This is a genomic window from Isoptericola sp. NPDC057653 (assembly GCF_042799955.1).
In the GTDB taxonomy this organism is placed as follows: Bacteria; Actinomycetota; Actinomycetes; order Actinomycetales; family Cellulomonadaceae; genus Isoptericola.
Map to the genome: position 1 here is coordinate 260,924 of NZ_JBHVHP010000001.1, position 55,901 is coordinate 316,824.

Below are 55,901 nucleotides of genomic sequence, written 5' to 3' on the forward strand. Positions count from 1 at the left end.
GACGACGCGGACCAGCAGCTGTCCACCTGGAACCTCGGCAGCGGCCGGCCCACCAGCGTGCTCGAGGTCGTCCGGGCGTTCGAGTCCGTCACCGGCCGCGCCGTGCCGTACCGGGTCACGGGCCGGCAGGCGGGCGACGTCGCCGTGTCGTACGCCGACCCCGGCCGCGCGGAGGCGGAGCTGGGCTGGCGGGCCACCCGCGGCATCGAGGACATCTGCCTCGACCTGTGGCGCTGGCACCAGCGCAACCCCGGCGGCTACCCGGCGGCGCTGGCCCCGTCCACGCCGTGGCGCGGGGGCGTCGGGCACCGGCTGCGGCTCGTCTCCGCCGTGCCTGCCGCGTCCTCCTGGTAGGGACGACGGCGGGCGGCCGGGATCGTCAGTCCTTCGTCTCGCGGTAGTACCGCAGGGCGCCGGGGTGCAGCTCGACCGGGTCGGTGAAGATGGCGCGGACACGGTCGAGGTTCGCCGCCGACGGCACCTGGGCGGCGATCTGCGACCGCGCGTCGAACAGGGTGGAGACCAGGGTGCGGGCCTCGGCGTCGGGCATGTCGCCGCGCACCATGAGGAAGTTCGGCACGGCGAGCGTCTCGACCGCGGCCGACGAGCCGTACATCCCCTTCGGCACGATGCCGTGCCGGTAGCCGCTGCCGTACCGTGAGCGCACCTCCTCGACGAGGTCCCCCAGGGGCACGAGGCGCACGGGCACGTCGTCCGCGAGCGCCGTCAGGCCGGGGGTGCGCAGCCCGCCCGACCAGAAGAAGGCCTCGATGTCGCCGTCCCGGAGGGCCGCGATCGAGTCGTCCAGGCCGAGCCTGGTGTCCGTGAGCGCGGCGCGGGGCACGTCGGCGGCGGAGAGCAGGCGTTGCGCGATGAGGGCCGTGCCGGACCGCGGGGCGCCGAGCGACACGCGCCTGCCGCGCAGGTCGGCGATCGAGCGCACGTCGGAGCCGGCGGGCACCACCAGGTGCACGAAGTCGTCGTAGACGCGGCCCAGCGCGCGCACGTCGAGGGGCTCGTCGAACTCCCCCTCGCCGGCGACGGCGTCCCGGGCGGCGTCGGCGGCGCTGAACGCCACCTGCGCCGTGCCGGCGTCGAGGCTCTGCAGGTTCTCCACGGAGCCGCCGGTCTCGTCCACCTCGACCGGCAGGTCGTACCGCTCCTCGAGCACCTTCGCGATGGCGACGCCGTACGCGTGGTAGATGCCGGTGGATCCGCCGGTGGCCACGGTGAGCGTGTCGGGCTGGTTCCCCTCCCACGGGTCGCCCGCCGCGTCGTCGCCCACGCAGCCCGCGAGCAGCGGCAGGACCAGCAGCGCGGCGGCGAGCGCCGCGAGCAGGGGGCGGCGCGTCGTCGGCCGGGTGCTCACGACACCGCCTCCGGCGCGAGCGCGGGCATGCGCAGCCGCACCTCGAAGCCGCCGCCGTCGGGCAGGGCGAGGCGCAGTCCCCCGCCGCCGGTGGCGAGCAGCTCCGACGCGATGGCGAGGCCGAGCCCCGAGCCGCGGACGGTGCCGTGCCCGGGCGAGCGCCAGAACCGTTCCGCCAGCCGCTCCAGCTCCTCGGGCGGCACGCCCGCGCCGTGGTCGCGCACGGTGACCTCGACCATGCCCGCCGCGTCGCCGTCGTCGGGCACGCCGACGGTGACGTCGATGCGGCCGCCGTCGGGCGAGAACTTCACCGCGTTGTCGAGCACGGCGTCGAAAGCACACTCCAGGGCGATCTCGTTGAGCTCCGCCCACGCGCCCTCGGGGGCGTCGTCGAAGGCGAGGTGGCGGCCGACGGCGAGGAGCCGCCAGCTCTCGACGCGGCGGGCGACGAGCTCCACGACGTCCACCGGGCGCGCGCCGGCGGCCAGGTTCGCGTCGTCGGCGAGGAGCAGCAGCGCGTCGAGGATGTGCGCCATGCGCACGGCCTCGGCGCGGACGTGCGCCACCTCGGTGGCGTGCTCGTCCGGCGCCGAGAGCGCCAGGTCCTCGACGCGCAGCATGAGCGCGTTGAGCGGGTTGCGCAGCTCGTGCGACGCGTTGGAGGCGAACTCCTGCTGGCGGTGCATCGAGTGCTCCACCTGGGCGGCCATGGCGTTGAACCGCGTGATGACCTCGCGCAGCTCCGGCGGGCCGGTGGACGGCGGGATGCGAGCGTCGAGGCGGCCGCGGCCGATCTCGCCCATCGCGGCGTCGACGGCGCGCACGGGGCGCAGCACCCAGCCCGCGGTGCGGTGCGCGATGACGACGGCGAGCACGCACATGACGAGGCCCGCCGCCACGAGGATCCCCCAGCTCGACCAGATGCTGCGGGAGACCGACGAGGCCTCGGAGACGGTGAGGACCGCACCCACCAGGTCGCCGCCGTCGTAGACGGGCTCGGCGACGACGATGCGGTCGGCCTTCCACGGCAGGGTGCTCAGCGCCGCCTCGCCCCGCCGGCCCGCGAGCGCGGCGTGCCGCTCGTCCAGGTCGTCGGCGTCGAGCCCGTTGGACGCCCACACGGCGCCCGACTGGTCGAGGACGGCCGCCCCCACCCCGTACACGTCGCGGTACCGCTTGAGGTCGCCCGCGACGATCGCCGGGTCGTCGGCGGTGAGCGACTGGCGTGCCGTGATCACGAGGTAGCCGGCGTCGGCCAGCCGGTCCAGGTAGACCTCCTGCTGGTTGGCGCGCGCCACGTTGCCGGAGTACGCGGCGCCGAGCAGGACGAGCACGAGCACGCAGGGCACGAACAGGATGATCGCCAGCCGGCTCCGCATCGACGTCTAGGCCCCCGCGCCGCGCGGCGCGGCCGCGTCCCCGCCGTCGGGCGCGACCATCCGGTAGCCCACGCCGCGGACCGTCTCGACCAGGTCGGGCTCGCCGAGCTTGCGGCGCAGGGAGGCGACGTGCACCTCGAGCGTGCGGCCGAGGCCCTTCCAGCTCGACCCCCACACGTCGCGCAGGATGCGCTCGCGCGTGAGGACCGACCCCTGCTGGCGCACGAGCAGCGCGAGCAGGTCGAACTCCTTGCGCGTCAGCTCGACGACGGTACCCGCCGCCCGCCGCACCTCGCGCCGCGCCAGGTCCACCACCACGCCCCGCACCCGGATGCGCGCGTCGGGGGCCTCGGCGCGCTGTCCGTCCCACTCGCGGCCGCGGCCGCGGCGGAGCACGGCGTCGATCCGGGCGAGCACCTCGCGCACGTCGTAGGGCTTGGTCACGTAGTCGTCGGCGCCGAGCTCCAGCCCCTGGATGCGCGCGTCGAGGCGCGTGCGGGCCGTGACCATGATGATCGGGGTGTCCGAGACGCGGCGGATGCGGCGGCACACCTCGAAGCCGTCGATGTCGGGCAGCGTGAGGTCCAGCAGCACCATGTCCGTGCGGGGGCTGACCTCGCGCAGGGCGGACGCGCCGTCGCGGGCGCGGACCACCTCGAAACCGTGCCGCCGGAGCACGGACACGAGCGCGCCTGCGACGTGGTCGTCGTCCTCGACCACCAGCAGCTGCACGTGTCCGTCCCTCCCTCGGGCGCCTGGAGCGCACAGGCTAGCCGAGCAACGTTTCGGTGCCCACCGCCCGACCGGCTCCCGGGACCGGCGCGTCAGAGCCAGCCGACGCGCCGGAAGACCCGGTAGAGCACCACGCAACCCACCGCCATGAGCGCCAGCGCGAACGGGTACCCGAGCAGCCAGTGCAGCTCCGGCATGTTGCGGAAGTTCATGCCGTAGATGCCCGCGATCACCGTGGGGTAGACGAGGATCGCCGCCCAGGCCGAGATCTTGCGCATGTCCTCGTTCTGCCGCACCGACACCTGGGAGAGATGCACCTGCAGCATGTCGGAGAGCAGTCCGTCGTGCGCGTCGAGGTGCCGGTCGATCCGCTCCACGGTGGTCGCGACCCGCTCCAGCGGGCGCCGGTCCGCGACGACCCGGCGTCCGTCGCCGTCCGTGAGCTCCGGCAGCTCGGCCGCCACCGGCAGCAGCGCGCGCCGCGCCTCGGTGATCTCGCGCTTGAGGTCGTACAGCCGCTGCACCGGGTCGGAGACCGAACGGTCGAAGACGAGGCGCTCCGTGTCGGCGACGGCGTCGCCCAGCGCGACCTCCACCTCCGACGCCACGCCCACCAGCCCCAGCACCACGGCGAGCGCCACGCGCTGCGCGCCCGACCCGTGCGCCGGGCCGGGGCCGCGCAGGCGGTCCAGCGCCCGGTCGTGCACCTGCGCCCCGCCCGCCTCGAACGTGAGCACCGTGTCCGGGCCGGCGAGGACGCCGAGCTCGCCGGTGTGCACCTGCCGGTCGTCCTCGGTGTACCAGACCGTGGGCGTGAGCACCGCGACCCAGTCGTCGTCGAGCCACCGCACCGCCGCCGTCGGCCGCTTCGGCACCTCCCGCGTGACGGCGTGCACCGCCGCCAGCCGTTCCCGCAGCGCCGGGTCCAGCTCCTGGGCCGCCGCCAGGAACCCGTGCTTGTCCGTGACGTGCACCCAGCGCGCCGGGTGCTCGTCGTCCGGCGCGTCCACCGGCGGGCCGTGCGTCCCGACGAACCACTGCCCCGCCGCCCGGCCCTCGTCGTCCGTCACCCCCGCATTCTCCGGCCCCGCGGGCCGGACGGCACGGCAGGCTCGCCCGGGGCGGCGACGTCGGCAGTTCGCGCTCACGACGGCAGCTCGAACTGCCGACGTCGTCCTGAACTGCCGATGTCACCCCACGCTGGCGGCCGGGACCGGCTCGACGACCGGCCGGCGCTGCGCGGCTCGTGCGGCCAGGGCCGCCGCGCCGGCGCCGGCGGCGACGAAGATCGCGCCGAGCACGAGCCAGCCGGGGGTGCCGTACCGGATGGGCAGCATCGTCACGACGACCGGCGCGGCCATGCCCGCGAGCGCGTAGCCGGTCTGGGACAGGCCCTGGTAGGCGCCCGCACGACGCTGGTCGGCGAGCTCGAAGGCCATGCCCCAGCCGCCGGCCTCGGACACCACCTCGCCGAGGGAGTGCGCGACGGCGGCGAGGACCAGCAGGGCGGTCGCCGCGACGAGGCTGCCGTGACCGGCCGCCGCGTACAGCACGCAGGCGACCGCGAGCAGGACGGCGCCGCGGCGCACGGCCCGGCCCGCGCCCCGCACGTCGTGGGTGCCGCGGGAGGCGCGCACCTGCAGCAGCGCCACCAGCACGGTGTTGACCACCAGCAGCGCGGACACGACGGCCGTGGGCGCGTCGGTGGTCGCGACCCACAGCGGCACGCCCACGGTCATGACCCCGAACTGCATGGCCACGACGGCGTTGAGGACGACGCTCGCCACGTACGTGCCGTCGCGCAGGGGGTGGCGGGCGGGCGCCTCCTCGACGAGGCCGCCGGCGCCCTCCGGGGCGGGCGGGTCGGCGAGGAGGCGGGCGGCCAGGTCGGGCACGCGGCGGGGCAGCACGGCGAGCGGCGCGACCGCGGCGAGCAGCAGCACGGCCGTGGCGACCATCGCGGTGCGGTACGCCACGGCGGTGTCGAGCAGCAGGGCGACGGCGGCCGCGAGCGTGCCCAGCCCGATGAAGACGTTCATCACCACGCGCAGGCGGGCCCGGACGTCGACGCGCTCGGGGCCGGTGAACCAGCGGGCGAGCAGCGCCTGGCGCGCCGTCGAGTGCACGCCGCGCGCGCCGCTGGCGACGATCGCCACGGCGGTGAACGTCAGGGCGTCGCCGGCGAACGAGTAGGCCGCCAGCGCCAGCGCCTGGACGGCGACGCCCCACACCTGCACGCGGTGCGCCCCCTGCCGGTCGGACCAGCGCCCGGCCAGGAACGCCCCGAGCACGCCCGCGCCGCCCGCGATCCCCAGGCCGAGCCCGACCGTGGCCGCGGGCAGCCCGACCACCCGCGTGAAGTACAGGACGGAGACCGCGTAGAAGACGCCGTTCGACGCCGCGAGCGCCATCGTCGAGAAGGTGAGGGCGCGCGCGACGGGGTTGCGCGGGAGGAGGGTCCGGAGCACGGCACCAGTAGGCGGCACCCGGTGCCGGGGCAGAACGGATGTAGCGGAACGCTACATCTATGCTCACCCTGCGGGACGGGCCCGCGGCGACGGAGGCACGCATGGGCTGGATGCACTACGAGCTCGCCGGCATGGACCTCGCGGACGTGCGGTTCGCCGTCTCCCCGCTGAACGAGCTCGTCCTGTCGCTGCGCGCGTGGCGCGACCCGGGCCGCTACCCCGTCCACCTGCCGTGGCTGCGCCGCGTCGAGGAGGCGCGGCCGTCGCTCGACGGCGACATGCTGCTGGCGCTCACCAACGAGTCGATGTGGACGCCGGACTACCTCACGCCCCGCCCGGGCAGCCCGCTCACCCGCATCGACGACGAGCTGGCCGCCGTGGCCGCCGTCGACGACGCGGTGGTGGCGCACGACCTCGACGCGGTGCACCCGGGCGGGCTGCCCGCCGCGCTGCGGGGGCCGCTCCCGGCGGTGCGGCGGCGGGTCCTCGACGCGCTCTCCGGCTACTGGGACGCGTGCTTCGCCCCGGCCTGGCCGCGGATGCGCGCGGTGCTGCAGGCCGACGTCGTGCACCGCGGCACCGTGATCTCGGCGCACGGCGCGGGCGCGATGTTCGCCGACCTGTCCCCGCGGGTCTCGTTCGCCGACGGCGTGGTCAGCGTCCGCCTGGGGACCCTCAACGCGGCGTTCCGCCGCGCCACCGCGGGCGTGGGGCTCACGCTCGTGCCCACGCTGTTCACCCGTGGGGCGTCGGCTCCGATCTCGCCCGCCGAGCCGCCGGTGATCATGTACGGCGCGCGCGGCACGGGCACGCTGTGGCAGGCGGAGCGGCAGGTGGCGGACGACGCGCTCGTGGCGGTGCTGGGGCGCGCGCGGGCCGGGCTGCTCACCGCGCTGGAGCGACCCGCGTCCTCCACGGAGCTGGCGCGCCGCCTCGACGTCACGACCAGTGCCGTGAACCAGCACCTGCGCGTGCTGCGCGACGTGGGCCTCCTCACGTCCGCCCGCGCCGGACGGTCCGTGCTGTACCTGCGCTCGGAGGTCGGCGACGCCCTGGTGGGCCCGCCGCGCTGACCGGACTCCGCCACCACCGGCGACACGCCCGCATGACCCATGTCACACGCCGGCGACCCCCCGTCGCCAATGTTCCCGACGCACCGTTGGTATCGTCCCAACGGTGCGTCGGCAACTGGTGCCGCCGCGGAAGGGAGACGCATGTTTCTGGCGTGGCGCGAGCTCGTGTTCGCGCGCTCACGGTTCGGCCTGATGGGGGGTGTCGTCGCACTCGTCGCGATCCTGGTCGTCATCCTCTCGGGCCTGTCCTCCGGCCTGGTGAACGACGGGGTCTCCGGGCTCAAGAACCTCCCGGTCACCGCGTTCGCGTTCGACGACGGGACCGCGGCGGACTCCGCCTTCTCCCGCAGCACCGTCGACCGGGGCCAGGCCGACACCTGGTCCGAGCAGGACGGCGTCGGGGAGGCGGCCCTCTTCGGCAACCAGCTCGTCAACGCGGAGGGCCCCGACGGCGAGGCGGTCGACCTCGCGCTCTTCGGCGTCGAGGCGGACTCGTTCCTCGCCCCGGCACCCGACGCCCTCCTCGACGGCACCGGCCTCGGCCGGCCCGACGGGATCGTCGTCAGCGACACGGTGACGGACCTCGGCCTCGGCGTGGGCGACACGGTGACGATCGACCGCCTGGGCACCGACCTGACGATCGTGGGCGTCCTGGACGGCCAGCACACGTTCGGGCACGTCGACGTGGCCTACGTGCCGCTCGCCACCTGGCAGGAGATCCATGCCGGCGCGGAGCCCGGCGCCGACGTCCGGCCCGAGGCCTACGACGAGGCCACCGCCGTCGCGCTCCGCGCGGAGGACGGGGCCACGATCGACCTCGCGGCCGGTGACGACGCCGCGGGCACGACGGCCGTCCCGCTCGCGGACTCGTTCGACTCCTCCCCCGGGTTCACGGCCGAGACGCTCACCCTCGACCTGATCCAGACGTTCCTCTACGCCATCTCGGCCCTGGTCGTGGGCGCGTTCTTCACCGTCTGGACGATCCAGCGCAAGCACGAGATCGCCGTCGCCCGCGCGATGGGCGCCTCCACCCGCTACCTCGTGGGCGACGCCCTCGGGCAGGCCGCCGTCGTCCTCGTCGGCTCGACCGTCGTCGGGCTCGCGGTCGGCGTCGGGTTCGGCGCGTTCCTCACGTCCACGCCCATGCCGTTCTCGCTGGAGGCCGGGCCCGTCGCCGCCGCCGCCGCGCTCCTCGTGGGGCTCGGGCTCGTCGGCGCCGCCGTCGCCGTCGGCCGCATCGCCCGCATCGACCCGCTCACCGCGCTCGGAGGACAACGATGACGCACCCGACCACGCCCACGACCTCCTCCGTGGCGGCCGCCACGGAGACGGCAGCCCCCGTGGCGGGCGGGCTCCGGCTGACCGACGTCACGTTGAGGCTCGGCGACGGCGACTCCACCGTGACCGCGCTCGACCGCGTCCACCTCGCCGTCCCGCCGGGCGAGCTCCTCGCCGTCGTGGGGCCGTCGGGCGCCGGCAAGTCGAGCCTCCTGGCCGTGGCCGGGGCGCTCACCCGTCCGGACTCCGGCACCGTCCTCGTCGACGACGCGGACGTGTCCTCGCTCCCGGCCGCCCGGCAGGCCGACCTGCGCCGCGACCGGATCGGCTTCGTGTTCCAGTCCGGGAACCTCCTGCCCGCGCTCACGGCGGTCGACCAGCTGCGGTTCGCGCTGCACGTCACGGGTGCCCGCGCGCGGCGACGGACCACGCGGTCGCCCCAGGAGCTCCTCGACCAGGTGGGGATGGGCCACAAGGCGGACCGCCGTCCGCACGAGCTCTCGGGCGGCGAGCGCCAGCGGGTGGGGATCGCGCGGGCCCTGGTCACCGCGCCCGCGCTGCTCCTCGTCGACGAGCCGACCGCGGCCCTCGACCGCGCACGCAGCCACGACGTCGTCGCACTGCTCGCCGCGGAGACGCACGACCACGGCGTCGCGACCGTCATGGTCACCCACGACCACGACGTGCTCGAGCACTGCGACCGCGTGGTCCGGATGGAGGATGGGAGACTGGTCGACTGACCGTCGCGCCCCGGGCCCACGCGGCCCGGGGCGCCCTGCCGCAGGAGGAGCCGTGCCGCGCATCAGCGCACCCACCGTCGCCGAGCACCGCTCGGCACAGCAGCGCGCGCTCCTCGACGCGGCACGGGCGATCCTCGCGGAGACGGGCCGCCCCCCGACGTTCACCGCCCTCGCCGAGCGGGCCGGCCTGGCACGCCCCAGCGTCTACCAGTACTTCCGCTCGGCGGACGACCTGCTGCAGGCCATGGTGGAGGACGTGTTCCCCCGGTGGGCGGCCACGGTCGCCGACGCCATGGACGCGGCCGACGACGGCGGCTCCCGCGTGCTCGCGTACGCGCGGGCCAACCTCGAGCTGGTGGCCGCGGGCGAGCACGCGCTCGCGACCGCGCTCGCCGACGTCGGGCCGGCGGCGGCGGTCGCCCAGGGGGTGCGGTCCATGCACGACGAGCTCCTGCGGCCCCTGATCGACACCCTGCGGGCGCTCCAGGTGCCCCAGCCCGCCAGGACGGCGGAGCTCCTCAACGCGGTCGTGAACACCGCGTCGCGGATGATCGAGGCCGGCGCCCCCCTCGAGGAGGCGTGGGCCGGCGTGGAGCAGCTGGTGGCGCCGTTCGCCGAGCGGGCGGGCCACGCCGCACCCGCCGCGCAGGGCTGACCCGGGCCGTCAGCGCCAGGTCCCCGCCCGGGCGAGGTGCGCGTCGAGCACGTCGAGCGCCCACGCGGGGTCGGCGTCGGGGTCCTGCCGCACGACGTGCAGCGCGAGGCCGTCGACCAGCGCGTGCAGCTCGCGCACCTCGACCTCGGCGGCGGGTCGGCCGGCGAGGGCGGCGAGCGCGGCGGCGCACACGTCGCGGATCGCGTCCTGGGCGGCGCGGTGCCCGTCGCGCAGGGTCGGGTCGGTGAGGGCCGCGGTGCCCAGGGCGAGGTAGACCTCCATCTCCGTACGCCGCTCGGCGTCGAGCGGCAGCAGCTGCGCCAGCACGGCGCGCGGGCCGCCGGGGGCGGCGACGTCGACGGTGTCGACGCGCTCGCGCAGCCGCTCCACGACGAGCGACACGGCGCGCTCGCGCACGCTCGCGACGGTGGGGAACGTGTACCGCAGGGAGCTCTGCGGCAGGCCGGCCTCGGCGGCGACGTTGCGGACGGAGAGCGCCTCGAGGCCGTCGCGCACGAGGACGCGCCACGCGGCCTCGGACACCTGGCGACGGCGTTCGTCACGGTCGAGTCTCTGGGGCACGCGCCCATGTTCGCACAGTCGTGCGAGGTGTGATAGAACTTTGTTCGCACGGTCGTGCGAAAACATGGCGCGACATCATCCGAGCTTTCCCGACCGAGAAGGAGTGAGGGCCGTGGACTGGCTGATCCTGATCCTGGCCGGCGTCATGGAGGCGGTGTGGGCCACCGCGCTCGCCGCCTCGCACGGCTTCCGGCGCCCGGTGCCGACCACGGTGTTCGTCGTGGGCCTGGCGCTGAGCATGTGGGGCCTGGCCCACGCGATGCTCACCATCGAGGTGGGCACCGCCTACGCGGTGTGGGTGGGCATCGGCGCGGTGCTCACCGTGCTGGTCGCCATCGTGCGCGGCGACGAGCGGCTGACCGTCGCGCGGGCGCTGCTGCTGGTCGGCCTCGTCGGGTCGGTCGTGGGACTCAAGGTGGTGAGCTGACATGAGCACGAGCCCGAGCGCGAGGAAGAGCCCGACCTCGGTGGCCTGGGGTGTGCTGCTGGCCAGCGCGGTCCTCGAGGCCGTCTGGGCCACCGCCCTGCACGCGAGCCGTGGCTTCACGGTCCCCGCCGACACCATCGTCTTCGTCGTCGCCCTGTCGCTGAGCATGCTCGGCCTGGGCTACGCGGCCAAGCACATCCCCATCGGCACGGCCTACGCCATCTGGACCGGCATCGGCGCGGCCCTCACCGTCGCCTGGGCGATGCTCACCGGCACCGAGACGGCGTCGCTCCTCAAGGCCCTCTTCCTCGTCGGCATCATCGGCTGCGCCATCGGCCTCAAGCTGGTCGGCGACAAGGCCGACCGCTCCGACCGGCCGGGGCCGGCCGGCGACTGACACGAGACCCCCGGGGCACCGGCCCCGGGGGTCTCGACGTCCACCCGCGCGGCCGTTCAGGCCGCCGCCTCCCCCGCCGCGACATCGCCGGGACGGCGCGGGCGCAGGAACATCACCGCCACGGCGACGCCCAGCAGGACGAGGCCCGCGTTGACCGCGACCGCCACCGCCACGCCGTGCTGGACCGCCGCCACGGTCGCCGCGCCCGCCGAGGCGGCGGTGACCACGGCGGACATGATCGGCGTCCCGAGGGTGATGCCGACCTGCTGCGACATCGAGGCGAGGCCGGTGGCCAGGCCCTGCTCCGTGTCGGGCAGGCCGTTCGTCGCGGTGACCATGAAGCCGACGATGACGAGCATGTTCCCCACGCCGCCGACGAAGGTCGCCGGCAGCAGCAGCGCGAGGGACGCGGCCGCGCCCGTGCCCGCACCCAGCAGGAGCAGCGCCGCCGTGGCGACCGCCTGCACGACGCCGCCCGCGACGAGCGCGGCGCGGGTCGACGTCCGCGCGATCACCCGGGGCGCCGCGAGGCCGCCGAGGACGGTCCCTGCGCCCAGCACCCCGAACGACAGCCCGGCCGCCAGCGGCGTGAAGTCGAGGGCGCGCTGCAGGTACAGGGTCAGCAGGTAGACCAGCGACGTCTCCGTGGCGAAGGCGATCACGCCGATCACGTTCCCCCAGGCGACGTTGCGGCGCCGCAGCACGCGCAACGGCACCAGCGGCTCGGGCACGCGCGCCTCGACGAGGACGAACGCGACGAGCAGGAGGGCCCCCGCCGCGAGGCCGACGACGGCGCGCGGGTCGGTCCAGCCGTGCTCGCCCGCCTGGGTCATGCCGAGGACGAGCCCCAGCAGGCCGAGCGTGACGGTCAGGGCGCCGGGCAGGTCGAGGCGCGGCCGCACGGCGGGCCGCGACTCCCGGATCACCACCGGGGCGACCGCCACGACGACCAGCGCCACGGGCACGTTGACGAAGAACGCCCAGCGCCAGGAGAGCAGGTCGGTGAGGACGCCGCCCAGGACCGCCCCCGCGGTGAACCCGGCCGACATCAGCGCACCGTTGATCCCGAGCGCCTTCTGGCGCAGCGGCCCCTGGGGGAACGACGTCGTGAGCAGGGACAGGCCCGCCGGCGTGGCGGCCGCGGTGGCGAGCCCCTGGGCGACCCGGGCGGCGAGGAGCGTCTCGGGCGAGGTGGCCAGGCCGCCCACCAGGGACGACGCGCCGAGCAGCGCCAGGCTGCCGACGAAGATCCGCTTGCGTCCTACGAGGTCGCCGATCCGGCCGAAGAAGAGGGTGAACCCGGCGGCCGCGAGCGCGAACGACGTCGCGACCCACTGGAGCCCCGAGAGCGGGAAGCCCAGGCCGTCCCCGATCGCGGGGAGCGCGACGTTGAGGATCGAGAAGTCCACGGCCAGCATGAACTGGGCGACCAGCAGGACGGCGAGGACGAGCCGCAGCCGCCCGGTGAGCCGCGGCGGGGCGGGCGGCGCGGGCGGGGCAGGCGCGGCGAGCACGGCGGCGCGGGGCGAGGTGGCGGCGGGAGCCGGCCCCCGCGGGGAGCTGACGGCGGTCATGACGATCGGTCCCTTCGGTCGAACGGGCGACCCTAACGGGTCTGCTGTTCCGTTATCGCCGAACGTAGCACCGCGTCGCCACAATAGGAACCACAGTTCCGATAGTCTGGCCTCGCGGGTCGGCCCCGACCCGCCGCGAAGGAGGTCGCCCATGCCCACGCCCCCACCCCCGGGCGCGCCGACGAGCCCGGTCCCCGCCGAGACCGCGCCCGGCACCGTGCGCCCCGGAGGACGCACGGCCCGGGTCCGCGAGGCGGTCCTGCGCGCGGCCGGGGACACCCTGGCCGCCGAGGGGTACGCCGCCCTCGACCTCGCCGAGATCGCGCGCCGCGCGGACGTCGGAAAGACCACCGTCTACCGGCGGTGGGGCACGCCGGCGGCGCTCGCCGCGGACCTGCTCGTGGAGATGGCCGAGACGTCCGTCCCGCGCGCGGACACCGGCACGCTCGACGGCGACCTGCGGGCCAACGCCCGGCTGGTCGTGAAGACCCTCACCGACCCGCGGCAGGGCCCGCTCTTCCGGTCGCTCATCGCCGCCTCGCTCTGCGACGCGCAGGCCGCCGACGCGCTGCACCGCTTCTACGCGGTCCGCATCGCCGAGTGGGCGGGCTGCGTCACGGACGCCGTCGCCCGCGGCGAGGTCCCCGCGGGCACCGACGCCGAGGCCGTCGTCGCCGCCGTGTCGGCGCCCCTGTACTACGCCATGGTCAACGTGGGCCGGCCGCTCGACCAGGGCGACGCCGACCGGGCGGCGCAGGGCGCGGCCGCCGCGGCACGCGCCGGCGTCTGGGCGTAGCGGGCGGGTCAGACCTCCCGGCGGTGCACGACCTGCGCCGCGGCCTGGTCGCGCGGCATGAGCAGCACCTGGTCGACGTTGACGTGCGCCGGGCGGGTGGCGATCCACGCCACCGTCTCGGCGACGTCCTCGGCCGTGAGCGGCTGGACGCCCGCGTACACGGCGTCGGCGCGCTCCTGGTCGCCCTTGAAGCGGACCAGGGAGAAGTCGGTGTGGACCATGCCGGGGTCGATCTCGCTGACGCGCACCGGCCGGCCGAGGAGCTCCAGGCGCAGCACGCGGGTCAGCGCGGCCTCGGCGTGCTTCGCCGCGTTGTACCCGGCCCCGCCCTTGTAGGGCTCGCGGCCGGCGATGGAGCCGATGGTGATGACCTGGCCGTCGCCGCTGGCGACGAGGCTCGGCAGCAGCGCCTTGGTGACGCGGACCGTGCCGAGCACGTTGATGTCGTACATGCGCTGCCAGTCGGCGAGGTCGGCGTCGGCCACCGACTCCGTCCCCAGCGCGCCGCCCGCGTTGTTGACGAGCAGGTCGCAGCGGCCGAGCCGCTCGTCGACGGCGGCGGCGAACGCCTCGACCGAGGCGTCGTCCGTGACGTCGAGGGGCAGGGCGGTGCCGCCGGTCTCGGCGGCCACCTGCTCGAGCCGGTCCATCCGCCGGGCGCCGAGCACGACGTGGAAGCCCGCGGCCGCGAGGGCGCGGGCGCTGGCGGCCCCGATCCCGCTGCTGGCTCCGGTGACGACGGCGACGCGGGTGGGGACGGGCATGAGGGACTCTCCTCGGGAGCGGGGATGCCGGCCGGCACGGCGTCGACCTCGGGCTCTCCCGATCGTAGTGGTCGACGCCGTGCCGGACGGGTCCTTCCGGAGGGTCAGCCCTGGAACGCCGCCGGGTGCGGGCCGGTGCGGCCGTCGCGCTCGAGCCCGTCGACGGCGGCGAGCTCCGCGTCGGTGAGGTCGAACCCGAAGACGTCGAGGTTCGCGGCGATCCGCGCGGGCGTCACGGACTTGGGGATGACGACGCGGCCCTGCTGCAGGTGCCAGCGCAGCACCACCTGGGCCGGCGTCACGCCGTGCGCGCGGGCGGCGTCGACGACCGGCGCGTCGCCCAGGACGGCCCCCTGCGCCAGCGGGCTCCACGCCTCGGTGACGGCGCCGTGGCGGGCGTTCGCGGCGACGGTCTCGCGGTTCTGCAGCGCCGGGTGCAGCTCCACCTGGTTCACGACCGGGGTGCTGCCGCCGAGGGCGGCCACGCGGTCGAGGTGCTCGGGCAGGAAGTTGGACACGCCGACGGAACGGGCGAGGCCGGCGTCGCGCAGGTCCTCCAGGCCCTGCCAGGCGTCGAGGTAGGAGTCCGTGGCGGGGGTCGGCCAGTGGATGAGGAACAGGTCCACGTGGTCGAGGCCCAGCTTCTCGAGGCTCTCCTCGAGGCCCTCGCGGGCGGCGGCGCGGCCCAGCCTGTCTACCCACAGCTTGGTGGTGACGAACAGCTCGTCGCGGGCGACGCCGGACTCGGCGAGCGCGCGGCCCACGCCGCGCTCGTTGCCGTACACGGCGGCGGTGTCGATGCTGCGGTAGCCGGCGTCGAGCGCGGCGGCGACGGCGGCCGTGGTCTCGGCGTCGGGCACCTGGAAGACGCCGAAGCCGAGCTGGGGCATGGTGCGGCCGTCGGAGAGGGCGACGGTGGGGACGTTCGCGGTCATGGGGGGTCCTTCCGGTGGAGCGGTACCGAGGTTCTGGGAGTGCAGGTCAGACGGCGGCGGACGCGAGCTCGCGCTCGGCGCCGCGGGGCCGGGCGAGCTCGCCGCCGCGGGACCGGACGGCGACCAGCAGCACGCCGAGCCCGGCGACCGTGACGGCCGCGCCGACCCACAGCGGCGAGGTGTAGCCGGCGCCCGCGGCGAGCGCGAGGCCCGCGGCCCACGCGCCGAGGGCGTTGCCGACGTTGAACGCGGCGATGTTGGCGCCGGAGCCGAGCGTGGGCGCGGCCTCCGTGTACCGCATGATGCGGGCCTGGAGGCCGGGCACGGTGGCGAAGCCGAAGCCGCCCATGAGCAGCAGCGCCACGACGGTCGCGACCTTGCTCTGCGCGGTGAGCGCAAAGAGCACGAGGACCACGGCGAGCACGGCGATGACGGTGACGAGCGCCTTGACGAGGTCGCGGTCGGCGGCGCGGCCGCCCAGCACGTTGCCGGCGAAGAGGCCGACGCCGAAGACGACGAGCAGCCACGGGACGGCGGCGCTGCTGAAGCCGCTGACCTCGGTGAGGGTGAAGGCGATGTAGCTGAACGCGCCGAACATGCCGCCGTAGCCGAGCACGGTGACGGCCATGGACAGCCACACCTGGCGGTCGCGGAAGATGCGGAACTCCGACAGGACGGAGCCGGTGGAGCGGTGCTCGGTGCGCGGCACGAGCACCGCGATGCCGACGAGGCCGATCACGCCGATCACGGTGATGGCCCAGAAGGTCGCCCGCCACCCGGCCGCCTGGCCGAGGAAGGTGCCGAGGGGCACACCGGCCACGTTGGCGACGGTGAGGCCGGCGAACATCACGGAGATGGCGGCGGCGCGGCGGTTCGCGGGCACGAGGTCGGCCGCGACGACCGCCCCGATCCCGAAGAAGGCGCCGTGGCACAGCGCCGCGACGACCCGGCCGAGCATCGTCATCCCGTACGTGGGGGCGACGGCGGACAGCAGGTTGCCGGCGATGAACAGGACCATCAGCAGCATCAGCGCCCGCTTGCGCGGCACCCGGGAGAGGGCCGCGGTCAGGGCGATGCCGCCGACGGCGACGGACAGGGCGTAGCCGGAGATGAGGTAGCCGGCCACCGTCTCGGTGACGCCGAAGTCGGCGGCCACCTCGGGCAGCAGGCCCATGATGACGAACTCGGTGAGTCCGATGCCGAAGCCCCCGAGGGCGAGGGCGTACAGCGCGGCAGGCATCGAGGCCTCCAGGATCGGGGAAACGGGAACGTTGCGTGTGCAGTAGTTGCACGCGCAACGTTCTAGATAGTTGCACGCGCGCTCTATCGGCGCAAGGCGCTATGCTGTGATCCGGACGACGGGCCGCCACGAGGCCCGACGAGGAGGCCCCCATGGGAATCGCCGACGACGCCGTCGAGATCCGCGCCCGCGGCTGGCGCACGCTCGCCGCGCTGCACGGGATGATCGAGACGGACCTGGAGCGCGCCCTGCAGAAGGAGCACCAGCTCTCCGTGGTGGAGTTCACCGTGCTCGACGCGCTGAGCCGCCAGGACGGCTGGCACATGCGCATGCAGCAGCTCGCCCGCGCGGCCGCCCTGTCCAGCAGCGCCACGACGCGCCTCGTCACGCGCCTCGAGGACCGCGGCCTGCTCACGCGCATCCTGTGCGCCGACGACCGGCGCGGCATCTACACCGAGCTCACGCCCGCCGGTCGCGCCCTGCTGACGAAGGCCCGGCCCACGCACGACCGCGCGCTCGAGGACGCCCTCACGCGCGCCGAGGACATCCCGGAGATCGCCCCGCTCGCCTCGTCCCTGCACGAGGTCGCGGCGGTCTGAGGCCCTGCGGCGCCGGAGCGCTCCGTCAGGCCCGCGGCCCGTACAGCCGGACGTCCACGCCGTCGAGCGCGCCCAGCGCGGCGACGACCCGTGGCCGCACGTCGGCCCAGTCGAGCCCCCCGAGCCCGGCGCCGAGGGCCGGCACCGCGACCGAGCGGATCCCCTGCGCCCGGATCACGGCGGCGAGGTCGACGAGCCCGTCGTCGACGAAGGCGAGGCGCGACGCGGAGCGCCAGTGCTCCTTGGTCGGGAAGTTCACGACGAAGCGCGGGCCGGACGTCGCCCCCGTCTCCCAGACGTGCATCCGCCCGACACGCACGTCTCCGGCGCGGCACGCCTGCCGGTAGTCGTCGAACATCGCGGGGAAGGCGCGGCGGAACTGCAGGGCGAGCCCCTTGCCCATGACGCCGACCGTGTTCACGGCGTTGACCAGGGCGTCGACGTCCGCCTCGAGCAGATCGCCGCTCTCCTCGCTGACCACTGCTCGTCCCGTCACGAGCCCAGGGTGCCAGCCGGGTCCGACACCGGTCAGCCGGACTCCGTCGTCGCGCCGCGCGGGACGCCCGCCGTGGCCAGCAGGTCCTCGTGCAGCTCCATCCACACCCCGTGGACGGAGGCGGCACCCACCCCGGCCACGCGCGCGCCGTCGCCCTCGCGCGCCGCCGCGAGCGCGTCGTCGAGCCGCTCGGCGTAGCCCGAGAACCGGTCCAGCTCCGCCGCGAGGCCGGCGAGCAGCGGCCGCGCCTCGGCGGCGACGGCCCCCAGCTCGTCGAGGACGCGGGCGTCCCAGGCGGCGTCGCGATGGTCGTTGAGGTCCAGCCGGCCGCCCTCGGCGGGCCTCAGCTGCCAGTCCGTGCAGGCCTGCAGCAGCCGGGCGTTGAGCGGGTCGAAGGTCGGGAGCGCCGCGCGCACGACGGCGGCCGCGCGCCCGGTCGGGTCGGCCGCGAGCTCCGCCGCGAGGCGCCGCTCCCCCTCGGCCCGACCGCGCTCCGTGAGCGACCAGGCACCCGTGCCCGCGAACTCCGACCACGTCAGGCACCCGAGGGCCTCCAGGTCCAGCAGCAGCTCGCGCGCGACGTCGGGGGCGAGCCCGGCGCGGTCGGCCACGGCGGCGTCGTCCGCGGCGCCCCGCACCCGCACGGCGTGCAGCACCAGGAGCTCCGGGTCGGACGGCCGGCTCACGCCGCGGCCCCGCCGTCGCCGGTCCCGCCCGACCGCGAGACGAGCCGGTCGAGCCGCTGCTGCACCGCCTGCGGGGAGCCCAGCCCCAGCGCACCCGCCATCCGCCCCCACGTGTGACCGGCGGCGCGCGCGGAGAACAGGGCCGCCGTCTCGAGCTGCTCGGCCTCGGCGCGCGCGGCGGGCACCAGCGCGAGGGCCGCGAGCGCCCCCGCGGCATCCTCCTCGGCGGTGAGCGTCCCGCCCGCCGACCGCCACAGGTAGTGCCGCACCAGGTCCGTCGCCGACGGCGGCACGGCGCCCGGCTGCCACGGGCGCGAGGTCAGCGCGTCCGCGCCGAGGCCGAGCAGCACGCGCCGGGCGCGCGCCTCGGCGTCGGCGGCACCCTGGTCGCGCTCGTGGTCGGCGGCGCGGTCGGTGGCGTGATCGGCGGCGCGGTCGGCGGCCTGGTCGGCGGCACGGTCGTCCGGGCGGGTCTTGCGTTCCATCCCGCGACCGTGCACCATCAACGAACTGTTGTCAACGAAGTGTTGATGCCGCGCCACGGCGGCGGCGCCGGGGACGAAGGTCACGGACGGAGGTGCGGCATGGACACCGTCGTGCCGCTCGACGCCGCGACGGCGGCGCACGGCGCCAAGGCGGCCGGCCTCGGCGCGCTGCGGCGGGCCGGGCTGCCGGTGCCGGTCGGCGTCGTCGTGCCGGCCTCGCTCGAGGGCGTCGACCTGCGGGCCGCCGTCGACGGCGCGCTCGACGCCCTCGGACGGCACGCACCCCTGGCCGTGCGGTCGTCCGCGACGGACGAGGACGGGCCCACGGTCTCGGCGGCGGGCCAGTACGAGACGGTGCTCGGCGTCACCGGCGCGGGCGACGTCGTCGCGGCGGTGCTCGCCTGCCGGGCGTCGGCCGCCGGGCCGCGGGTCACCGCCTACCGGGCGGCGACGACCGGTGCCCCGGCTGCCGGCACGCCCGCCCCCGAGGTCGCCGTCGTCGTCCAGCGGCTCGTCGACGCCCGGGCGGCGGGCGTCCTGTTCACGGGCGGCGGGCGCACCGTGGTCGAGGCGTCGTGGGGGCTGGGCGAGAGCGTGGTGCGGGGCGCCGTCGACCCGGACCGGTGGACCGTCGCGGACGGGCGCGTCGTCGAGCGGCGCACCGGCACCAAGCGCACCCGGGTGGACCGCTCCCCCGCCGGGGTCGCCGCCCGGGAGGTCCCCGGCGCGGACCGGGGCCGCCCGTGCCTCGACGAGGCCACGGTGCTGCACGTCGCCGCGCTGGGCGACCAGGTGGCGAGCCTGCGCGGCGGGCCGCAGGACGTGGAGTGGGCGGTGGACGACGACGGCGCGGTCTGGCTGCTGCAGGCCCGCCCCGTCACGGCCGCCCTCCCCCCGGACCGGGGTGAGCGTGATCCCGGGGGGCCATTGGCGCCGCGTTCGCCCCGGGACCGCGCCGACGACGGGAGAGCCGTGCTGCGGGGCACGGGGGCGAGCGGCGGGCGGGCCTCCGGGCCGGCGCGCGTGGTGCGCGGGCCGGACGAGTTCGGCACCGTCCGCCCCGGCGACGTGCTGGTGTGCTGCGGGACGGACCCGGCGTGGACGCCGCTGTTCGGCGTCGTCGCGGCCGTCGTCACCGAGACGGGAGGGCTGCTGTCGCACGCGGCGATCGTCGCGCGCGAGCTGCGGCTGCCCGCGGTGCTCGGCGTGGCCGGCGCGACCGACGCCCTCCGCGACGCCGGGTCGCTCGCCGTCGACGGCGACGCGGGCACGGTGGTCGTCGCCGCACCCGCCTGAGCGCGGCCTGGACACCCCATGGACGGGCGAGCGTGCCCGTGGAAACATCCGGCCATGACCTCGACGGCACCGGCGGCGCCTCCGGCGACACCTCCGGGCCCGCTCCCTCCGGTCCAGGACCTGCTCGGGCCGTTCACGGACGAGCGGCCGCGGGCACCCTGGGGGCTGCGGGTCGTCGCGACGCTGCTGGACTCGGCGCTCGTCGCGTCCGTCGCGTTCCTCGCCACGGGTGACACGCCGTCGTTCGGCGCGCTCCCCGGCCTGGGCCAGGCGGGGACCGCCCCCCTCGACGCGCCGACGGCGGCCTGGGTGGCCGGCACGCTGCTCGTGCTGGGCGCCTTCCAGGCGTACACGGGCATGACCCCGGGCAAGCGGGCCGTGGGCATCTCCGTGGTCGACGACCGGTCGGGGCGGCCGATCGGGCTGCCGGGCACGATGGTGCGCTGGTTCGCCCACGTGCTCGACACGATCCTGCTGGTCGGCTACCTCCGCGCCGCGTTCCACCACGAGGGCCGCACGTTCGCCGACTCGCTGCTCGGCACCGTCGCCGTCCGCACCACGACACCCCTGCCGCACCCGCTCGTCGCCCGCGTCCGCGCGGCCCGCGACGCCCACGCGCCGTGGCTGCGCTGGCCCCGGCGGGTCACGGGCGCCGTCGCCCTCGTCGTGTGCGCGGCGGCCGCGGCGGCCAGCGTCACGTCGAGCGGCGGCGGCAGCCGGCAGGCCGCGCAGGACGAGACGTCGTGCGCGAGCACCGGGGACTTCGCGGCGACGGCGATCGTCTCCGGTGCGCGGGACACCCGGTGGGACTCCCGGCTCGGCATCACCCGCGTCACCGAGCAGGACTGGAGCGTCTCGGTGGCCTGGTCCACGGGCCTGGGCGTCGACGCGAGCGACAACCCCGACGTGGGCGCCGCCACGGCCGCCGTCGCGGTGACGTCGTCCGAGGGAGACTCCTTCACCTCGGGCGGCCCGTTCGGCGGGACCGTCGACGACGGCGTCGATGACGGGGTCGACGACGGGGTCTCGGTGTCCGACGAGGTGGCGTCCGCGACCGTCACCGTGCCCCGGGACCCGGGCGGCTGGACCGCCCGCGTGGCACTCATGGACGAGCACGGGTCGGTGGTGGCCGAGTGCTCGGCCCCGGTGCCCACCGTCGACGCGGACCCCCTCGTGGAGCCCTGGTGACCGGCCGCGGCATCTACGTCGAGGCGAGGATCGCGGCGCCGCCGGAGACGGTCTGGGCGCTGACCCAGGACCCGGAGCAGCACGTGCGGTGGGACGTCCGGTTCTCGCGGATCGTGCCGACGACGCCCACCGCGGGCGGGGCGACCCGCTTCACCTACACGCGGCGCACGCCGGTCGGGACGGTGGCGGGCGACGGCGTGAGCATCGGCGAGACGGAGCGCCCGGACGGCACGCGCACGTCGGCGCTCCGCTTCGCCACCACCGACCGTCGCTCCCCCCTCCGCGCCGGCCGGGGCTACTGGCGGTACGTGCCGGACCGCGACGGCACCCGCTTCGTCACGGGCTACGACTACGCGCCGGGCTGGGGCCGCCTGCTCGACCGCCTGGCCCGGCCGCTGCTCGGCTGGGCCACGGCCTGGAGCTTCGACCGCCTGCGGCTGTGGGCCGAGCAGGGCGTGGAGCCCGAGCGGTGGCCGCTGCGCAGCGTGCTGTGGGTGTGGCGCGCGGACAGGCCGCGCGCCGCGCGCTGCCGCCGCGCGCCGGAGCACGGCCGCCGCCACGACGACCACCTGCGCGACGCCCCGCGCACCCTCGACTCCCTGCCCGCCCCGGAGGCCGCACCATGACCGGCACACCCCACGACGCGACCGCCCCCTCGATCTTCCGCCGCGCGATGGGCGCCGAGTTCGAGCGCCTGCACCCGATGCTGCAGCGGCGGTTCGACGTCGGGCTCGGCGGCGGGGAGGCGTGCATCGGGACCGGCGTCATGACCGAGATCCGGCGCGGGCCGTGGTGGACGGTGCCGTTCCTGCAGGTGGGGCGCCTGCGCAACATCCTCGTGCCGGACGTCGGCACCGACGTGCCGTTCACCATCGAGAACTACCCGTACCTCGACCCCCTGGGCCGCGAGACGGTCACGTTCGTGCGGTCGTACGACATCCGCGGCCACCGGCGCCGGTTCGACGCCACGATGATCGACGTGGGCGGCGCCGTCGTGGACTACCTCGGCACCCACCAGCACCTCGCCGTCGACCTCGACCTGCACGCCGACGACGACGGCGGGCTGGTGCTCACGTCCGACGCCCAGCGCTTCTACGAGGGCCCGCTGGCCTTCCGCTTCCCCCTGCTGTTCAGCGGCCGCGCCCTGCTGCGCGAGCGCTACGACGACGCGGCCGGGCGGTTCGAGGTGGACCTGCGCGTCACGAACTCCCGCTTCGGCTTCCTCTTCGGCTACCGCGGTTGGTTCACCTGCACCTGGGAGCCCGCGACGGACGCGCCCGACCGGCTCAAGCCCGTGCGGCACGAGCGCCGCACCTGATCCCGCGGCGGGCGGGCCGGGGGACGGCCGCCTCAGGGACGGAACGTCGTCTGGCCGTGCGGCGACTTGGCGAACGCGAGCACCTTGGCGGGCACGACGCGGTAGACCAGGGCGCGCTGGCCCTGCGGGTCGAACGACTCGTCGTCGTTCTCGAAGTCCCAGGCGGAGCCGTACTTGGCGCGGAAGGCGTCGGCGAGGCGGCGCAGCTCCGGGCCCCCGGTCACGCGCTCGGCGGCGCCCTCGACGACGACGTCGAGGCCGTCGTCCCACGCCCCCGACCCGAGCGTGACGGCGGCGTGCGGGCCGCGGCCGAGGTTGCGGGCCTTCTGCTCGTCGGGCCCGGTGCAGAACACGAACGCCTCGCCCGTCCACAGCCCGACCAGCGGGGTGACGTGGGGGCGGCCGTCGGCGCGCACCGTCGTGAGCTGGTAGCCGGTGGCGCCCACCAGCGCGGCCTCGACCTCGCCCCAGGGCGTCGGGGCGGTGGCCTCGCTGAAGCGGGGGTCGAGCTGTCCGGTGAGTGTCATGACGGGCAGACCCGCCCCGGCGCCGAGACTCGTCGGTCCCGGCGGGAACGACGGACGCGGCCGTGGGAACCCCACGACCGCGTCCGTCCTCCGGCGCCGTGCCGGAGCCGTCGCCTCAGAGGCTGTGGGCGGAGATGTCGCCCATCGCCGTGGTGGCGCGGATCTGCAGCGCGACGGCGCCGCCCGTGTTGGTGAGCGCGTTGCGCACCCGGCCGAGGGCGGTGCCGGAGTCGAGCGACGCGGTGACGCCGGCGGCGGCGCCGACGGAGACGTCGCCCAGCTGGGTGGCGAGCTCCAGCGCGCCCTGCGTCGCCTCGTCGACCGTGATGTCGCCCTTCGCGGTGCGCAGCGTCGAGGTGCCGGTGACGCGGCCGACCGTGATGCTGCCCGCCTGCGTGCTGAGCCGGGCGGTCGCGGCCTCGTCGACCTTGATGTCGCCGTGCGCGTTCTCGACCACGACGTCGCCGAGGCGCCCGACCCCACGGACCTCCGCGCTGGCGACCTTCGCCTCCAGGCCCGAGCCGGACGGCAGCTGGACCGTCACGTCCACGAAGCCGCTGCTGCCGAGGGCACGGTGCTCGGCGGGGGTCGTGACGCGCAGGACGCCGTCGGCGAAGGCGACGGTGGTGCGCTCGGCGGCCTCGACGTCGCGGCTCTTCGACGGGTTGGCGGGGCGGACGTCGACGGTGGCGTCGGAGCGCTCGGCGGCGACGACGGTCAGCCGGCCGGCGGGGAGGTCGACGACGGCGGTGACGGGGGTGGTGGTCTCGAACGTCTGCATGGCAATCAGCTCCTGTGGTGATCTGCGGGTCTCTTTCTGACATGAGAAACGCTACGTTGCGTTCGTAGGTTCGGCAAGACCATTCATTGCACGTGATGTACATCGACGCAGGTCAGAACACATAAATCGTTGCACCCGGCGTGAACAGTAACGCAATCTCAAGCGCTCGGGGCGTTGCATCCGATGTACGATGAACGCGACGGGAGCACCACGACGCCGAGGAGGACGCCATGCCGGGAGGCCGGCTCACCGCACAGGAACGCCAGCAGATCGCGCTCGGCCTCGCCGACGACCTCGCGTACGCGGAGATCGCACGACGCCTCGACCGGCCGACGTCGACGGTCACCCGCGAGGTGATGCGCCACGGCGGCCCCGGCGCCTACCGCGCCGACCTGGCGCACCGCAGCGCCCAGCAGGCCGCGCACCGCCGGCGCCCCGCCGCCACCGCCCGCAACGCCAGGGTGTCGCGCGCCGCGGGACGGGGCACGGGCCAGGACGACGCGGCGCTGCGCGCCTACGAGGAGACCTTCACGACGCTCCTCATGCAGTCCGGGCTGCCCCGCATGTCCGCCGGCGTGCTCACCCTGCTGTACGTGGCGGACTCCGGCAGCCTCACGGCCGCCGAGCTCGTCGAGCGGCTGGAGGTCAGCCCGGCGTCGGTCTCCAAGGCGGTCGCGCTCCTGGAGAACCTGGGCCTGATCCGCCGCGAGCGCGTCGAGGGGCGCCGGGAGCGCTATGCGGCGGACGGCGACGCCTGGTACCAGTCGATGGTCGCGGCCGCCCGGTCCAACGCCCAGCTCGCGCAGGCCGCACGCGAGGGCGTCGGCGTCCTCGGGCGCGAGACGCCCGCCGGCGCGCGGCTGGAGAACATGGCCCGGTTCATGGACTTCGTCGGCGAGAGCATCACCCGCGCCGCCGAGCAGGCCCGCGAGCTGCTGCACACGCCCCCCGCGCCGGCCGCGGACGGCGAGGAGGCGCCCGGCGCCTGACCCGGCCGGCTCAGCCCGCGTCCCGCTCCACCCAGCGGTCGACGGCCCACAGCACCGCCAGGGCGAGCCCGGGGTCCGTGCCGTCGGCGACGTCGAGCGTGTAGGTGTCGCGGACCGTCACCCACTTCTGGGTGATCGCGACGACGGGCGCTCCCCCGGCGGTGACCGTGTACTCCTTCTCGATGAAGTTCCCCTGCAGCTCCCACTCGGGCCCGTCCGGCCGGTGGAGCGTCATCCGCGAACGGATCGGGGAGAACAGCTTGCCGTGCAGCGCCGCGACCTCCGTACCCGCGGGGTCGGTGATCGTCATGCGCTTGGGCAGGTTGATCACGCGGCCGGTCACCCGGTAGACGACCGAGCCCGCGGCGTCGAGCACGTCGGCGCGCTCGCGCGGCCCGACCTTGCCGTCGACGAGGAAGGCGTCGGCGCCGTCGACGTCCGTGACGCGGAAGTCCCGCCCGACGGAGACGACCTTGGCCTTCACGACGAACCGGGTCCAGCCGGCCGGGGGCGGAGGGAGTGCCATGCCGACCAGGATGCCCCACCACCCGCGGGCCCGCCCAGGGCCACGCGACGTCCGTTTGCGGGCATGACCTGCACCGTCGAGCCTGGAGGTGACCGAGGAGGCCAGCATGACCGAGACCGGCGAGCAGCAGACCGGCGCCGACGACGGCGCCCACGACACCCCGCGCGCGCCGTCCGACGCGCCGAAGCCGTCGTGGGGGCGGGCGCTCAAGGGCACGATCCGGGAGTTCGGGGCCGACCAGTGCACCGACCTGGCCGCCGGGCTGACCTACTACGCGGTCCTGGCGTCCGCGCCCGCAATGCTGGCGCTGGTGTCGCTGCTGGGGTTCGTGGGGGACGCCGAGAAGGCCCTCGACTCGGTGATGAACACGGTCTCGGAGTTCCTCCCCGAGGACATGATCAAGATCGTCGAGCCGCTCGTCGAGAACGCGGTCGGGAACACCGGTGCGGGCCTCGCCCTCGTGCTCGGCCTCGTGCTCGCGCTGTGGTCCGCGTCGGGCTACGTCGGCGCGTTCGGGCGCGCGATGAACCGCATCTACGACGTCGAGGAGGGGCGCCCGGTCTGGAAGCTGCGCCCCGCGATGTTCGTCGTGACGCTGGTCGTGCTGATCATCGCGGCGGTCGTCGTCGCGAGCCTGGTGCTCTCCGGGCCGATCGCCCGGTCGGTGGGTGCGGCGATCGGCCTGGGGGACGTCGCGATCACCGTGTGGAACATCGTGAAGTGGCCTGTCGCGCTGCTGCTCGTGGTCGTCGCCGTGGCGCTCCTGTACCACTTCACCCCCAACGTGAAGCGGCCGCGCTTCCGCTGGCTGAGCGTCGGCGCCGTGGTCGCCATCGTGGTGATCGGCATCGCCTCCGCGGCGTTCGGGTGGTACGTCGGCAGCAGCTTCTCCAACTACGGCTCCTACGGCATCCTCGCCACGTTCATCGTGCTGCTGCTGTGGCTGTGGATCGTCAACCTGGTGCTCCTGTTCGGCGCCGAGCTCGACGCCGAGGTCGAGCGCAGCCGCGAGCTCAACGACGGCCTCGCCGCCGAGGAGTCCGTCCAGCTCCCCCCGCGCGACACCCGGGCCAGCGACAAGAAGGCCGGCAAGCGGCGCGACGCCGTCGCCGAGGACCGCGCCATCCGCGTGGCCGCCGCCCGCGACGACGACACCCGCGGCGACGCCGACTGAGCCCGGGGCGCCTCAGCGGCGCACGAGGCGGATCACGGGGATGACGCGCGACGTCCGGCGCTCGTAGCCCGCGAACCCCTCGGAGCGGGCCTTGAAGCGGTCCCACGCCACGTCGCGGTCGTCGTCGTGGAGCTCGTCGGCGAGGACGTCGACGACGCCGTCGTCCGGGGTCTCGATGCTCACCTCGGGGTGGGCGAGCACGTTGTGGTACCAGGCGGGGTTGGTGTCGGAGCCGCCCGCGGACGCGGTGACGAGCCACGTGTCGTCGTCGTCGCGGATCGCCGCGAGAGGCGACACCCGCTCGGCCCCGGTGCGCGCGCCGTGGTGGTGCAGCAGCACCAGCCCGCGCCCGAACCCCCTCGTCGCGACGTTCCCGTCGTTGGCGCGGAACTCGTCGATGATGGGCTGGTTCCAGTCGGCCATGACAGCAACGTATCCCCCGCGGCCACGCCGGCGGTCAGCCCCGCGTCGACGCGGGCGTCCGTGCGTCGACCAACCGCGCCCCGGTGATCGCGCAGGCCAGCCCTCGCCGGTCACGGGTGGCGACGACGCCGACCAGCGCGGCGAGCAGCACCACGTTCTGCAGCGCCCCGGCCCACGCGTTCGACGCGTCGCCGGGCGGCACCGCCTCGACGATCGAGAGCGCCCCGTACAGGCCGAGCAGCAGGTAGCCGCGGGCGACGCGGCGCGGGAGGGACCCGCGCCGCAGCCTCCCCGCGCCGTCGGGCCAGCGCGGCTCCAGCCACACCGCCCGCTGCCCCAGCGACGCGCCGCTGCCCACCCACGGCGGCACGAGGAACACGACGACGGCGGGCAGCACCGTGCCGAGCAGCACGTCCGCCCAGGTCGTGGCCGACGACAGCTCGCGGCCGGACGCCAGCATCCCCACCCGGTACGCGAGCTGCAGCGCCGCGCCGAGCACGAACGCCGCCAGCAGGTCGGTGACCATCCCCAGGAACCGACGCCAGAACGTCACCGGCCGGGGCTCGAGGCGCGCGGCGGCGAGCTCGCGCGACTGCGGCATCCAGCGCAGCACGACCGGCGCGAGCAGCGCGCCGGCCAGGCCTCCGAGCGTGTTCGCGAGGACGTCGTCGACGTCGGCCACGCGGTAGGAGCACGGGATGAGGCCGAGGATGCCCGTGTACTGCACGGTCTCGACCGCCACCGACGCGACCAGCGCGCTCAGCGTCGACGCGGCCACGCCCCAGCCGAGGTAGCGCCGCGCCAGCACGCCCCACGGCACGAAGAGCAGCACGTTGAACGCCACCTGCAGCACCGCGACGCTGCGCAGCGTGGCCGCCAGGCCCAGGCCGGCCGTGTCCCGACGGATGTCGTCCAGCGAGTGCAGCGGCGTCAGCTCCGCGCCGGAGACGCCGTGGGCGGCGCACCAGGCCACCAGGTCGCCCGACGGCAGCGGGAGCATCGTGTACGCCAGCAGCGTCACGACGTACACCGCGAGCGCCGCCGCGCCCAGCACGCGCCGCGCGTCGAGCCGCCCGTACCGGCGCTGCTGCACCAGCAGCACGGGGACCAGCACCGCGAAGAACGCCGCCACCCCGAACCCGATGCCGATCGCCGCCGGCCACGTCCATCGCTCTACCACTCGGCCGACCGTAACGGCCGTGCCCGCCCGCCGCCGGTCGGACGGCGCAGATCACACGGGCGGCCGCCACGACGTGTCAGGGCTGGGTCAGGGCGCGGAGGTCGTCGAGGGTGCCGTCGAAGACGTTCATGTCGATGTACTGCTCGTCGCCCGAGTAGCCCGGCAGGGTGTCGTGGTCGGAGTACTGCCAGAACTCCCAGTCCCGGCGCGGCAGGTCGGGGCTGCTCACGACGGACCGGATCCACAGCGGGTACCGGTCGTAGCGGGCGCCCAGGTAGTCGGCGCGGATCTGCTGCGTCGTGTAGAGGATCGGCGGGACGCCGTAGTGCTCCTCGAGCGCGTCGAGCAGGGGGTCGAGGATGCCGCGCAGCTCGTCGACGGTCGGGGGGTCGGCCGCGAACTCGCCGTAGTACTCGACGTCGACGACGGGCGGGAGCGTGCCGCTCTCGGCGGGGACGACGTCGATCATGTGGGCGGCCTGGTCGGCTCCGGGGCTCTCGAAGCTGAGGAAGTGGTACGCACCGACGAGGAGGTCGGTGTCGCGCGCGGCCGCCCAGTTCGCCGCGAACCGCTCGTCCTCGTGGCCGGACCCCTCGGTGGCCTTGATGAACGCGAAGTCGATGTCCTGCGACGCGAGCGTCGGCCAGTCGATCTCCCCCTGGTACGCGGAGACGTCGACGCCGCGGACCGCGAACTTCGCCGCCGTGACCCGGTTGGGCCACAGCACCCCCGACCACACGAGGGCCGCGAGCACCGCGACCACCAGGACGACGGCCCCGCCGCTGATCAGCAGGACGCGCCGGCGGCGGCGCGGGCGGGGGACGTCGTCATTCATCCCCCGATCCTGCCGGACCACCGTGTCCGCGGTCGCTCTCGCGCGTACCGTGGACACATGACGGCCGAGACCGTGGGCTCACCCGGCGAGCCCGACCCGCGCGAGCGCTTCCGACACCTCGACGCGCCCGTCCCGCCGGACCAGCTGCGCGCCGCGCAGGACGTCGCCCCCGTCCCTGACGAGAAGGACGACGAGCTGCGCGAGGCGGAGTGGCTGCTCCGCAACATCGGCGTCGGCTGAGGGTGGCGGTCGTCGAGCTCCGGCGGACCGACGGCGCCGGCGCGGCGGCGCTCGCCGAGCAGGTGTGGTCCTGCTACGACGCCGTGTTCGGCGACGTCGCCGACCCGGTGGAGTGGCGGACCGGGCGGTACGACCGGCACGCCGCTCACGACGGGTACCGCCTCGTGACGGCGCACGCGGACGGCGGGCTGGTGGGCTTCGCCTGGGGCTATGTCGGCCAGCGGGGCCAGTACTGGTCCGACCTCCTCGTCGAGGCGCTGCCCCCCGACGTCGCCGACGCGTGGGTGGGCGACCACTTCGAGCTGGTCGAGCTGGGCGTGCTCGCCGCCTGGCGGGGTCACGGCGTCGGCCGCCGGCTCCACGACGCCGTCCTGGAGGGTGTCGGGCGGCGCAGCCTCCTGCTCACGTCGGAGGCGGAGGACGATCCGGCCGTCGGGCTCTACCGCCGCTCCGGCTGGCAGCGGCTCGGCCGGCTGGGGCCGGGCACCCAGGTGATGGGTCGCCCGGCCCCGGAGTGAGCGCTACCGTCCCGGCTGCGTCGCGGAGCTCACCGGTCGCTCCGTCGGCTCGACGTCGCCGTCCACGTCCGCGGCGTGCGGGTGCTGACGCTCGAGGGCCGCACCCTCGACGTCGACGTTCGGCAGGATCCGGTCCAGCCACCGGGGCAGCCACCAGGCGGCGTCACCGAGCAGGTGCATGAGGGCCGGCACCACGAGCATCCGCACGACGAACGCGTCGACGAGCACGCCGAACGCGAGGGCGAACCCGATCGGCCGGATCATCGCGGACTCGGAGAACACGAACCCGCCGAACACGGAGATCATGATGATCGCGGCCGCCGTGACCACGGAGCGGCCGGCCCGGAAGCCCTGCACGACGGCGACGCGCGCCGGGGCGCCGTGCGCGTACGCCTCCCGCATCCCCGAGCCCAGGAACAGCATGTAGTCCATCGCCAGGCCGAACAGGATGCCGACGAGGATCGTGGGCAGGAAGTTGAGGATCGGCCCCGGGTGGTCGACCCCGAAGACGCCGGACAGCCAGCCCCACTGGTAGATGGCGACGACGCCGCCGAGGGCCGCGAAGTACGACAGCACGAACCCGAGCGTCGCGATGACCGGCACCAGCAACGACCGGAACACCACGATGAGGATCAGCAGCGACAGGCCGATGACGACGCCGAGGTAGAGCGGCAGCGCGTCGGACAGCTTCTGCGAGATGTCGATGTTCCCGGACGCCGCGCCCGCGACGCCGATCTCGACGTCGCCGCTCACGGTCTCCGCGCCGTCGGCGGACGCCGCGTCGATCGACAGCGGCGACAGGTCGCGCAGGGTGTGCACGAGCTGCTCGGTGGACTCGCTCGTCGGCCCCTCGGCCGGCACCACCTGGAAGGCGATCATCGTGCCGTCGTCCGACGTCCCCGCGGGCGCGACCGCGACCACGTCGTCCTGGTCGGCCAGCTGCGTGGCGACGGCCAGCTGGGTCGCGACCTCGTCGTCGTCGGTGACCGCCTGCGGCAGGTCGGCCACGACGAGCAGCGGCCCGTTGACGCCCGGCCCGAACTCGTCGGCGATCGTCGTGTACGCCTGGAACGTCGTGGAGTCCGGCGAGTCCGACGACCCGTCGGGCAGGTTGATCCGCAGGTCCATGGCCGGGACGGCGATCGCACCGAGCACGGCGACGCCGAGCACCACGCGGCCCACGGCCACGGGCGTCCGCATCGGCCGCACGGGGCCGGCGGACGCGGAGGCCGCGTGCCTCGCGTCGTGCGCGGCGTGCTCCTCGGCGCCCGCGTGCAGGCGTCCGCGCTCCTTGCGGCTGAGGATGCGCATCCCGATGGCGGACAGCAGGGCCGGCGTGAGCGTCACGGACACGAGCACGGCGACGGCGACGGACGCCGCGCCGACGGTGCCCATGAGGCCGAGGAAGGGGATCCCGGTGACGTTGAGCGCCAGGAGCGCGATGACCACCGTCGCCCCGGCGAACACGACGGCGTTGCCCGACGTGCCGTTGGCGAGCGCCACGGACTCGCGCACGTCGTAGCCGTCCTTGAGCTGGTGGCGGTGCCGGTTGACGATGAACAGCGCGTAGTCGATCCCGACGGCGAGGCCCAGCATCAGGCCGAGGACCGGCGTCACGGACGACATCTGCACCACGCCGGAGAACGCGAGCGCGCCCATCGCGGCGATCCCGACGCCGACGAGCGCGGTGACCAGCGGCAGGCCGGCCCCGATGAGGGTGCCGAGCATGACGACGAGCACGACGGCCGCCACGATCAGGCCGATGACCTCGCCGGGCCCGACGATCGCGGGGGTCTCCATGGCGAGGTCGGAGCCGAGGTCGGCGTGCACCCCGTCGACGTCCGCGACGCCGTCGGTGATCGCGCCGATGGCGGCGTCCTTCGTCTCCTGCGAGATGTCCATCTGGTCGTCGGCGAAGATCACCGTGGCGACCGCCGTCGACCCGTCGTCGGAGACGAGCTTGATCCCCGAGGACAGGTCCAGCAGCTCCTTGCCCTGCTCCAGCTGGGTGGCCTGCTCCTCGAGCTCCGCCGTGCCGTCCTTCAGCTCGGCGGACTTCTCGTCGAGCGTGTCCTGCTGCTTGTCCAGCTCCGCCGTGCCGGCGTCGAGCTGGGCCTGCTGCGCGTCGAGCTGCGGGGCCGCGGCCTCCGCCTGCCCGGCGGCCTCCGCCTGCGCGCGGGCGTCGTCGAGCTGGTCCTGCCCGGCCTCGAGCTCGGCGCGCGCGTCGTCGATCTGCTGCTGGCCGGCGTCGAGCTGGTCCTGCCCGTCGGCGAGCTGGTCACGGCCGTCGGCGAGCTGCTTCTCCCCGTCCGCGAGCTTGTCCGCCTGCGCCTGCCGGTCGGCCTCGCTGGCGAACGGGTCGACGACGTCCTCGACCCCGTCGACGTCCCGCACGTCGGCGAGGACGCCGCGGAGGGCCTTCTCCTGGCCCGTGGTGAGCGATGAACCGTCGTCCGTGGTCAGCACCACCGTCCCCGTGCCGCCCGCGGCCTCCGGCATCTCGTCCGCGAGCCGGTCGGTCACCTCCTGCGTCGGGGTGCCGGGGATCGTGAAGCTGTCGGACAGCGTCCCCGCCCCGACGGCGTACCCGGCGCCGGCGACGGCCAGGATCACCACCCAGACGGCGATCACGGTCTTGACGCGCCGGGACGCGAAGCGTCCGAGGCGGTAGAGGAGCTCAGCCATGGTGTCCTTCCGAGGGGCGGGCGGAGGTGCCCGGGGCGATGTGGTCGAGCAGGTCCGTCCAGAGGCTGCGGGAGGCGGCGTCGGTGGCCGCCCCGGTCCTGGCGAACCAGTGCCGGTGCAGCACGACGAGGCTGCTCATGGCCTGCGCGACGAGGAGGTCCACGTCGAGGGGATCCACCCGTGGGTGGCGGTGCACGAGGTCTCCGGCGAGGTCCTCGCTGACGTCCGACAGCGACCTCAGCAGCAGCATCGCCTGGTGCGAGGGCACGCCCGAGACGTCCTCGGACCGGCCCTGCAGCCCGAGCCCGCGCGTGAGGGACGCCATCGGGCCGACGAGGTCCGCGCGGCGCAGCGCCCCGACGAGGTCGGCGAGGGCTGCGGCGCGCGGACCGTCCGCGCCGCCGGGCCGGGCGTCCGGCGGGTCGACGGCGAGGAGCGCGTCGCGCACGGAGGCGAAGATCCCCGCCCCGACGGCGGCCACCACGTCGTCGAGCGACGCGAAGTGGTTGAAGACCGTGCGCCGGGACACGCCCGCGCGGTCGGCGAGGTCGTCGACCGAGAAGTCGATGCCCGCCGACTCGTCCATGAGGGCCGTGGCGGCGTCGACGATGCTCCGGCGGGTGCGGGCCTTGAGGCGCGCACGGGTGCCGAGGGTCGCGTCGTCGTCCGGTCGGAGGTCGGGGGGCACCCGGCGACGGTAGACACTTCGCTGCACTGAGTGCAACGAATCGTCACCGTGATCCCGGTCACCGAGCCCCACCGTGCAGGCCGCCGTTGCCTCGGGATCTCGCTCCCGGGAACAAGGGCCGCCGCTTGCGCGTTATGTCACAAGATTGCCACGCACCTCTAGGAGCACTCTTGCGACGCATCCCCCGAAAGGTCGAGATCGAGCACGAGCCGGGGAAGTACACCCGATACCTCCGGCACGACAACGGCGAGGGCTTCGTCTCGCCGCACGCGAGCGTCCACCCCGACGCCACCATCAGGCCCGGCGCCTACGTCGAGGCCGGGGCCCGCGTGGGCGCGCGCGCCCAGGTGGGGCGGTTCAGCTGGGTGGACGTGGACGCCGTCGTCGGGCAGGGCGCCCGCGTGGACGAGAACGTGCACGTCGGCGTCCGCGGCGTCGTCGGCGACGGAGCGCGGGTGGGCGCCGGCAGCCGGCTCGGCGCCGACAGCCGCGTGCCCGCCGGCATGGTGGTGCCGCCCGACGCGATCGTCCCCGACGGCGAGACCGCGCACGGCACGCGCCGCCGCAAGGACTTCGGCACGGCCGCCTGACGCCCCCTCCCGAGCCGTTCCCGGGGCCGCCCTCCGCTGCCGGCCCACCGCCCCCAGGACGTTGCTATGGTGGCCGGTTCATCGACCCACCTGGAGGCGAGTGGAGGTGAACTCACGTGGCCAAGAGCTCGAAGAAGCAGCCGGCGCTCACCCTCAAGGAGAAGCGCGTGCAGAAGCGCGAGAGGACTGCCGAGACCACCGTGAAGGCGCGTAAGCGATAGACCCCCCTCAGGCCGGGCCGGCCGTCCCCGCGACGGCCGGCCCGGCCGTCTCGTGCCCGCACGACGGCGCCACCTGCACGGACGCCGTCGACGCCTCCGACTGCGACGCGCGCCGCGAGCCCCCGCGCGGGATGATGCTCGGGACCGACCCGAGGAGCCCCGTGCCCGACCACGCCCCCGAGACCGCCCGCCGGACCGGCGCCGTCGTCCTGCGCCTGGGCCGGGTGGGCTGGGCCGTCGTCGGCATCGCCGCCGCGGCGGTCGTCGTCTACGCCGCGGTGTCCGCGATCAGCGGCCTCGTGGTGCCCCTCGTCGTGGCGGCCGTGCTGGGCGTGCTGCTCCACCCGCTGGTCGACCGGCTGGAACGGCTGGGGCTGCGCCGCGGGCTCGGGTCGCTCGCCGTGCTCGTCGCGCTGGGCGGCGTCCTCGCGCTCGCCGTGGGGGTGACGGCCGACGGCATCGCCGACCAGTCGGCGGAGATCGCCGACCGGCTGAGCAGCGGGCTCGCCACGCTCCAGCAGGAGCTGGCGGGCACCACGCTCGACCTCACGGGCATCGACCTGGGCGACGCCTCGTCCTCGCTCAGCGGGGGCCTCGCCAGCCTGTTCGGCAGCGTGTTCTCGAGCGCGGCGGCGTTCGTCGTCGGCACGTTCATCGCCGTCTTCTTCCTCTTCTACGTCATGGCCGACTGGCCCCGCATCGAGGCGTTCGCCGCCAGGCACTCGTCGGTCGGCGCGACCCGGGGCGACGTCGTGATCGAGGAGGCGACCCTCACGCTGCGCCGCTACTTCGGCGCGCTGACGTCGTCGAGCCTGGTCACCGCCGTGCTCATCGCGATCGGCGCGATCGTCCTGGACGTCCCCCTCGCGTTCTCCATCGCGCTCGTGACGTTCGTGACGTCGTACATCCCCTACCTCGGGGCGATCATCTCCGGCGCCTTCGCCGTGCTCATCGCGCTCGGGTCGCAAGGGCTGCCGCAGGCGCTGATCCTGCTGGCGGTGATCCTCGTGGTGCAGAACGTGGTGCAGACGCTGATGCTCACCAAGCTGTCCTCCGACCAGCTCCGCCTGCACCCCATCGTGAACCTCGGCTCGACGATCGTCGGCGCCGTCCTCGCCGGCCTGCTCGGCGCCATGCTGTCCGCCCCGGTGACGGTCATCCTGCGCGACGTCCTCGGGCACGCGCGCGGAGACGAGCGCGCGGCCGACGGGCACGACGACCAGGCCGTGGCCGAGGCCGGCCCATGACCCTGATCCGCCGCGCGCCGTTCACCCTCGCCGTCGTGGCGCTCATGCTCGTGCTCGGCGTCGTGTCGCAGGGCCTGTGGAGCCCGCTGAAGGACTCGTCGTGGTTCGACGTCGTGGCGTTCGGCGCCCCCGCGTTCCGCGACGGCCGCTGGTGGACCCCGGTGACCGGCTCGTTCTTCGCCCCCGTCCCCTGGGGATACGTGCCGGTGGTGGGCATCTTCCTCGTCCTGGTCGGCTGGACGGAGCTGCGCCTCGGCACCCGCCGCGCCGCGCTCGTCACGGCGACGACGCAGCTGGTGGGCGTCGTCGCGACGGCCGCGGGCCTGACCCTCCTCGCGCGCACCGGCTGGTCGTGGGCCGTGGGCCTGGCGGACGACCTCGACGTCGGGTTCAGCGCCGGCGTCACCGGCGCGATCACGGTGACCGCGCTGAGCTTCCCCTCGCCGTGGCGCCAGCGCGCCAGCGCGGTCGTCGCCGCGTACGTGCTCGTCGGGCTGGTCGTGGGCGGTGGCATCGCCGACGTGGAGCACGTGCTGGGCTGGCTGGCCGGCCTCGTCGTCGCACGGCCGCTGCTCGGTCCGCGCCTCGGCGGCCGCACCCGCGCCGGGAGGGTGCAGCGCGACCGCGTCACGGCGGCGGGCTACTTCGCGCTGTCCGCGCTCATCGTCGTGCTCGCCGCGTTCGCCGCGGGCCCCGCCGGCGGGCCGCTGGGCAAGGTCGAGAGCGACGACTGGCCCACCGGCCTCATCTCGCTGACCGTCGACCTCGTCCTCGCCGTCGGCCTGTTCCGCGGGCGGCGCGTGTGGTGGCGGGTCGCCGTCGCCCTCACGGTGCTGGGCGTGCTCGCCGAGACGGTGCTGGTGCTCGCGTCGGCCGTGGAGCTGCCCCAGCAGCTGCCCCTCTACCTGCTCATGCTGCTGCTCGACGCCGGCGCGCTGGCACTGCTCGTCGTGCGGCGGGCGTCGTTCCGCACCCGGCGGCACGCGCGCCCCTGGTCCCGGGACCAGCTCGACCAGGCGGAGGCGCGCGCCACCGTCGCGCGCCTCGGCGCCGGGCAGCGGCTCGCCTGGATGACGACGTGGGACGGCAACGAGCGCTGGACCTCCCCCGGCCTGCCCGGCTACGTCGCCTACCAGGCGCACGCCGGCGTCGCCGTCGCGCTCACCGACCCCGTCGGCGACGGGCCGCAGGGGCGCGCCGAGCTCATGGACGCCTTCGTCGACGCCGCGTCCGCCGCCGGGTCCGGCTCCTGCTTCTTCTCCTCCAGCCCCGAGCTCGCGGAGCTCGGCAGGCGGCGCGGCTGGACGGTCGTGCGCGTCGCGGAGGAAGCCGTCGTCGACCTCCCGGGCCTCGAGTTCCGCGGCAAGAAGTGGCAGGACGTGCGGACCGCCGTCAACCAGGCCGCGAAGCACGGCGTCGAGCACCGGCTCGTCACCCTCGCCGACGAGCCGCCCGAGACGCTCGCGCAGGTGCGTGCCATCTCCGAGGCGTGGCTCGGCGACTCCGACCTCCCCGAGATGGCGTTCACCCTCGGCGGCGTGCGCGAGGCGTTGGACCCCGCCGTGCGGGTCGGGCTCGCCACCGACGCCGACGGGCGCGTGCACGGCGTCACGAGCTGGCTGCCCGTGCACGCCCCCGGCGGCCAGGTGGTCGGCTGGACCCTCGACGTCATGCGCCGCGCCCCCGACTCGTTCCGCTACACGATGGAGCTGCTCATCGCGGGCGCGCTCACCACGTTCCGCGACGAGGGCGCCCTGGAGGCCTCCCTGTCCGGCAGCCCGCTGGCGCGCGACGACGACGGCACGCCCGGCGGCGTCGACGCCGCCCTCGACCGCCTCGCCGAGGCGCTCGAGCCGCTGTACGGCTTCGACTCCCTGCACCGCTTCAAGCAGAAGTTCCAGCCGCGCAGCGTGCCGCTCAGCCTCGTCGTGCCGGAGCCCGCGACCCTGCCGCTGGTCGGCCTCGCGCTCGTGCGCTGCTACCTCCCCGAGGCGCGCGCCCGCGACCTCCTCGCCGCGGCCCGCTCGGCGAGCCGCGACGCCGCCTGATCGGCTCCTCCCCCGCGCACGACGACGGCGCCGGCCCCGGTGAACCCGGGGCCGGCGCCGTCACGTCGACCGTCAGTGCTGGCGGCGGCGCCGGATCCCGACGAGGACCGCCCCGGCCGCGAGCAGCAGCACCGCGATCCCCACCCACATGACGATGTCGGCACCGGTGACCGGCAGCGAGCCGCCCCCGTGGTCGCCGCCGTCGCCCGGCGGCACGGGCGGGGCCGGCGGGGCCGGGAACACGTTGGTCACCGTGAGCTGCGCCGGGTCGGCCGCGACGGTCGCCGCGCCCGGGTCGCCGTCGCCGATCGTCGAGACCGTCGACGACGTCGCGCCGCCGTCGTCCGTCTCCGTGACCACGCACTCGGCGCCGATCGGCAGCCCCGCGTACGTGACGGTGTCGCCCGCCGCGATCTCGCGCGCCGCGCCACCCGGGACCGTGATGTCCTCGCCCTGGAACGTGCAGGCGAGGGTCACCTCGAACGGGCCCACGTCGTAGGAGCTGCCCTCGAAGTCGACCACCTTCTCCACCGCGATCGACCCGACGTCGAACGTGTTGGTCACGGTGATCACCGCCGGGTCGGCGTCCGCGCCCGGCACGACCACCTGGCCGGGGTCGCCGCCCTCGACGGTCGTGGAGACCGTCGACGACGCCGCGCCCGCGGCGTCGGTCTCGGTGACCACGCACTCCGCGCCGACGGGCAGCCCGTCGTAGGTCGCCGGTTCGTCGGGCGTCACCGTGCGGGTGGCTCCGCCCGGCACCTCGATCGCCTCACCCAGGAAGGTGCAGGTGAGCGAGACCTCGAACGGCGCGGTCACGAACTCGGCGCCGTCGCCGTCGAGCACCTTCTCCACCTGGATCGACCCGGCGTCATAGGTGTTCGTGACCGTCACCACCTGCGGCGGGGCCGGCAGCACCCGGTCCTCGTCGACCACGAACGGGCTCGGCTCGATCGTGGTCGACGTGGCGCCGCCCGTCTCGGTCTCCGTGACGGTGCAGGTCGCCCCGACCGGCAGCCCGAAGTACACCCCCGGCAGCCCCGGGCCGAACGGCCGCACCGCGCCGCCCGGGACCGGGATCTCCGCCCCCTGGAAGGTGCACGAGAGGGACGCGCGGTACGGGATGCCCTCCAGCGGGAACTGCGCGTAGAAGTCGTCGAGCTGGGCGATCAGTGCCGCGAGCTCCTCCGGCGTGACGGGCTCGTCCGGCAGCTCGGGCAGCGGCGGGATGTCGGGCATGCCGGGCGCGAAGTCCGCGGCGTCGCCGTCGACTGTCTTCTCCACCAGCACCGGGGCCGTGAGGAAGGTGTTGGTGACCGTGACGGTCACGGTGGCCGCCTCCCCGCCGTCCGCGGGCGGCACGACGACGTCCGCCGAGTTCCCGTCCACGGGCTCACCGCCGTCCACGCTCACGGACACCTCGGTGGCACCGAAGTCGTCCGTCTCCGTGACGGTGCACTCCGCGCCGACCGGCAGCCCTTCGTAGACGGCCGGCTGGCCCGGGACGAACGTCCGGACCGCGCCACCCGGGATCACGATCTCGACCGGGTCGCCGTCGCCGTCCTCGCCGTAGGTGCAGGCCAGCGTGACCTCGAACGGCCCGGGGCCGTAGAGGGCGCCGAGACCGTCGAGCTCCTTGTCCACCTCGATCGTGCCGAGGTCGAACGTGTTGGTGATGACCACCTGGGCCGGCTCGTCCGCGTCCACCGTCACGGTGTCGGGCACGACGACCGCACCGGTGGCCCCGCCGTCGTCCGTCTCCGTGATCGTGCACTCGGCGCCGACGGGCAGGTTGGCGATCTGCGCGTCGAGCGGCCCGGCGCCGCCGAGCACCACCGTGCCGTCGTAGACCGTGCCGGCCTCGCCGGGCCCGTCGCCGTCGGCGTCGTAGGTGCAGACCACCTGGATCGTGAACGGCCCCGCGCCGTAGGCGGGCCCGCCCTCGCCGTCGACCACCTTCTGCAGGTTGATCACCCCGACGTCGAAGGTGTTCTCCAGCGCGATCTCCGCGCCGGCCGTGCCGTCCTCGTCGGGCACGACCGTGACGTCGGCCGACGTGCCGTCCGTCTCGACCGGGTCCTCGCCCGGGGTCGTCACCGTGATGGTGGTGCCCGCCGCGTCGGCGGTGTTCGTCTCGGTGACGGTGCACTCGGAGTTCACCGGCAGGCCGGTGAGCTCCACGGGCGTGCCGTCCTCGTCGAGCTCCACGACCATCGGGGTGTCCGCGTCGTACCCGTCGGCGAACACCGGCTCGCCGAGGAACGTGCACTCCACGGTCGCCTCGAACGGGCCGTAGGACACCGGGTTCCCGTCCTGGTCGACGGCGTCGCTCTCGACCGACTTCGACAGCACCAGGCCGCCGAGGTCGTAGATGTTGAGGGCCGAGATGGTCGTCGGGTCCTCGTCCACGGTCTCGGAGTCGATGGTCACCGTGCCGACGACCAGCGCGGTCTCGCCATTCACCCCGGAGTCCTCGGTGATCGTGCACTCCGCGCCGTAGGGCAGGTTCGGCACCACCGTCGGCGTGCCCGGCACCACGGTGATGGGTATCGGGTCGAGCTCCTTCTCCACCCACGAGCCCGGCGCGGACGTGCACTGCACGTTGAGCTGGAACTCGTCCGGCGCGTAGGCCGCCCCGTCGCCCTCGACCAGCTTCGTCACCGCGAGCGGGCCCGACGCCGTGGCGACGCCGACCTTCTGGCCCTCTGCGGGCAGGAGGTTGTGCATCGTCCCGTCCGACCGCTGGTACGAGGCCGACACGGCAGCCGAGTTCCACGCGATCGAGCGGTCGCCCGCCGCGGGCACCTCGGGAGGTGTGGTCGAGGTGGCCTCGATGGCCACGTACTCGCCCGGCTCGAACGGCTCGTCCTCGGGGAAGGTGAGGACGAACTTGATCGCGGTGATGTCGTCGAAGACCGACACCGGCGTGTCCTCGGTGAACGGTGCCCAGCCCGTCGCCGGGTCCGTCGGGCAGATCGGCTCGTTCAGCGGGTTCTCGATGTCGTCGTTGCACAGCGCGTCGGCGGTCGTGTAGGCGAACGCGACCTCCGTGCCTGCCGGCGCGTTCACGAGCGCCGGCGGCGGGTCGGCCTTGAGGATCGCCGCCCACTGCGACCCGCGCTCGGTCCCCTCACCGGGGCGCGCGTACGAGCTCGTGTCCCCAGGCGTGGGGAACCGGTCGTAGCCGACCACCTTGGTGAACGGGTTGTTGCCGACGTTGTCGATCCGCACGCGCCAGGTCTCGTCGTGCCCCGGCGCGATGACCGGGACGCACGGGTAGGCGTAGAAGCCCGCGACGTTCGGCTGGCAGACCACCGGCGAGCCGGTGTAGTCCGGGTCGACGATGACGTCGAGCTCGTCGTCGTTCGTCGCCTTGACGAACTTCGACTGGGCGAGCACGGCGCTCTCCGTAGGACGGACGTCGGAGCTCGCCTCGCAGGCCCCGGTCTCCTCGTCGATGGTGCCCGCGGGCGGGTTGTCACCGCTCACGGCGTTCCAGCACTCGTCCCAGGGCCGGTCGCCGATGACGCCCGCGGTGTTCGCCACGCGCGTGTCCGGGGCGAGTCCCACCCGGAACCGCACCATGACGGTGATCGTGTACGTCTGGTTCGGCTCGAGCACCGAGCCGTCCGGGAACGAGAACCCGAGGCTCGCGATGTCTCCCGTCTGGTCCACCGTCACCTGCGCGGCGTCGGTCGGAAGGTCGGGGGTGCCGGGGTCCGGGTCGTCGCCGGTCAGCGCGTACGAGAACGGCTCCGCGACGTCCGCCAGCCGCAGCTGCGCACCCTGGCCGTCGGTGGGCATCGGGTCGTCGACGATCGTCGGGTCCACGATCGGCCGGTCCCCCGTGTTCTTGATCGTGATGTTCATGGGGAACACCGCGTTCGGGTTCTTGGTGCCGCCCGTGACGGTGCCGTCGAAGTCCTTGACGATCGCCACCCCGTTGGTGGCGTGCCGGTACAGGATCGACGACTCCGCCTCGTCGTCGGCGCTCACGGGCCCGATCTCGCCGGTCCCCGGGTCGACGACGAGGTCGGCGCCGGTGACCGTCCCCTGCACGGAGTTGCTCGCCACACCCGGGTCGCTCTCGCCGGGCCCGGGCGGGTTGGCCGCCAGGTCCGGCAGCACCGGGCCGCCGGAGCGCATCTCGTCACGGCGCAGGATCTCGATCGGGACCGCCTGCGTCGGGGTCGCGGGGTTCTCCCAGACGGACCCGTCCGTGCGGCTGAAGGTGAACCGCAGGCCCTGCACGTCCTCCGGATCCACCGTCGGGGGAAGCGTGAAGGTGCTCGACGGCGTGCCGGTCACCCACTGCCCGCCGGTCACCGTCACCGGGTCGGCGGAGCCCGGGTCGCCGGTGAACGTGCCGCCCACGAAGGCGTCGACCTGCACCTGCTGGATCGGCGCCGTCAGGGTGGCGCCGTCGAACCCGACGAAGTCGTACTGGTTCCAGAACTGCGGGTCGTCGTCGGTGAGCACCATCTCAACCGCGCGCGACGGACCGAGCGGCTGGCCGGTGAGCGTCATGATGACCGGCGCGTCGTCGGCGCCGCCCTGGCCGTGGTTCGGCTCGACCACCGTGTCCGGGCTGAACGACTTGCCCACGGCGATGTCGATCGCCGCCGTCTGCAGCAGCATGTCGTCGCTGTCGTTCGCGAGCCGGTCGTCCTGGCCCGGGACTCCACCCGGGTCGTTGATCGTGGCGGCCGCGCCGTTGGGCACCGGGTTCTGGTCGACGTCGATCGCGCCGTCGTCGCCGTAGACCGGATCGCCCGTGTACCGATCGGTCGCCCGGAGCTGGAGCGTGAGCTCCATCGTCCCCGTCGCGCCCGGCTCGACGAGCCCGTCGTACGCCACCTCGATGCCGACCGCGTCGGCGAGCTGCGCCGGCGTGAGCGCCTCGGCCCCTGCCTCGTCGAACGTCGCGGTCTCGCCCGCCGTGTTGGTCAGCGTCACCGTGGTCGACGTCGCCCCGTCCGGGGGGGTGAGGTCGATCGCCGTGAGCGTGAACGTGTCGAACGGGTGCGTCCCCGCGGCCGTCTGCACGGTTCCCGACCCCTGGTCCGTCGGGTCGACGAGCCGGAGCTGGTCGACCTTGGCGTTGGACGCGTTGGTGCCGGTGACGGTCACCGTGGTGCTCGGGTAGAACTGCGCGGGGGTGCCCGGCGGCGGCACGGAGATCGGTCCACCCGTCCAGTCCTTGCTCACAGTCACGTTGAGCGGCTGGTCGATGATCAGCACGTCGTCGTCGTCGGTGTCCGTGTACTCGTCGCCGTCGAACGTGCCCGTGGCGCGCGCCGTGTCGTTCACGAGCCCCGCGTCGTCGGTGTTGTAGATCGTGCCGTTCGTGGACCCGAGCGCCGGGCTGCCGTCGCTGCGCTTGGTGTCCCGCACCTGGAACGTGAGGTTCAGGTGCCGGCCGTCCGACAGCGTGGACCGCGCCACCCCGTCGCCCGCCGCGGGCTCGGTCGGGTCGTCCGGCGTCGCCGTGCGCGACGGCGACTCCGTGTAGACGATGCGCACGGAAGTCGTCGACGCCTGCTCCGCCTCGGTGAGGTCCACCGCGGGCATGCCGCCGTCGCACGGGGCGGTGGCGGTGCAGGTGGCGTTGGTCGCCTGGACCCAGGCGGTCCCGTTCCACAGCTCGACTCCGACGATCGCGTCGTACGGGATCAGCGGGTCGAGGCCGCTGTCGATCGCCGGGATGCTGACCAGGTCGAAGGCGTCGTAGAACGAGTCCGCGATCGGCGTCGTCTCCGGGTCGGCGATGTCCGAGATCACCATCGGGTCGACGCCCGAGAAGCCGTTCGTGGACCAGGTGATCTGTGCCGTCGCCTGGTCGTCGGAGCGGGCGAGGACGCTCACGGGCTGCTCGCCGAGGAAGGTCTTCTCGATGAAGTCGAGGTCGCCCTCACCGTCCACGGGGAACGGGTCCACGGTGGCGCACCCCTCGGCGGGGTCGGTCGGGCTGACCGTGCCGGACGACGCGCTGGAGGCGCCGCAGTTCTCGATCGGGTCGTCCCGGTCCGTAGGCCCGGTGTACTCGGCGACGAAGTTCGGCTGGAAGCTGGTGCCGGGCGGGAACCCGTCAGCCGTCGAGTCGTAGACGAACTGGACGCCCTCGGCGTCGTCGGGGAGGGTGCAGCTCACGGTGTCCGGCCCGGTGAACGGTCCGCAGCCCGGCGCCGGCACCCACGCGGTGCCGTTCCAGTAGTTGACCGTGAGGGTCGAGTCGGCCGGCACGTCCGTCGACCGCACGGCGGTCGGGACGAAGTTCTCGGACCATTCGTCAGGGCTGGTCGGGTCGCTCGGGTCGGAGATCACGACCTGGTCGGCGTTGGTCGTCGAACCGTCAGGGCCGAACGGCAGCAGCTGGGTGGGCAGCTGCACGATGACGCTCTGTCCCGGCACCGCGGGGATCGTCGACGGCGAGATCTGCTTGTCCGTCTCGGTGGCGAGCCGGTCCACCAGGGTGAGCAGGCCGTCCGACGCGTCGGCGGGGTCGGCGTTCGGCACCGTCGCCTCGACGGTGTTGTCGTGGGTGACGTTCTCGGGGTCCTGGTCGGGGTCGGTGTCCGCCGTGAAGGGCACCGTCGCCTCGGCGCCGGTCACGATCGTGCCCGTGTACTCGATGCTGAACCCCACCACCGTGCAGCCGGCGGGCGGGTCGGGCAGCGTGTCCGGCGCGGTCGCCGGGATGGGGTCCGTGGTGGTGCCGTCGGCGCAGGTGAACGTCACCGCCGCGGCGTCCGCGTCGGCCGGCCACTGCACGCCGGCGCCCGCGCCGTCGGTGCCCCAGCCGGTGAACGTGATCGGGTCGTCGCCCGTGAACGGGTTGTTCGTGTTCGGCGCCGGCTCCGTGATCGTCATCGAGTCCGTGGGCGTGCCCGTGTTCGTGGCGCCCAGGGTCACGGTGGTGGGGTCGCCCGCGCTCACCGTGGCCGGGTCGAAGCTCTTGCTGGCGGTCACCGAGTTGTTGGGCGGCGTGATGACGTACGTGTCGTCCGCCGTCGTCGGGTCGGACTCGTCGTCGCCGTGCGTCACGTACGACGACGCGTCGTTGGTGACCGTCGTCGGGTCGGTGAGGTCCGCGACGGCGTCGCTCTGCTGCACGTCGACCGGGATCGTGGCCGTGGCGCCGGGCTGGATGTCGCCGCTGAACGTGTAGCGCACCCCCTGCACCGTGGCGGGGTCGACGGAGTCGTCGAGCGGCTCCCACGAGTCGCCGTCCCAGTACTCCTGGGTCACCGTGTCGGCGTTCGGCGGCAGCGTGATGTCGCCGGTGCTCACGTACTCGAGGTAGGTGAAGGGGTTCGGGTCGGCCGTCGGGTCGACCGGGTCCTGGACCACCAGGGTGTCGACCGGGTCGTTCGACGTGTTCGTCGCGCCGATGGTCATCGTCGCGGCGGTACCGGGCGCCGCGAGCGCCCCCTCGGGGTCGATGGACTTGGTGGTCTCGGAGTCGAGCACGAGGTCGACATCCGGCGCGATGGTGGCGTCCGCCGAGTCCTCGGCCGCGTTGTCCGCGACGACGGTGGCGGTGTTGACGATCGGGACGCCGTTCTCGCTGTACGGGAGGTCGGGGTCGATCTGGACGGTGATGACGATGGTGGCCTGCTCGCCGTTGGTGAAGCTGGGCCACGTCGCCGTCACCACGTCGCCGTCGGTGTCGATCGTGAGGTCACCCGCGGTGCCGCTCGGCTGGTCGACGATCTCCGCGGTGACGAGCTCCAGCCCGTCGGGCAGGTCGTCCGTGAACACGGTGTTCTGGCACGGCGAACTGGGGTCGGAGCAGGAGATCTGCACCTCGTAGGTGACCTGCTGTCCCGGCGAGTACGGCCCGGGGGTGGTGGCCTCCTTGCTGATGCTCCACGTCGCCGCGGACGCCGTGGTCGCCGGGATGATCGCCCCGGCCAGGCCGAGCGCGAGCACGCCGAGGACCGACCAGCCGCGGCTGAACCGCCTGCCCTGCCGCCTCCGTGCGTGCCGTCCGCCGTGCCTCGTCGCCGCGCGACCACTAGCCATCGAAGTTCTCCCCCACCCCGGTGTCCTCACGCGCGCGCCATAAGGTGCGCGCACGCCACCTCCGAAGGTGTCAGAGATGAGGGGAGATGGCGCGGTGAACGGCGATATGTCCGGGTCCTCGGGCCGGACGCGTCGCGCGGGCTGCGGTCGCGGCGTCCCCGCTGGTGGGGCAGGGTGCTGCGTGCATCCCCGGCCACCACAGGAGGGCACCCCAGTGAGCGACGCCACGTCGGGCCGGAAGGCCCGGAAGCTGCCCCGGCCGACCCCACGCGACGTCGTCTCCGGCTTCGTCACCGGCCTGTTCTCCATCCCCGAGGGCATGGCGTACGCGACGGTCGGCGGGTTCGCCGCGCCGATGGGCCTGTGGTCGGGCGCGGTGTCGACCGTCGTCGGCTCGGTGTTCTCCCGCACGGTGCTGATGGTCACGACGCTCACCAGCGCCATCGCCCTGTCCGCCAAGAGCGTGCTCATCGACGCGGGCCTGGACCCCGGCGACCTCGGCGCGGTCGCGGCGCTCACGGTCGTCGTCGGGCTGTGGATGCTGCTGCTCGGCCTGCTGCGGCTCGGGTCGGTGATGTCGTTCGTCTCCACGGCGGTGATGACGGGCTTCACCGCCGGCATCGCGGTCCAGATCGTCGCCGGCGTGGTGAAGGACGCCACCGGGTACGAGCCGCAGTCGCACAACACGGTCGCGAAGCTCGTGGAGGCCGTGGTGCACGTGGGCGACTGGGACGGCCCGACCGTCGCCGTCGCCCTCGCGACCGTCGCCGCGTGGGCCGCGCTGAGCCTCGTGCCCCGCCTGAAGAAGACGGCGACGCTGCTCGCGCTGGTCGTCGTCACCGTCGTCGTCGCGCTGCTGGGCACGAAGGTCGAGCTCGTCTCCGACATCGCCGCGATCCCGCGCTCGCTGCCGCCGTTCACCCTGCCGGACGTGGGGTCCATGGGCGCCCTGGTCTCCGGCGGGCTCGCGATCGCGCTCGTCGCGCTGGCGCAGGCCGCGGGGATCGGCGCCGCCGTGCCGAACCCGGACGGGTCGCGCACCGACGTGTCGAAGGACTTCACCGCCCAGGGCCTCGCCAACGTGGCCGGCGGGTTCTTCGGCGCCCTCCCCACCGGCGGGTCGCTGTCCCGCACGGGCGTCGCGACGAGCGGCGGCGCGCAGACCCGCTGGGCGGGCATCTTCTCCGGCCTGTGGCTCATCGTCATCGTGCTGGCCGTGGGGCCGCTGGCCGGCTTCATCCCCATGGCCGTCATCGGCGGCCTGCTGCTCGTCATCGGCGGGGAGCTCGTCGTCGGGCGCTGGCCCGACATCGTGCTCGTGTTCCGCACGTCGTGGCTCTCCGCCGCCGCGCTGGTCGTGACGTTCGTCGCCACCACGCAGCTGCCGCTGCAGCAGGCGATCTTCCTCGGCGCCGGCCTGTCCATCGTGCTGTTCGCGGTGCAGTCGGCCAAGCGCGGCCGGATCGTCGAGCTCGCGCCCACCGGCGACGGCGGCTTCCGCGTCGCCGACGCCCCCACGACCCTGCCGAGCGGGCGCACCACCGTGCTGCACTACATGGGCTCCGGGTTCTTCGCCGAGGTGAACCGCCTCGAGGAGGAGTGGCCGCACACCGCGGACTCCCACGACGCCGCCCTCGTGATCTCGCTGCGCGGCTCCGCGGGGATCCCGTCGACGACGTTCCTCAAGTCGCTCGACCGCCTGCTGGACCGCTGGCACGACCACGGCGTCGAGGTGGTCGTGTGCGGCGTCCCCGACGCCCTGGCCCGCCGGTTCGCCACCGGCGGCGTGTCACGACGGCTGCAGGACTCCGTGGTGCCCGAGTCCGAGGTGCTCTTCGACGCCGTGCGCGAGGCCTACGACCTCGCCGAGCGGCGCCGCCGGGAGCGCGCCGCCTCGTCCTGACCCACGCACGTCGGTACCCGCCGCGCGCATTCCTTCTTCGCTTGCGACAGTGAAGCCGGGCGCCGGGCAGACCGCGCTCATGGACGGGACGAAAGGCAGCGCCGTGGCACTCGACTACACCGACCGCACCGACTTCGACAACGCCGAGCGAGGGCTCGTCGACCGGCTCGAGCCCTGCACGATCACGGACGCGACAGGGCGCGTCGTGTTCGACATGGAGCAGTACGCGTTCCTCGAGGGCGATGCGCCGGAGACGGTGCACCCGAGCCTGTGGCGCCAGGCGCAGCTCTGCGCCGTCCACGGCCTGTTCGAGGTCGCCGACGGGATCTACCAGGTGCGGGGCCTGGACATCTCGAACATGACCATCGTCGAGGGCGACACCGGCATCGTCGTCATCGACCCGCTCATCAGCGTGGAGACGGCCGCCGCCGCCCTGGCGCTGTACCGCCGCAACCGGGGCGACCGCCCGGTGACGGGACTGATCTACACCCATTCGCACGCCGACCACTTCGGCGGCGCCGGCGGGGTCCTTCCCGACGGCGCCGGAGACGTGCCGATCCTCGCCCCGGCGGGCTTCCTCGAGCACGCCGTGTCGGAGAACGTGTACGCCGGCACCGCGATGAACCGGCGCGCGTCGTACATGTACGCGGCCATCCTCGCCGCGAGCCCGACGGGCCAGCTCAGCACCGGGCTCGGGATCGCCACGTCCACCGGCACCGTCTCGCTGCTCCCGCCCACCGTGGACATCACGCGAACGGGCCAGGAGGAGGTCGTCGACGGGGTCCGCATCGTGTTCCAGATGACGCCCGGCACCGAGGCGCCGTCCGAGATGAACTTCCACTTCCCCGACCGACGTGCGCTGTGCATGGCCGAGAACGCGACGCACAACCTGCACAACCTGCTGACCCTGCGCGGTGCCCTCGTGCGCGACCCCCGCATCTGGGCGCGCTACCTCGACGAGTCGATCGAGCTGTTCGCCGACTCGTCGGACGTCGTCTTCGCGTCCCACCACTGGCCCACGTGGGGGCAGGACGAGATCGTCACATACCTCTCCCAGCAGCGGGACCTGTACGCCTACCTCCACGACCAGACCCTGCGGCTCCTCAACTCCGGCCACACCGGCGCGGAGATCGCCGAGGAGATCCGGCTTCCGGCGGTCCTCGACGACGCCTGGCACACCCGCGGGTACTACGGCTCCGTGAGCCACAACGTCAAGGCGATCTACCAGCGCTACATGGGCTGGTTCGACGGCAACCCGTCGTCCCTGTGGGCGCATCCGCCCGTCGAGGCCGCGACCCGCTACGTCGACGTCATCGGTGGCCAGGAGGCCGTCAGGGCCAAGGCCGCCGAGTACGCCGAGCGCGGCGACCTGCGGTTCGCCGCCGAGCTCCTCAAGCACGCCGTGTTCGCGGACCCTCAGGACGCCGCCGCCAAGGAGGCGCTCGCCGGGGTCTACGAACGGCTCGGCTACGGTGCCGAGAACGCCACGTGGCGCGGCTTCTACCTCTCCGGGGCGCGCGAGCTGCGCCACGGCGTCACGCCGCCCCCCATCGGTGACCTGGGGGCCGGGCTGGCCGCAGGCCTCTCGGTCGACCAGCTCTTCGACACCCTCGCGATCCGCGTGGACGGGATCAAGGCGGCACGGCAGCCCCTCGTCATCGACTGGTCGTTCACCGACACGGGCGACACGGTGCGCACCGCGCTCTCGAACGGCGCCCTGATCCAGACGAAGAACCCGACCCGCGCGGCCGACGTCGACCTCACCCTGCGCCTCACCAAGACCCAGCTGCTCGGCATCCTGGCCGGCAAGGGGCTGGACGGCGTCGACCAGGACGGCGACGCCGCCGCTCTCGACCGCCTCCTCGGCGTGCTCACCGCGTCCGACGGCGCGTTCGCCATCGTCACGCCCTGACCGCCGGCGGCAAGCTCGCCCCGGAGCCCCGCACGACCTGCGGGGCTCCGGCTCAGAGCGCGGTGATGCCGTCGCCGATCATCTTGGCGCCGATGACGAGCAGCAGGACCGCCATGATCACGGCGTTGTTCTGGACCATCCAGGTCTTCAGGCCGTCGAGGACGGCCCCGGCCCGGTCGCCCATCGCCAGGTAGATCACCAGCGGGGTCACGACGCCCAGGCTGGCGACGAGCGCGAAGACGACGGCCGCCACGACCTGGGCGTTCGTGTCCCCAGGAGCGGCCGCCGCGATGGCGGCGCCGCCGGAGACGACCAGCAGCAGGTTCTTCGGGTTGACGGCGCTGAGCAGCACCGCGAGGCCCAGCGCCTTGCCGGGCGTGAACCCGTCGATGGCCGCCATCCACTTCGGTGTCTCCGGCTCCACGCCCTCGCGCGGCCGCCCGCGCCACTGCCTCACCGCCACCAGCAGGAGCAGCAGGCCCAGCACGATCTTGACGAGCGCCGCCCACAGGGGCGTGCCCTCGTCGTCGGGCACCGCCGACCCCGCGAGTACCGCGACCAGCCCGACGACGACGAGCACCGACACGAACCAGCCGACCAGGAACGCCCCCGCGTTCGCCCTCGCGCGCTCGCTGACGAGCATCAGCACCACCGCCACGATGGGCAGCGGGCTGATCAGCACCCCCACCGCGACGGGAAGGGACTGGCCGATCGCTGCACCCACGTGGTCTCCTCAGCCGGCGTCGTCGGCGCCACGATGCGGGCCGCCGCTCAGACGGTAGGCACCCGGCAGGGAAACCGCAGGTCGAGACAGCATGTCAGCGCGTCACAGCGGGGACGGCACCCTCGCCGCGCGCACGTGGCGCTCCGGTGCCACCCTGGCGCCATGCCGAGCACACCGAAGCCAGCCGCGCCCACGATCGCCGCCCAGCAGCGGGAGCTGCTCGGCACCCTCCCCTTCTCGGACACCCAGGACTTCGAGGACGCCTCACGCGGGCTCGTCGCCCGCCGGTCGCCGAACGCGATCACGGCGGAGGACGGACGGGTCGTGTGGGACAACGACACCTACGCGTTCCTCACCGGTGACGCGCCGGACTCCGTGAACCCGAGCCTGTGGCGGCAGTCGCGGCTCGTCGCCGAGCAGGGCCTGTTCGAGGTGGTCGAGGGCATCTACCAGGTGCGCGGCTTCGACCTGTCGAACGTGACGTTCATCGAGGGCGACACGGGCGTCATCGTGCTCGACCCGCTGATCTCGACCGAGACCGCGGCCGCCGCCCTCGCCCTCTACCGCGAGCACCGCGGGGACCGCCCGGTCACGGGGATCATCTACACCCACTGCCACGTCGACCACTTCGGCGGCGTCAAGGGGGTCACCACGCAGGAGGACGTCGACGCGGGCCGCGTGCCCGTCGTCGCGCCCGCGGACTTCACGGAGCACGCCGTCGCGGAGAACGTCTACGCGGGCACCGCGATGGGCCGCCGCGCCGGCTACATGTACGGCGCCGCGCTGGCCCGAGGCCCGCAGGGCCAGGTGGGCGCCGGCCTCGGGCAGACGACGTCCACCGGCACCGTCACTCTCATCGCCCCCACCCTCGACATCACGACGACGGGGCAGGAGGAGACGGTCGACGGCGTCCGGATGGTGTTCCAGATGGCGCCCGGCACCGAGGCCCCCGCCGAGATGCTCATCTGGTTCCCCGACCGCGGCGCCCTGTGCACGGCCGAGGACGCCACCCACACGCTGCACAACCTGCTCACCCTGCGCGGCGCCGTCGTGCGCGACCCGCACGCCTGGGCCAACTACCTCACCGAGACGATCGACCTGTTCGGGGCGGACGTCGAGGCCGTCTTCGCCTCGCACCACTGGCCCACCTGGGGCAACGAGCGCATCGTGACGTTCCTGTCCGAGCAGCGCGACCTCTACGCCTACCTGCACGACCAGACGCTGCGCCTGCTCAACAAGGGGTTCACGGGCGCCGAGATCGCCGAGCAGCTGCCGCTCCCGCCGGCGTTGGAGAACGCGTGGCACGCCCGCGGCTACTACGGCTCGGTGAGCCACGACATCAAGGCGATCTACCAGCGCTACATGGGCTGGTACGACGGCAACCCGGCCCACCTGTGGCAGCACCCGCCGGAGGAGCAGGGCAAGCGCTACGTCGAGTTCATGGGCGGCGCGGACGCCGTGGTGGAGAAGGCCCGCGCGTCGTTCGACGCCGGCGACTTCCGCTGGGTGGCGGAGGTGCTGAGCCACGTCGTGTTCGCGCAGCGGGACCACGCCGGGGCGAAGGAGCTGCTCGCCGACACGTTCGAGCAGCTCGGCTACGGCGCCGAGAACGGCACGTGGCGGTCGGTGTACCTGTCGGGCGCCACCGAGCTGCGCAGCGGGAACTTCGGCACCCCGACGCAGACCGCGTCGGCGGACATCGTCGCGCACCTCTCCCCCGAGATGCTGTTCGACGCCCTCGCGATCCAGATCGACGGCCCGAGGGCGTGGGACCACCGCGTCACCGCCGACGTCGTGCTCTCCGACGCCGACGCGCGCTACCGGCTCCGCCTCGCGAACGGCGCCCTCACCTACAGCGCCAAGCCGCAGCCCGACGCCGCCGACGTCACCATCACCACCACGCGGGCCGCCCTCCCCGCGCTCGCCGGCGGCCTGGACCCGGCGCGCCTGGCCGCGGCCGGCATCGAGCTCACGGGCGACACCGCCGCCCTGGACAAGGTGCACGGCATCCTCGACCCCGGCGACCCGGACTTCGCCATCGTCACGCCGTGAGCTGAGGGTCCCTGACCCCAGGGACCACCGCCCCGGGGACGACGGGGCGGGCAGGGAGCAGCCGGTCGACGCCGACGATGAGCAGCCCGAGCACGTAGAAGGCGCCGCCGTAGACGACCAGGTTGACCCCCAGCCCGCCCCATCCGAGCGCGTCGAGGTCGATGAAGCCGTACGGGTACGCGCTGCCCGGGCTGACCTGCCCGCGCACGAGGATCGCCCCGAAGTACAGCACCGGGAACAGCATCCACAGGCCCGCGTGGCGCAGGCGCGCGCGCCGGTGGGGGTCGAGGAGCAGGAAGTCCAGCACGACGGCGACCGGCAGCGCCCGGTGCTCCACCTGGCCTTCGGTCAGGCCGAGGAAGACGGCGGGGGCGTCGGGCGACTCGGGGGCGAGCACCAGCCACGCGACGAGCCCCGTGATGGTGGCGGCCAGCGTCACCAGCCCCTTCGCCCACACGGGCGGCTGCGGGCGGCGCAGCAGGGTCACGACCGCGGCCCACCCGAACACCGCCACCGCCAGGAAGCTGGTGAGGTTGGTGAAGTAGACGAACCCCTCGACGTCGCCGTCGCGCCAGATGGCGCGCGTGCCGACGAGGCCGAGGACGACGACGAGGAGCCGGAACAGGCCGACGATCACGAACATGGGCGTCAGTGAAGCAGACGCCGCCTCCCCCGCGGCCCGACGTCCTGCCTAGAACACCAGCACCGCGACCAGCCCGCCGAGGCCGAGCAGGGCCGTGCCCGCGCACATGAGCACGATCCGGCGGCCGTGCCGCAGCCGCGGCTCGTCGGCCTCGAGGTGCAGCGCGGTGTGCCGGGCGTGCCGCTTCGCGAACCACCACAGCGGCGGCGTGAGGGCGAGGGCGACCGCCGCGGCCAGCGCGAACGACGTCGAGCCGTCCACGCCAGGAAGCGTCTGCCACGCCACGGCGCAGGCGGCCGTGAAGGACAGCAGCGTGCGCCGCCACGCGAGCGAGGTGCGCTCCACCTGCAGGCCCCGGTCGCGCTCGGGGCCGACGAGCGGCGGGTCCAGCGGCGGCTCGGCCATCGCGGTCAGTGCAGCAGCAGCGCGAGCAGCACGAGCACGCCCACGACGGTGATGGTCAGGACCAGCACGAACCCGGTGGTCGCACCCGGGAGCGGCCCGTGCTCCCGCATCGCCCGCTCGGCGCGGGCCCACTCCACCGCGGCCGCGACCGGGACGACGGCGCCGGCCACCAGGAGCACGATCGCGGCCGTGAGGCGCAGGTGCGGCTCCATCGGCAGGTCGAGCGTCTCGAGCGCGGTGCCGCCGGCGATCAGCCCCAGGGCGGTGCGCAGCCACGCGAGGATCGTGCGCTCGTTGGCGAGGGAGAACCGCGGGTCGGGCTCCGTGCCCTGCTCGTAGACCCACCGGGGGAAGCGCTCGCGACTCACGAGGCCCGAGCCTATCGACCGCCACGGGGCACGTCGCGGCGACGGCGGCGGTGACCTGGGCGTCGGCGGCGGCCGACGGGGCGGGCGTCGGGGGCGGTGGCTAGGTTCGGGCGCATGACGTCGACCCTGCGCGCGGACTTCCTGGCCCTGCACCGTCCCGGCGACCCGCTCCTGCTGCCGAACGCCTGGGACGCGGGGTCGGCGCGCATCCTCGCGACCCTCGGCTTCGCCGCCGTCGCGACGACGAGCAGCGGGTTCGCCGCGACGCTCGGCCGCCCGGACGGGGCGACCACCCGCGAGGAGACGCTCGCCCACGCCGCCGCGCTCGTGGCCGCCGTCGACGTCCCCGTGAGCGCCGACCTCGAGAACGGCTTCGCCGACTCCCCCGCCGGCGTGGCGCGCACGGTGGCCGACGCCCGCGCGGCCGGGCTCGCCGGGTGCTCGATCGAGGACGCCACCGAGCAGCCGGACCATCCGGTCCTCGACCGCGGCCTCGCCGTCGAGCGCGTGGCCGCCGCGGCCGAGGCGGCGGGCGACCTGGTGCTCACCGCCCGCTGCGAGAACCACCTGTACGGGCGCGACGACCTCGCCGACACGATCGCGCGGCTGCAGGCCTACCAGGAGGCCGGCGCCGACGTCCTCTACGCGCCCGGGCTGCGCGACGCCGCCCAGGTCGCCACCGTCTGCCGGGAGGTGGACCGGCCCGTCAACGCGTTGCTCGTCGCCGGGGGCCCGACGCCCGCGGCGCTGGCCGAGGCGGGTGTCGCGCGCCTCTCCGTCGGGGGCACGTTCGCGTGGGACGCCCTGTCCGCCCTGGTCGAGGCGGCGCGCGAGCTCCAGGCCGGCGAGATCGGCTTCCTCGACCGCACCGGCCCGGCGCGCGAGGTCATGCCGCGGGCGTTCCGGGGCTGACGCGCGGCGCCCGCCAGAGCAGCACGACGGCGACGGCGCCCGCGACGCACGGCAGGAGGCCCGCCCAGCCGAGCGCCGGCGCCAGGCCCACGTCCCCCGACGTGTCCCGGGTGAGCAGCGCCGTCAGCGCGAGGACGAGCGCGAGCGCGAACGCCGCCGTCGCGGCCCCGCGCGCCCACCGTCGGCCCGTGCGGACCGCGCGGATCGCCCACAGCCAGGCGGCGACACCGAGGACGCCGACCCCCGCCAGCAGGTACTGGTAGGCGGTGACGGCCGCCCGCACCTCGTCCGGGCCGTAGCCGGGGTAGCCGGCGCGCACGTGGTCGGCGAGCAGGTGGGTCGTGCCGTCGAGGAACGGGGCGACGGCCACGAGGACGGTGAGCGCGAGCCCCCCGACCATGACGGCGGTCGTGCGGCGCTGCGCGGGGCGGGTGGTCGTCATGAGGCCTCCTGGGTCTGGGTCGGACGGGCCTCCCGGGCGGACGTTCCGTGGGACACCCCGTGAAACCTACGGTGTAGGACACCCTCGACAGGCTAGGTTCTACGTCGTAGGTTTCGCAAGGGGAGAGGACGGACGATGACCGGGCGCGCACGCGGCACGTCGGCAGGACTGGACCGGACGAGGATCGCCGCGGCCGCCGTCGCCCTCGTCGACCGGGACGGGCTGGAGCGGTTCGGCGTGCGGCGCCTCGCCGACGAGCTCGGCGTCGACCCGATGTCCATCTACCACCACGTCAAGGGCAAGGCCGCGCTGCTGGACGCGGCCTCCGAGGCCGTGCTCGCCGAGCTCGACGTCCCCGCGGCCGGCGACCCGGCGCCGGACGTCCCGTGGCAGGACGTCGCCCGCGGCCTGGCGCACGCCTACCGCGACGCCGCCGCCCGCCACCCGCGCGTCTTTCCCCTGCTCGTCACCCGCGCGCAGACCTCGCCGGCGGCCCTCGCCGCCCTCGAGGTGCTGACCACCGCGATGCGCCGCGACGGCCTGCCCGACCGGGTGGTCGCCGACGCGCCGATGGTGCTGTTCGGGTTCCTCAACGGCCACCTGCTGGCGCGGACCGTCGAGGACCGCTCCCCCGTGCCGACCTTCGACCCCGACGAGCACCCCACGCTCGCCGCCCTCGCTCCCCGCTGGGCGGACTTCGGCTCGCCCGCCGAGCTCGACCGGATGCTCGACGCCGTGCTCGCGGGGCTGGCGCGGCAGGCCGAGGTCAGGCCGCGGGCGACCCGCTCCTGAGTCGCGGCGTGACCACGGCCAGGCGCGCGTGCACGGCGACGGCGGCCCAGCCCGCGAGCAGGACCGCCACGACGACGTCGTCGACGATCCACCCCCCTCCGAGCCGCTGCCGCAGCACGAGCGCGGGGGCGCCGAACGCGACGAGCAGCAGCGTCAGGTCTCGGGCGACGCGGGCTCCGGGGTGCGGCACGGGGTCGTCCTGCCACCGAGCCGCGCTCCCGGTCCGTGTCCCTACGGCACCAGGCGCTGCGTGATCGTCGACTCGTCCGGCCCGTGCTGCACGCGCGCGAGCGCGCCGTTCACCAGCGCGAGCTGCGGCGGCACGTGCCCGCACTCGACGTCCGCCAGCAGCGGGATCCCCAGGTCGCCCAGGGCGTCGCGGACCGCGTCGTCCTGGCCGAGGTCCCCCGTCGCGGGCGCGTGCGTGCGGCTGACGAGCACCGCGTTCGCGGCGTCGAACCAGCCCGCGTGACGCAGCGCCCACAGCGCCCGGGCGACGTCGGCGGCGCCCCACTCGAGGATGTCGAGGTAGACGACCATGCCCTCCGCCGCGTGCTCCGCGGCGAACCGCGCC

The 55,901-nt window shown here is 74.6% G+C and carries 54 protein-coding genes (2 of these 54 running past the window's edge); 25 read left to right on the forward strand and 29 right to left on the reverse strand.

Features of this window, described 5'->3' with window-relative positions:
- A protein-coding gene (gene galE, locus ACFU9A_RS01130) for a UDP-glucose 4-epimerase GalE (protein ID WP_430573419.1) crosses the window boundary here: on the forward strand, positions 1–354 show its end. It extends 750 nt beyond the left edge of the window; 354 of the gene's 1,104 nt are visible here — the last part of the coding sequence; its start codon lies off the left edge, out of view; its stop codon occupies positions 352–354.
- Positions 355–379: 25 nt separating this feature from the next.
- Here the strand turns inward: galE and ACFU9A_RS01135 are convergent, their stop codons facing one another.
- From ACFU9A_RS01135 to ACFU9A_RS01155, 5 genes are all read right to left on the reverse strand, one after another.
- Positions 380–1,369, reverse strand: coding sequence for a TAXI family TRAP transporter solute-binding subunit (locus ACFU9A_RS01135; RefSeq protein ID WP_430573420.1), 990 nt, complete (start codon positions 1,367–1,369; stop codon positions 380–382).
- The gene (locus tag ACFU9A_RS01140) at positions 1,366–2,748 is read right to left on the reverse strand and encodes an ATP-binding protein (protein WP_430573421.1); all 1,383 of its coding nucleotides are present in this window, start codon (positions 2,746–2,748) and stop codon (positions 1,366–1,368) included. Before ACFU9A_RS01140 ends, ACFU9A_RS01135 begins: the two co-directional genes overlap by 4 nt.
- A 6-nt stretch (positions 2,749–2,754) precedes the next feature.
- Positions 2,755–3,480, reverse strand: a complete 726-nt coding sequence (locus ACFU9A_RS01145) for a response regulator transcription factor (RefSeq protein WP_430573422.1) — start codon at positions 3,478–3,480, stop codon at positions 2,755–2,757.
- A gap of 92 nt (positions 3,481–3,572) precedes the next feature.
- Complete coding sequence (locus ACFU9A_RS01150) at positions 3,573–4,550, reverse strand: CorA family divalent cation transporter (RefSeq protein WP_430573423.1); 978 nt, start codon at positions 4,548–4,550, stop codon at positions 3,573–3,575.
- 120 nt (positions 4,551–4,670) lie between these two features.
- Positions 4,671–5,948 carry an MFS transporter gene (locus tag ACFU9A_RS01155; RefSeq protein ID WP_430573424.1) on the reverse strand — a complete coding sequence of 426 codons (1,278 nt, stop codon included), beginning with the start codon at positions 5,946–5,948 and terminating at the stop codon, positions 4,671–4,673.
- Positions 5,949–6,007: 59 nt separating this feature from the next.
- Here ACFU9A_RS01155 and ACFU9A_RS01160 point away from each other — a divergent pair, with 59 nt between their 5' ends.
- The 4 genes from ACFU9A_RS01160 (at position 6,008) to ACFU9A_RS01175 (ending at position 9,694) form a co-directional block, all read left to right on the forward strand.
- A complete protein-coding gene (locus tag ACFU9A_RS01160) occupies positions 6,008–7,021 on the forward strand; it encodes a DUF5937 family protein (RefSeq protein ID WP_430573425.1) in 1,014 nt (337 codons plus the stop codon).
- Positions 7,022–7,162: 141 nt separating this feature from the next.
- Positions 7,163–8,302: an ABC transporter permease gene (locus ACFU9A_RS01165; RefSeq protein WP_430573426.1), complete on the forward strand. Its 1,140-nt coding sequence runs from the start codon at positions 7,163–7,165 to the stop codon at positions 8,300–8,302.
- Complete coding sequence (locus ACFU9A_RS01170) at positions 8,299–9,039, forward strand: ABC transporter ATP-binding protein (RefSeq protein WP_430573427.1); 741 nt, start codon at positions 8,299–8,301, stop codon at positions 9,037–9,039. The genes ACFU9A_RS01165 and ACFU9A_RS01170 overlap by 4 nt, the downstream gene beginning before the upstream one ends.
- 52 nt (positions 9,040–9,091) lie before the next feature.
- Positions 9,092–9,694 (forward strand): TetR/AcrR family transcriptional regulator, encoded by a 603-nt coding sequence (locus tag ACFU9A_RS01175; protein ID WP_430573428.1) that lies wholly within the window; start codon positions 9,092–9,094, stop codon positions 9,692–9,694.
- 9 nt (positions 9,695–9,703) lie between these two features.
- Here the strand turns inward: ACFU9A_RS01175 and ACFU9A_RS01180 are convergent, their stop codons facing one another.
- The gene (locus ACFU9A_RS01180) at positions 9,704–10,276 is read right to left on the reverse strand and encodes a TetR/AcrR family transcriptional regulator (RefSeq protein WP_430573429.1); all 573 of its coding nucleotides are present in this window, start codon (positions 10,274–10,276) and stop codon (positions 9,704–9,706) included.
- Between the two features lie 112 nt (positions 10,277–10,388).
- On the opposite strand from ACFU9A_RS01180, the gene ACFU9A_RS01185 reads away from it, so the two are divergent.
- Positions 10,389–10,703: a DMT family transporter gene (locus ACFU9A_RS01185; protein ID WP_430573430.1), complete on the forward strand. Its 315-nt coding sequence runs from the start codon at positions 10,389–10,391 to the stop codon at positions 10,701–10,703.
- Position 10,704: 1 nt separating this feature from the next.
- Positions 10,705–11,100 carry a DMT family transporter gene (locus tag ACFU9A_RS01190; protein ID WP_430573431.1) on the forward strand — a complete coding sequence of 132 codons (396 nt, stop codon included), beginning with the start codon at positions 10,705–10,707 and terminating at the stop codon, positions 11,098–11,100.
- 56 nt (positions 11,101–11,156) lie between these two features.
- Here the strand turns inward: ACFU9A_RS01190 and ACFU9A_RS01195 are convergent, their stop codons facing one another.
- The gene (locus ACFU9A_RS01195) at positions 11,157–12,674 is read right to left on the reverse strand and encodes an MFS transporter (RefSeq protein ID WP_430573432.1); all 1,518 of its coding nucleotides are present in this window, start codon (positions 12,672–12,674) and stop codon (positions 11,157–11,159) included.
- A gap of 151 nt (positions 12,675–12,825) precedes the next feature.
- On the opposite strand from ACFU9A_RS01195, the gene ACFU9A_RS01200 reads away from it, so the two are divergent.
- A complete protein-coding gene (locus ACFU9A_RS01200) occupies positions 12,826–13,470 on the forward strand; it encodes a TetR/AcrR family transcriptional regulator (protein WP_430573433.1) in 645 nt (214 codons plus the stop codon).
- A gap of 8 nt (positions 13,471–13,478) precedes the next feature.
- Here ACFU9A_RS01200 and ACFU9A_RS01205 read toward each other — a convergent pair whose 3' ends face one another.
- The 3 genes from ACFU9A_RS01205 to ACFU9A_RS01215 form a co-directional block, all read right to left on the reverse strand.
- Positions 13,479–14,234 (reverse strand): SDR family NAD(P)-dependent oxidoreductase, encoded by a 756-nt coding sequence (locus ACFU9A_RS01205; protein ID WP_430573434.1) that lies wholly within the window; start codon positions 14,232–14,234, stop codon positions 13,479–13,481.
- Between the two features lie 104 nt (positions 14,235–14,338).
- Positions 14,339–15,169, reverse strand: coding sequence for an aldo/keto reductase (locus ACFU9A_RS01210; RefSeq protein ID WP_430573435.1), 831 nt, complete (start codon positions 15,167–15,169; stop codon positions 14,339–14,341).
- Positions 15,170–15,215: 46 nt separating this feature from the next.
- Complete coding sequence (locus ACFU9A_RS01215; protein ID WP_430573436.1) at positions 15,216–16,409, reverse strand: MFS transporter; 1,194 nt, start codon at positions 16,407–16,409, stop codon at positions 15,216–15,218.
- A gap of 152 nt (positions 16,410–16,561) precedes the next feature.
- On the opposite strand from ACFU9A_RS01215, the gene ACFU9A_RS01220 reads away from it, so the two are divergent.
- Positions 16,562–17,008, forward strand: coding sequence for a MarR family winged helix-turn-helix transcriptional regulator (locus ACFU9A_RS01220; RefSeq protein WP_430573437.1), 447 nt, complete (start codon positions 16,562–16,564; stop codon positions 17,006–17,008).
- Positions 17,009–17,033: 25 nt separating this feature from the next.
- Here ACFU9A_RS01220 and ACFU9A_RS01225 read toward each other — a convergent pair whose 3' ends face one another.
- Genes ACFU9A_RS01225 through ACFU9A_RS01235 form a run of 3 tightly spaced genes read right to left on the reverse strand, consistent with a single transcriptional unit; the run spans position 17,034 to position 18,675 of the window.
- Positions 17,034–17,504 (reverse strand): macro domain-containing protein, encoded by a 471-nt coding sequence (locus tag ACFU9A_RS01225; protein ID WP_430573438.1) that lies wholly within the window; start codon positions 17,502–17,504, stop codon positions 17,034–17,036.
- A 32-nt stretch (positions 17,505–17,536) separates the two neighbouring features.
- Entirely contained in the window at positions 17,537–18,190 is a 654-nt protein-coding gene (locus ACFU9A_RS01230) for a transcriptional regulator (protein WP_430573439.1), read from the reverse strand.
- A complete protein-coding gene (locus tag ACFU9A_RS01235) occupies positions 18,187–18,675 on the reverse strand; it encodes a DNA-binding protein (protein ID WP_430573440.1) in 489 nt (162 codons plus the stop codon). The genes ACFU9A_RS01230 and ACFU9A_RS01235 overlap by 4 nt, the downstream gene beginning before the upstream one ends.
- Positions 18,676–18,774: 99 nt before the next feature.
- Here ACFU9A_RS01235 and ACFU9A_RS01240 point away from each other — a divergent pair, with 99 nt between their 5' ends.
- Genes ACFU9A_RS01240 through ACFU9A_RS01255 form a run of 4 tightly spaced genes read left to right on the forward strand, consistent with a single transcriptional unit; the run spans position 18,775 to position 22,477 of the window.
- Positions 18,775–19,971 (forward strand): PEP/pyruvate-binding domain-containing protein, encoded by a 1,197-nt coding sequence (locus tag ACFU9A_RS01240; RefSeq protein ID WP_430573441.1) that lies wholly within the window; start codon positions 18,775–18,777, stop codon positions 19,969–19,971.
- 54 nt (positions 19,972–20,025) lie between these two features.
- A complete protein-coding gene (locus ACFU9A_RS01245; RefSeq protein ID WP_430573442.1) occupies positions 20,026–21,159 on the forward strand; it encodes an RDD family protein in 1,134 nt (377 codons plus the stop codon).
- Positions 21,156–21,785 (forward strand): SRPBCC family protein, encoded by a 630-nt coding sequence (locus tag ACFU9A_RS01250; protein WP_430573443.1) that lies wholly within the window; start codon positions 21,156–21,158, stop codon positions 21,783–21,785. The genes ACFU9A_RS01245 and ACFU9A_RS01250 overlap by 4 nt, the downstream gene beginning before the upstream one ends.
- On the forward strand, positions 21,782–22,477 hold the full coding sequence (locus tag ACFU9A_RS01255; RefSeq protein WP_430573444.1) for a DUF4166 domain-containing protein: 696 nt from the start codon (positions 21,782–21,784) through the stop codon (positions 22,475–22,477). Before ACFU9A_RS01250 ends, ACFU9A_RS01255 begins: the two co-directional genes overlap by 4 nt.
- A gap of 32 nt (positions 22,478–22,509) precedes the next feature.
- Here ACFU9A_RS01255 and ACFU9A_RS01260 read toward each other — a convergent pair whose 3' ends face one another.
- Together ACFU9A_RS01260 and ACFU9A_RS01265 are read right to left on the reverse strand one after the other, a co-directional pair.
- Positions 22,510–23,004, reverse strand: a complete 495-nt coding sequence (locus tag ACFU9A_RS01260) for a pyridoxamine 5'-phosphate oxidase family protein (protein WP_430573445.1) — start codon at positions 23,002–23,004, stop codon at positions 22,510–22,512.
- A gap of 115 nt (positions 23,005–23,119) precedes the next feature.
- Positions 23,120–23,785: a DUF4097 family beta strand repeat-containing protein gene (locus ACFU9A_RS01265; protein ID WP_430573446.1), complete on the reverse strand. Its 666-nt coding sequence runs from the start codon at positions 23,783–23,785 to the stop codon at positions 23,120–23,122.
- 230 nt (positions 23,786–24,015) lie between these two features.
- Between ACFU9A_RS01265 and ACFU9A_RS01270 the strand changes: the two genes are divergently transcribed.
- Positions 24,016–24,774, forward strand: coding sequence for a MarR family transcriptional regulator (locus ACFU9A_RS01270; protein ID WP_430573447.1), 759 nt, complete (start codon positions 24,016–24,018; stop codon positions 24,772–24,774).
- A 10-nt stretch (positions 24,775–24,784) separates the two neighbouring features.
- On the opposite strand, the gene ACFU9A_RS01275 is transcribed toward ACFU9A_RS01270, so the two are convergent.
- A complete protein-coding gene (locus tag ACFU9A_RS01275; RefSeq protein ID WP_430573448.1) occupies positions 24,785–25,300 on the reverse strand; it encodes an LURP-one-related/scramblase family protein in 516 nt (171 codons plus the stop codon).
- A 106-nt stretch (positions 25,301–25,406) separates the two neighbouring features.
- On the opposite strand from ACFU9A_RS01275, the gene ACFU9A_RS01280 reads away from it, so the two are divergent.
- Positions 25,407–26,474 (forward strand): YihY/virulence factor BrkB family protein, encoded by a 1,068-nt coding sequence (locus ACFU9A_RS01280; RefSeq protein ID WP_430573449.1) that lies wholly within the window; start codon positions 25,407–25,409, stop codon positions 26,472–26,474.
- Between the two features lie 12 nt (positions 26,475–26,486).
- Here ACFU9A_RS01280 and ACFU9A_RS01285 read toward each other — a convergent pair whose 3' ends face one another.
- The 3 genes from ACFU9A_RS01285 to ACFU9A_RS01295 form a co-directional block, all read right to left on the reverse strand.
- Positions 26,487–26,897, reverse strand: a complete 411-nt coding sequence (locus tag ACFU9A_RS01285) for a nitroreductase/quinone reductase family protein (protein ID WP_430573450.1) — start codon at positions 26,895–26,897, stop codon at positions 26,487–26,489.
- A 34-nt stretch (positions 26,898–26,931) separates the two neighbouring features.
- Positions 26,932–28,077 (reverse strand): VanZ family protein, encoded by a 1,146-nt coding sequence (locus ACFU9A_RS01290; RefSeq protein WP_430573451.1) that lies wholly within the window; start codon positions 28,075–28,077, stop codon positions 26,932–26,934.
- 76 nt (positions 28,078–28,153) lie between these two features.
- Positions 28,154–28,912 carry a GH25 family lysozyme gene (locus ACFU9A_RS01295; RefSeq protein WP_430573452.1) on the reverse strand — a complete coding sequence of 253 codons (759 nt, stop codon included), beginning with the start codon at positions 28,910–28,912 and terminating at the stop codon, positions 28,154–28,156.
- Positions 28,913–28,969: 57 nt separating this feature from the next.
- Here ACFU9A_RS01295 and ACFU9A_RS01300 point away from each other — a divergent pair, with 57 nt between their 5' ends.
- Together ACFU9A_RS01300 and ACFU9A_RS01305 are read left to right on the forward strand one after the other, a co-directional pair.
- Positions 28,970–29,152: a hypothetical protein gene (locus tag ACFU9A_RS01300; RefSeq protein WP_430573453.1), complete on the forward strand. Its 183-nt coding sequence runs from the start codon at positions 28,970–28,972 to the stop codon at positions 29,150–29,152.
- 2 nt (positions 29,153–29,154) lie between these two features.
- Positions 29,155–29,670, forward strand: a complete 516-nt coding sequence (locus tag ACFU9A_RS01305; RefSeq protein WP_430573454.1) for a GNAT family N-acetyltransferase — start codon at positions 29,155–29,157, stop codon at positions 29,668–29,670.
- Positions 29,671–29,673: 3 nt separating this feature from the next.
- On the opposite strand, the gene ACFU9A_RS01310 is transcribed toward ACFU9A_RS01305, so the two are convergent.
- Together ACFU9A_RS01310 and ACFU9A_RS01315 are read right to left on the reverse strand one after the other, a co-directional pair.
- On the reverse strand, positions 29,674–32,355 hold the full coding sequence (locus ACFU9A_RS01310; RefSeq protein ID WP_430573455.1) for an MMPL family transporter: 2,682 nt from the start codon (positions 32,353–32,355) through the stop codon (positions 29,674–29,676).
- Positions 32,348–33,043, reverse strand: a complete 696-nt coding sequence (locus tag ACFU9A_RS01315; protein WP_430573456.1) for a TetR/AcrR family transcriptional regulator — start codon at positions 33,041–33,043, stop codon at positions 32,348–32,350. Before ACFU9A_RS01315 ends, ACFU9A_RS01310 begins: the two co-directional genes overlap by 8 nt.
- Positions 33,044–33,213: 170 nt before the next feature.
- Here ACFU9A_RS01315 and ACFU9A_RS01320 point away from each other — a divergent pair, with 170 nt between their 5' ends.
- The 3 genes from ACFU9A_RS01320 (at position 33,214) to ACFU9A_RS01330 (ending at position 37,149) form a co-directional block, all read left to right on the forward strand.
- Entirely contained in the window at positions 33,214–33,633 is a 420-nt protein-coding gene (locus ACFU9A_RS01320; RefSeq protein ID WP_430573457.1) for a transferase, read from the forward strand.
- Positions 33,634–34,015: 382 nt separating this feature from the next.
- Positions 34,016–35,101, forward strand: a complete 1,086-nt coding sequence (locus ACFU9A_RS01325; RefSeq protein ID WP_430573458.1) for an AI-2E family transporter — start codon at positions 34,016–34,018, stop codon at positions 35,099–35,101.
- Positions 35,098–37,149, forward strand: a complete 2,052-nt coding sequence (locus tag ACFU9A_RS01330; protein ID WP_430573459.1) for a bifunctional lysylphosphatidylglycerol flippase/synthetase MprF — start codon at positions 35,098–35,100, stop codon at positions 37,147–37,149. The genes ACFU9A_RS01325 and ACFU9A_RS01330 overlap by 4 nt, the downstream gene beginning before the upstream one ends.
- A 72-nt stretch (positions 37,150–37,221) precedes the next feature.
- Here the strand turns inward: ACFU9A_RS01330 and ACFU9A_RS01335 are convergent, their stop codons facing one another.
- A complete protein-coding gene (locus ACFU9A_RS01335) occupies positions 37,222–45,081 on the reverse strand; it encodes a DUF5979 domain-containing protein (protein ID WP_430573460.1) in 7,860 nt (2,619 codons plus the stop codon).
- A 307-nt stretch (positions 45,082–45,388) separates the two neighbouring features.
- Between ACFU9A_RS01335 and ACFU9A_RS01340 the strand changes: the two genes are divergently transcribed.
- Positions 45,389–47,077 carry a SulP family inorganic anion transporter gene (locus ACFU9A_RS01340; protein ID WP_430573461.1) on the forward strand — a complete coding sequence of 563 codons (1,689 nt, stop codon included), beginning with the start codon at positions 45,389–45,391 and terminating at the stop codon, positions 47,075–47,077.
- 103 nt (positions 47,078–47,180) lie between these two features.
- On the forward strand, positions 47,181–48,989 hold the full coding sequence (locus ACFU9A_RS01345; RefSeq protein ID WP_430573462.1) for an alkyl/aryl-sulfatase: 1,809 nt from the start codon (positions 47,181–47,183) through the stop codon (positions 48,987–48,989).
- Positions 48,990–49,041: 52 nt separating this feature from the next.
- Here the strand turns inward: ACFU9A_RS01345 and ACFU9A_RS01350 are convergent, their stop codons facing one another.
- Complete coding sequence (locus tag ACFU9A_RS01350; RefSeq protein WP_430573463.1) at positions 49,042–49,713, reverse strand: GAP family protein; 672 nt, start codon at positions 49,711–49,713, stop codon at positions 49,042–49,044.
- Between the two features lie 162 nt (positions 49,714–49,875).
- Between ACFU9A_RS01350 and ACFU9A_RS01355 the strand changes: the two genes are divergently transcribed.
- Complete coding sequence (locus tag ACFU9A_RS01355; protein WP_430573464.1) at positions 49,876–51,765, forward strand: alkyl/aryl-sulfatase; 1,890 nt, start codon at positions 49,876–49,878, stop codon at positions 51,763–51,765.
- Here ACFU9A_RS01355 and ACFU9A_RS01360 read toward each other — a convergent pair.
- From ACFU9A_RS01360 to ACFU9A_RS01370, 3 genes are read right to left on the reverse strand one after another with little or no spacing between them, the layout of a single operon-like run.
- Complete coding sequence (locus ACFU9A_RS01360; protein WP_430573465.1) at positions 51,755–52,408, reverse strand: Pr6Pr family membrane protein; 654 nt, start codon at positions 52,406–52,408, stop codon at positions 51,755–51,757. The two genes, ACFU9A_RS01355 and ACFU9A_RS01360, sit on opposite strands and share 11 nt — an antisense overlap.
- Positions 52,409–52,456: 48 nt before the next feature.
- Entirely contained in the window at positions 52,457–52,813 is a 357-nt protein-coding gene (locus ACFU9A_RS01365) for a DUF202 domain-containing protein (RefSeq protein WP_430573466.1), read from the reverse strand.
- A 5-nt stretch (positions 52,814–52,818) separates the two neighbouring features.
- Complete coding sequence (locus tag ACFU9A_RS01370; protein ID WP_430573467.1) at positions 52,819–53,181, reverse strand: YidH family protein; 363 nt, start codon at positions 53,179–53,181, stop codon at positions 52,819–52,821.
- Positions 53,182–53,295: 114 nt separating this feature from the next.
- On the opposite strand from ACFU9A_RS01370, the gene ACFU9A_RS01375 reads away from it, so the two are divergent.
- A complete protein-coding gene (locus tag ACFU9A_RS01375) occupies positions 53,296–54,093 on the forward strand; it encodes an isocitrate lyase/phosphoenolpyruvate mutase family protein (RefSeq protein WP_430573468.1) in 798 nt (265 codons plus the stop codon).
- On the opposite strand, the gene ACFU9A_RS01380 is transcribed toward ACFU9A_RS01375, so the two are convergent.
- Positions 54,068–54,535 (reverse strand): hypothetical protein, encoded by a 468-nt coding sequence (locus tag ACFU9A_RS01380; RefSeq protein WP_430573469.1) that lies wholly within the window; start codon positions 54,533–54,535, stop codon positions 54,068–54,070. The two genes, ACFU9A_RS01375 and ACFU9A_RS01380, sit on opposite strands and share 26 nt — an antisense overlap.
- Positions 54,536–54,670: 135 nt before the next feature.
- On the opposite strand from ACFU9A_RS01380, the gene ACFU9A_RS01385 reads away from it, so the two are divergent.
- Positions 54,671–55,327 (forward strand): TetR/AcrR family transcriptional regulator, encoded by a 657-nt coding sequence (locus ACFU9A_RS01385; protein ID WP_430573470.1) that lies wholly within the window; start codon positions 54,671–54,673, stop codon positions 55,325–55,327.
- Here ACFU9A_RS01385 and ACFU9A_RS01390 read toward each other — a convergent pair.
- Positions 55,302–55,517 (reverse strand): hypothetical protein, encoded by a 216-nt coding sequence (locus ACFU9A_RS01390; RefSeq protein WP_430573471.1) that lies wholly within the window; start codon positions 55,515–55,517, stop codon positions 55,302–55,304. The genes ACFU9A_RS01385 and ACFU9A_RS01390 overlap by 26 nt on opposite strands.
- Positions 55,518–55,558: 41 nt before the next feature.
- Positions 55,559–55,901, reverse strand: partial view of a S66 peptidase family protein gene (locus ACFU9A_RS01395; protein ID WP_430573472.1) — the final stretch only. It continues 698 nt past the right edge of the window; only the last 343 of its 1,041 coding nucleotides appear in the window; its start codon lies off the right edge, out of view — the gene reads right to left on this strand; the stop codon is at positions 55,559–55,561.

Coding starts and splice junctions, on each gene's coding strand:
- ACFU9A_RS01195 (WP_430573432.1), bottom strand. CDS start 12,674: ATGACCGCCGTCAGCTCCCCGCGGGGGCCGGCTCCCGCCGCCACCTCG.
- ACFU9A_RS01360 (WP_430573465.1), bottom strand. CDS start 52,408: ATGTTCGTGATCGTCGGCCTGTTCCGGCTCCTCGTCGTCGTCCTCGGC.
- ACFU9A_RS01210 (WP_430573435.1), bottom strand. CDS start 15,169: ATGACCGCGAACGTCCCCACCGTCGCCCTCTCCGACGGCCGCACCATG.
- ACFU9A_RS01220 (WP_430573437.1), top strand. CDS start 16,562: ATGGGAATCGCCGACGACGCCGTCGAGATCCGCGCCCGCGGCTGGCGC.
- ACFU9A_RS01330 (WP_430573459.1), top strand. CDS start 35,098: ATGACCCTGATCCGCCGCGCGCCGTTCACCCTCGCCGTCGTGGCGCTC.
- ACFU9A_RS01260 (WP_430573445.1), bottom strand. CDS start 23,004: ATGACACTCACCGGACAGCTCGACCCCCGCTTCAGCGAGGCCACCGCC.
- ACFU9A_RS01235 (WP_430573440.1), bottom strand. CDS start 18,675: ATGGAACGCAAGACCCGCCCGGACGACCGTGCCGCCGACCAGGCCGCC.
- ACFU9A_RS01240 (WP_430573441.1), top strand. CDS start 18,775: ATGGACACCGTCGTGCCGCTCGACGCCGCGACGGCGGCGCACGGCGCC.
- ACFU9A_RS01160 (WP_430573425.1), top strand. CDS start 6,008: ATGCTCACCCTGCGGGACGGGCCCGCGGCGACGGAGGCACGCATGGGC.
- ACFU9A_RS01365 (WP_430573466.1), bottom strand. CDS start 52,813: ATGGCCGAGCCGCCGCTGGACCCGCCGCTCGTCGGCCCCGAGCGCGAC.
- ACFU9A_RS01355 (WP_430573464.1), top strand. CDS start 49,876: ATGCCGAGCACACCGAAGCCAGCCGCGCCCACGATCGCCGCCCAGCAG.
- ACFU9A_RS01375 (WP_430573468.1), top strand. CDS start 53,296: ATGACGTCGACCCTGCGCGCGGACTTCCTGGCCCTGCACCGTCCCGGC.
- ACFU9A_RS01205 (WP_430573434.1), bottom strand. CDS start 14,234: ATGCCCGTCCCCACCCGCGTCGCCGTCGTCACCGGAGCCAGCAGCGGG.
- ACFU9A_RS01310 (WP_430573455.1), bottom strand. CDS start 32,355: ATGGCTGAGCTCCTCTACCGCCTCGGACGCTTCGCGTCCCGGCGCGTC.
- ACFU9A_RS01170 (WP_430573427.1), top strand. CDS start 8,299: ATGACGCACCCGACCACGCCCACGACCTCCTCCGTGGCGGCCGCCACG.
- ACFU9A_RS01140 (WP_430573421.1), bottom strand. CDS start 2,748: ATGCGGAGCCGGCTGGCGATCATCCTGTTCGTGCCCTGCGTGCTCGTG.
- ACFU9A_RS01300 (WP_430573453.1), top strand. CDS start 28,970: ATGACGGCCGAGACCGTGGGCTCACCCGGCGAGCCCGACCCGCGCGAG.
- ACFU9A_RS01245 (WP_430573442.1), top strand. CDS start 20,026: ATGACCTCGACGGCACCGGCGGCGCCTCCGGCGACACCTCCGGGCCCG.
- ACFU9A_RS01265 (WP_430573446.1), bottom strand. CDS start 23,785: ATGCAGACGTTCGAGACCACCACCCCCGTCACCGCCGTCGTCGACCTC.
- ACFU9A_RS01280 (WP_430573449.1), top strand. CDS start 25,407: ATGACCGAGACCGGCGAGCAGCAGACCGGCGCCGACGACGGCGCCCAC.
- ACFU9A_RS01385 (WP_430573470.1), top strand. CDS start 54,671: ATGACCGGGCGCGCACGCGGCACGTCGGCAGGACTGGACCGGACGAGG.
- ACFU9A_RS01285 (WP_430573450.1), bottom strand. CDS start 26,897: ATGGCCGACTGGAACCAGCCCATCATCGACGAGTTCCGCGCCAACGAC.
- ACFU9A_RS01255 (WP_430573444.1), top strand. CDS start 21,782: ATGACCGGCACACCCCACGACGCGACCGCCCCCTCGATCTTCCGCCGC.
- ACFU9A_RS01165 (WP_430573426.1), top strand. CDS start 7,163: ATGTTTCTGGCGTGGCGCGAGCTCGTGTTCGCGCGCTCACGGTTCGGC.
- ACFU9A_RS01270 (WP_430573447.1), top strand. CDS start 24,016: ATGCCGGGAGGCCGGCTCACCGCACAGGAACGCCAGCAGATCGCGCTC.
- ACFU9A_RS01380 (WP_430573469.1), bottom strand. CDS start 54,535: ATGACGACCACCCGCCCCGCGCAGCGCCGCACGACCGCCGTCATGGTC.
- ACFU9A_RS01295 (WP_430573452.1), bottom strand. CDS start 28,912: ATGAATGACGACGTCCCCCGCCCGCGCCGCCGCCGGCGCGTCCTGCTG.
- ACFU9A_RS01215 (WP_430573436.1), bottom strand. CDS start 16,409: ATGCCTGCCGCGCTGTACGCCCTCGCCCTCGGGGGCTTCGGCATCGGA.
- ACFU9A_RS01190 (WP_430573431.1), top strand. CDS start 10,705: ATGAGCACGAGCCCGAGCGCGAGGAAGAGCCCGACCTCGGTGGCCTGG.
- ACFU9A_RS01200 (WP_430573433.1), top strand. CDS start 12,826: ATGCCCACGCCCCCACCCCCGGGCGCGCCGACGAGCCCGGTCCCCGCC.
- ACFU9A_RS01275 (WP_430573448.1), bottom strand. CDS start 25,300: ATGGCACTCCCTCCGCCCCCGGCCGGCTGGACCCGGTTCGTCGTGAAG.